A 56,990-nucleotide genomic window follows, 5' to 3' on the forward strand; every position below is an offset into this window, starting at 1 on the left:
CAACACCTACGGCGTAACTAACGTACATCGCACCATAAAAAAAAGAAGGTTCAATCTTAAATTTTACATGGCAGTGCGGGCAGTGTTCATGCATTTCCAAGGTTTGCGAAAAATGGTAGGGATTGCTGTTTTTATACATGGGACCCGTATGGCAAACTGGGCATTTTCCTGTAAAAATACTATAGATTTTGGTTCCTTTTAAGCCCATATATAACTGGTTGAGATTGTATTTTTTTTGCAGGGTAAATTTAAGCATCTTTGCACCAAAATATAAGTAAACCGCATCAATAAATCTTATGCTCAATATCCACAATCTATCAGTTTCATTTCAGGGCGAATACCTTTTCGAGGGTATTACCTTTATGCTATCCCCTGGTAACCGTGTAGGTTTGGTAGGTAAAAATGGTGCGGGAAAGTCTACCTTGCTCAGGATTATTTCTGGCGAACAGGAATACGACGAAGGTGCCATTGCTACAGATAAAGAAGTGTCCATAGGATTTCTGAAACAGGACATAGATTTTACCAAGGGAAGAACCGTTCTAGAAGAATCTTATGAGGCCTTTTCTGAAATAAAAAAATTCGAAAAACAGCTAGAGGAAATAAATACCCAGCTTGCCGAACGTACCGATTATGAGAGCGACAGCTATAACCAGTTGATGATAGATCTCAACGAGGTACAGCACCAGTACGAAATACACGGTGGGTACAACTATCAAGGCGAAACCGAACGTATTTTGCAGGGGTTGGGCTTTCAACGGGAAGATTTCAACAAGGTGACCGAAACTTTCTCTGGTGGGTGGCGTATGCGTATCGAATTGGCAAAATTACTATTACAGAATAATGATATACTGTTGCTGGATGAGCCCACGAACCACTTGGATATTGAATCTATCCTTTGGCTTGAAGAATTTTTGAACAACTACCCCGGTGCAGTTGTGGTGGTGTCCCACGATAAAATGTTCCTCGATAACGTGACCAATCGTACCATCGAGATTTCCTTAGGGAAGATTTACGATTACCCTAAGCCCTACACAAAATATCTGGTGCTTCGCAAGGAGTTGCGCGAGCAGCAGTTGGCATCCCAAAAAAATCAGCAAAAACAGATTGAGCAAACCGAAAAGCTTATCGAAAAGTTCCGTGCCAAGGCCAGTAAGGCTACCATGGCACAGTCGCTCATAAAAAAGCTGGATAAGATGGATAGGATTGAGGTGGACGAGGATGATAATGCTGTAATGAGCCTTCGGTTTCCTGTTTCTGTAACCCCTGGGAAGGTGGTGATCACTGCCCAAAACGCTTCAAAGAGTTATGGAGACAAGCAGGTGTTGAATAACGTTAACTTGTTGATAGAGCGAGATTCCAAAACTGCTTTTGTGGGCCAGAACGGACAGGGAAAATCTACCTTGGCAAAGATGATTGTGGGTGAGATTCCTTTCGATGGCTCCATTGAACTGGGGCACAACGTACAAATAGGCTACTTTGCCCAAAACCAAGCCGATTATTTGGACGGCTCCAAAACCGTGGAGGAAACTATGATAGACGCCGCCGATGAAAAAACAAGGCCCCGTGTTCGTGATATTTTGGGTTCATTTCTGTTTCGTGGTGAAGAGGTGGACAAATACGTTCGGGTACTCTCTGGGGGCGAGCGTAACCGGTTGGCTCTGGCAAAATTATTGTTACAGCCCTTCAATGTCTTGGTGATGGATGAGCCCACGAACCACTTGGATATCAAATCAAAAAACGTGCTTAAGGAGGCATTGCGAAACTTTCAGGGAACGCTCATACTGGTATCGCACGACCGTGATTTCTTGCAGGGCCTGACCAATAAGGTGTACGAATTTAAGGATAGGGAGTTAAAGGAATATCTTGGAGACATAGATTATTTCCTGGAACAGCGCAACCTTCAGAATTTGCGGGAGGCCGAAAAAAGAACAAAGGTCGCTTCCGAAGAAAAAAAGAATACCTCCAACGGAAAACAGAGTTACGAAGAACAAAAGAAAGTGAAATCCCTTCAGAATAAACTCAGCAAGACCGAAGCACAAATCTCGAAGCTGGAAAAGGAAATAAAGGAAATAGACGTGGAACTCCAGATAAATTATGAAGAAACCATTGCCAAGCCTAATTTCTTCGATTTCTACCAAGCCAAAAAGGACAAGCTCAATACCTTGATGGAGGAGTGGGAAACCATTACAGAAAGATTAGAAAAGCTCTAAATTTAAGATACTTTTAACGTCAGTAGCGTGCCATCGCAGTATTTTTGACAATCCTAATCAAACATACTGAAGCCAATGCGCAAATTGATACTATATGGACTGGGGGTATTGCTACTTATTGTTGCAATCTTTGGAGCAAAATACATTGTAGATAGTAACAACAAGCCAAAACCAAAGATAGAAAAGGTGGTTAAGACCGTGTTTACCCAAACAGCACAAAATACTACCGTTCCTATTACAATTCCTACCAACGGGACCCTGCAGGCCAAAGAACGTCTAGAGCTATACAGTGAGGTACAAGGGATTTTCCAGAGCAGTGCCCACGATTTTAAAGTAGGACAAACCTATAAAAAGGGACAAACGCTTATTAGGATAGACGCTTCAGAATACAACGCTTCGGTACAAGCTGCCAAGAGTGAATTTTATAACTTGGTTACTTCGTTAATGCCAGATCTTAGGCTGGACTATCCAGACGCTTTCCCCAAATGGCAAACCTATTTGAACAATTTTGATGTTAACAAAGCGGTGCCACAGTTGCCAGAAACTTCATCTGAAAAAGTAAAGTATTTCATTACGGGTAGAGGAGTATATGCTTCTTATTATAACATTAAAAATTTAGAGCAGCGACTTGGCAAATATGGTATTTATGCGCCCTTCAACGGTGTTTTGACCGAAGCCCTTGTGACGCGCGGAACCTTGATACGTCAAGGACAAAAACTGGGAGAGTTTATAAATACTTCCGTCTTTGAGGTTGAGCTGGCCATTGGTAAAACCTTTAGCGATTTACTAAAAATAGGAGAGGAGGTAACGCTTTCGGTTCTGCAGAGTACCAAAACATACACAGGCACCGTGAGCCGGATCAACGGCCGTATAGACCCAGCCACACAAACCATAAAAGTGTTTGTAGAGGTAAAAGGTGAAGATTTAAAGGAAGGGATGTACCTGGAAGCGCAATTGGAGGCAAGGGAGCAAGAAAACGCCATTAAAATATCCAGAAAATTATTGGTGGACGAGTCCGAAATATTTGTAGTTCGGGATAGTATTTTGGATTTAATCCCTGTAGAGCCCGTGTATTTTTCGCCTAAAGAAGTTGTAGTACAAGGTGTGCCCAACGGCACCCAAATTTTGTCCCGTTCCATCCCTGGGGCGTATGCCGGAATGCTGGTAAAAGTAAATAAAGAGAACTCTTCTGCTACCCAACAAATCGAAACAACCCAATAATTATGAGAAAGCTTATAAGTTATTTCATAAAATACGATGTTGCGGTGAACGTACTCATTCTCGCATTTATCATCTTTGGTTTTGTGGGCATATTGCAGCTTAAATCCTCTTTCTTTCCCTTACAGGAATCTGAGATTATAACCATAAGTGTAGCGTATCCGGGAGCAGCACCACAAGAGATTGAAGAAGGTATCGTACTCAAGATCGAAGATAACCTGAAGGGCCTTATTGGTGTAGAGCGCGTAACTTCTACCTCCCGTGAAAACGGTGGTAGCATTACCGTAGAGATTGAAAGCGATGAGGATATTGACGATATGCTTGCTGAAGTAAAAAATGCTGTAGACCGTGTGCCCAATTTCCCCACTGGAATGGAACCACTGGTTGTGGCAAAGCAAGAGCGAATACGGCAAACCATAGATTTTGCCATAAGCGGCGACAATATTGAACTGTCCTCTCTAAAACAAATAGGCAGGCAGGTAGAGAACGACCTTCGCGCTATGGAAGGTATCTCGCAAATAAACATCACTGGCTATCCTGAGGAAGAGATTGAAATTGCCGTTCGGGAAGACGATTTGCTGGCGTATAATTTGAGCTTTGCTGAAGTTTCCCAAGCAGTATCCCAAGCCAATATACTCTCTACGGGAGGGAATATTAAAACAGACTCCGAAGATTATTTGATACGTGCCAATAACCGTTCCTATTATGGAGACGAACTAAACAATCTTGTGGTTCGCGCCAACGAAAATGGTACTGTGGTACGGTTGCAGGACGTGGCTACCGTACAGGATAGGTTTTCTGAAACGCCCAATGCATCATATTTTAATGGGAATGTTGCGGTGAATGTTGAGATTACCAACACCAATAGCGAAGATTTAATCTCCACGGCTGAGCAGGTGAACGCTTATGTAGATGAGTTCAATCAAAAATATACAGGCGTAAAGATTGATGTGGTGAGCGATTCTTCCATACGTTTGAACGATCGTACACAACTGTTGTTGGAAAATGGTGCAGTAGGAATCTTGTTGGTGCTGCTGTTCCTATCTTTTTTCCTGAATACCCGCTTGGCATTTTGGGTTGCTTTTGGGCTGCCTATCTCATTCTTGGGAATGTTCATGTTTGCCGCCCAGTTTGATGTTACCATCAACGTACTTTCCCTCTTTGGGATGATTATAGTAATTGGGATACTCGTGGACGATGGTATCGTGATTTCAGAAAATATCTACCAACATTACGAAAAAGGCAAATCGCCCGTAAAAGCTGCCATTGACGGAACCATGGAGGTGTTGCCGCCTATTGTTTCAGCAATCTTAACCACAGTCCTAGCTTTTTCAACGTTTTTATATCTCGACGGAAGAATAGGCGATTTCTTCAGTGAAGTTTCAGTAATCGTTATTTTAACACTGCTGGTATCGTTAGTTGAGGCGCTTATCATACTTCCTGCCCACATAGCGCATTCAAAAGCATTGGTAAGGGAGACCGAAGCTGAAAGGCGTGAGAAAAAAGGAATTGCCAGGCTGTTTATGAAACTTCGGAAATTTAATGAGTACGGAGATAGGTTTATGCGCTACTGCCGTGATAATGTGTACAGTCCTGTGCTACGTTTTTCACTCAACCAGCGCTTCTTGACCATAGCAGTCCTCTTTACGTTAATGATCTTAACAGTAGGATCTTTTATGGGGGGTGTTGTAAGGGCTTCCTTTTTTCCCAGTATTGCCAGTGACCGTGTAAGTATAGACTTGCTCATGCCCGAAGGGACCAACCCAAAAATAACCGATAGTATTATTACTATGGTAGAACAGGCTGCGTGGCGTGTAAACGAAGATTTCACCGAAAGGCAAACGGGCAAGAAACAAGTTGTAGAAAATATAATTAAACGAGTTGGGCCAGGAAACAACAAAGCCTCACTCAACGTAAATTTACTTCCAGGAGAAGAGCGTGATTTCGGTTCCCCAGAGATCACCAACGCTATTAGGGAAGAGGTGGGTGCTGTGTATGGTGTGGAGAGGCTTACCTTTGGTTCTGGCGGTAATTTTGGGGGTAGCCCCGTCTCGGTTTCACTATTGGGCAACAATACTGAAGAGTTGAAAGCCGCTAAGGATGAGCTAAAACTTGTCCTCGAGAACGACGCGCTACTCGCCGATGTGTCCGATACAGACCCCGAGGGTATTAAAGAAATAAACATTGAGTTGAACGAGACGGCATACGCCTTGGGCCTCAACCTTAGGGATGTAATGAGCCAGGTACGTGCTGGTTTCTTTGGGTTGCAGGCACAGCGTTTCCAGCGTGGGCAAGATGAGATTAGGGTTTGGGTGCGTTACGATAGGTCCAACAGGGAGTCTATAAACGATCTGGACGATATGCGTATTGTTACCCCTGGTGGTGAGCGCGTCCCGTTTGGTGAAATAGCTACCTATACCATTAAACGGGGTGACGAGAGCATTAGCCACCTTAACGGACTTAGAGAGATTCAGGTAAATGCAGACTTAGCGGACCAAAAAGGAAGTGCCACGGAGATTTTGGCAGATATCAGGACAAACGTAATGCCGGATATCCTTTCAAAATACCCCACAGTTTCGGTGCAATACGAGGGGCAGAACAGGGAGGCAAACAAACTTACAGACTCTGCAAAAACAGTAGTTCCCATTGTTCTGTTCTTAATTTATGTAGTAATTGCGTTTACTTTTCGCAGTTATAGCCAGCCGTTAATGCTCATGGTCATGATACCCTTTAGCTTTATCGCCGTGGCTTGGGGGCATTGGTTGCACGATTTTCCAATAAATATTCTTTCAGCTTTGGGGATAATTGCGCTCATAGGAATTATGGTGAACGATGGCTTGGTGCTTATAGGCAAATTCAATAGTTATTTGCGCGAAGGGATGAAATTTGACAAGGCCCTTTACGAAGCAGGCCGTTCTCGATTTAGAGCAATTTTCTTGACCTCGCTCACGACCATTGCTGGTATTGCCCCACTATTGCTTGAAAAGAGCCGGCAAGCACAATTTTTAAAACCTATGGCTATCTCCATTGCTTATGGTATAGGGATAGCAACCGTATTAACCCTTATTATCCTACCCGTACTGCTGTCTATAACCAATAGTTTTAAAACCCGCTCCAAATGGCTGGTTACGGGCAATACTATAGAAAAAGAAGATGTTGAACGTGCAATCAAAGAACAAAAACAAGAAGAACATGCAGCTTAAACTGAAGATTTTATGGATATGCTGTATGCTAGTGGGGGTAACAAATGCCCAAGAAATATTATCGAAGCAGGAAGCCATTAAAGAAACCCTAGAGAACAATTTTGGGATCGAAATTGCAAACAACGATCTGGAGATAGCCGAAAATAACCAGGATATCTTAAACTCGGGGTTTTTACCATCCCTGACTGGCATCGCCGGTGCCAATTATAATATAGAAGACCAAGAGGTGACATTTAACAATGGCGAAACAAACGTTGTGGACGGTGCCGAAACTACCCAATACAATGCCTCATTGAACCTAAATTATACTTTATTTGATGGTCTGGGCAGATGGTACAATTATAAAAGCCTAAAAGAAGCGTACGATCTTGGAGAATTGCAAGCGCGCCAAACCATTGAGACTACCATCCTACAATTGTTCTCGGTGTATTACGAAGTGGCACGAATTACCGAAAATATAGAAGTACTGGAACAAACGTTCGAAAATACCAAAAGGAGGCTAACACGCGCAGGGTATAGTTTTGAGTATGGCCAAGTGAACAAACTGGAAGTGCTAAATGCAGAGGTAGATATTGTTACGGACAGTATAAACCTATTGAATGCACGCCAGCAGTTGCGCAGTACCAAGCGTGATTTAACGGTAGTTTTGAATTCGGATCTTCAACGAAATTTTGAAGTGGACACCACTGTCACTTTTATAGGTGAACTACAGCTCGAAGAGTTTGTTCAAAAAAGTGACACTGCCAATGTACGATTGCTTCAGGCCAGAAAAAACATTCGCATTGCAGATTACGATTACAAAGCGAGCAAATCGGTTTACTTGCCATCTGTTGGGCTTACAGGCTCGTATGGCTGGAACGAAGGGCAATTCCCCGTGACAAGTTTTGCCAGCTCAAGAACTACAACGGGTTTTGCAGCGGGAGTGTCTCTTACGTGGAATTTATTTGATGGCGGCAGTGGTATCACCACCGTTAAGAACTTGCGAATCCAAAAGGATTCACAACAGTTACTCTTACAACAAATAGAGAACGAGGTAAAGCGGGATGTTGCCAATGCCCATGACGTGTATCAAAACAGGTTGGAGGTGTACCGCTTACAAGAACAAAACGTTGTTACGGCAAGCAATAATTACGACCGTTCGCAGGAGCGTTACAAATTGGGGCAGATAACTTCGGTGGAGTTGCGACAAGCTCAGATTAATCTGCTAAATGCAAAAACCAATAAAAATTTGGCCAAGTACGAAGCAAAGTTAGCAGAGCTGGAGTTGCTTCAGTTAACCGGACAATTGCTGAATGTGGATTTTTAATTCCCTTCCGAGCTTTAGTGCGGCATTTGCCTTCAAAAGTTCGACTTCCTCGGAGGGCGAGTGATTATTTAATGTGTCAATGCGTTAATTTTTATTTTACGAACCACAAACCACAAACGCTAACTATGTACGAACACTATTTTCAGTGCCCCTATTGTTGGGAGGAAATATCCATGCTGTTGGACCCTTCGGTATCACAGACCTATGTGGAGGACTGTGAAGTTTGCTGTAACCCCATTACCATATCGGTACGTTTTGAAGGTGGTGAGCTGCAAGAATTTTCGGCAGAAAATTTGGGTCAGTAATTTTTCGTACCTTTAGTAAACAATTCACTTTCAATGCATCCGAGCTTTAGTTTTTCTGAGGAAACCGTTGGTTTCTTGATTGAAGATGGCGTTTTTGATAAAGAGCGCTCTGAAGAACTATTTGCTGAAATTTCAAAAAAAATTAAACGATTCGGCAAGATAAATCTCTACTTGGAAGATCAGGGCATCGATAAATTTACGCTTCCAGCTATTAGCGATAATGTGCTTTTCAAACATGAGAACAAGGAAAAGTTGAACAAAGTTGCCCTAGTGAGTGACCGCAAATGGATCCATGCCTGTGCTACTGTTGAAAATCTTTTTTTACCCATAGCGGTAAAGAGTTTTACAGTAGACGAAAGAATGGAGGCAATGTCTTGGATTATGGAAAAATAATCTTAGAGTAAACAATCCTTGAGTGCCGCAGCAATATTGAGCCATAGATAATTAAAAAATGATTTTGTGCGGTCTGGTGTTACCGTGGCAGAACCTTTTTTAAAGTCATCCTCACTGCTATCACTATCCTTGTTTACAAAAATGTTTACGATACCGGATAGGATACCACTTTTCTTATTTCTCTTTTCGTTTAAGATTTCAACTTTAAATTCATCATAATTTATTTGCATGTCAATTTTAGATTGACTGCTATTGCCATAGATCGAAAAATAATTTTTATTTACCTCACCTTCCATTGCTACCAGCAAGTTTGGTTTTGTAAACGGGTTCATTTGCTTGGCGGGCAGGTTGGTCAATTCGGCTTTAAAAGTAAACTTGTCTTGGGTGTTGTTTACATCGAAGCTCCAATCTACTTGTATGGGAGCGCTTTTCATAAACCTTGCATCTACAGTAATGGTAGTGTTGGTTCCTTGTTTATAGGTGTTGCTAACGTTACTTAGTCTGGCATTAAAAGAATCGAAATAAACAGACCCCGCGGGTTGCTCTTGCTTTACTTTTTCTTGGTATGTAATGGTGCTTTTTGTTATTGCAACCGAATCTATCGTGAGGTCTATGGGAAGGTCACGCAACATTTTACTGTATAGGGGCTTTATTGTGGGGTCGTCTGCCACCAATTTATTCCTATAGATGGTTGCTTGTATTTCAGTGAATTTAACAAAGTCGCTCTGGGCGAAAAACTTCCGGTTGTTGAAACCAAAATCTATATTATTTATTTCAAGGCTGTCCAACAGGACGTTAAAGTGGTCGCGTTCTTTTTTCAGCATACTGGCGTGTTCGGCTTTTGAATACTTGGTGAAAAGGTGCAAGTTTGAAACAGTAGCTTTTTTATCCTTTACAATAACATCCCCAACGGTAAGGTTTTCGTAAGGGCTCATCTTAAGGAAAATGGAATCTGTGTTAGCTTCATAATTGCTATATTCTAATGGCAACCTTCGGTTTAGGGTGGTTTTGTTTACCAAGATATCGTCCACTTCAACGGTGAGGTTTCTAGCGTGCAATAGTGTGTCTTTTTCGCTGGTATCAAAAAAAGTAACCGTGGCATTGTTTATACTCAGTTCATCGACCAGCAAGGGTTTCTTAAGGCTCATAAACGGTTTCTGGCTTGCAGAATCTTTTGTAGTAACCAATCTATCCTTGAAATAACGAATCGTTGGGGATTTCAGTTTTACGTCTTCAATGTGTATTTCATTATCGAACAAGTAATCCCAGTAGCTAAGGTCTGCCACTATCACTTTATCTGCGGTGAGATAGGTGTGGGCGGTATCGTTGGACTTATTTTTTAGTGTTACGGCTACGTCACTGTAGGTAAGCGTTCCATTTAGTAAATGCAGGGAGACGTCCTTAAAAGTTGCGGAAATGTTCTCTGGCAGTCTTTCCTTTGTGAAATTTTCAACTTTATTTTTTAAGATGATATTCGTGGAAATGAGGACAATAAAAAACAGAAGAACAATTCCTAGAAAGATATAAAGGGTTTTGCGCACGGTTTTAGACATATTTAAATGTATGAAATGATGACCTTTTGCTGAAATTTTTGTGATTTATTGTTAAAATATAGCGTGAATATACTTGCGGGAGTGTAAAACCTTTGTATCTTTGCAGTCCAATAATTCTGCTGGCATTATGAACTGGCACAAACAAGATGCATTGGAGCATACATCGCGGGCTTAGCCCAGATAGCTAACTCGTCGGGTTCACAAGTCGAAAGTCGCTTGAAGATAAACATACATCGCGGGATAGAGCAGTAGGTAGCTCGTCGGGCTCATAACCCGAAGGTCACTGGTTCGAGTCCAGTTCCCGCTACTAGATTAGACAAGGCTTCACAGAAATGTGAAGCCTTTCTTTTTTACAATGGGTACAGAATAGGTACAGAATTAGGTTATTTTCATAAATCAATTTTAACTGATACCAATTGTCAGTATTTGGGATTAATCCCAATTAATTCTTTTAAAAAATTCTTCTTTTGGATAATTGAATCTATTCTTCTTCGTAAGTAGAGTTTATTATCATACAATATACACGCAAGGTAAACTCGTAAAATACTTCCATCAAAAGACTACGGCATAAAACCAACGCTTAAGCCCCTACTCATTTATTCCGTTTCCTTTTGAGCCAAGATTTTATCTTCCGTTTGGTTTCTGCTCAAATATTGTTTAATCAAAAATTTGAGTATTATGACAACAAAAGCGAGTACCACAAAGAAGCGCAGTAGAACTAAAGTAACTGCGAAAAAAGAAGTAAACGGAAAGAAAACATCCGCACTTCAAATTCAGAACTTACCATTGGGTAAAATCAAGCCTGACCTTGAACAGCCGAGAAAGACCTTTAACGAGGATGCGTTAAAGCAGCTTTCTGAGAGTATCGAAAAGCACGGTGTGTTGCAGCCAATCACTGTAAGACAACTAAATGGCCATTACATCATCGTGATGGGCGAACGCCGATATCGTGCAAGCAAGCTGGCAGGAAAAAAGACCGTACCCTGTATCATTAGGACTTATGAGAACAATGATGTGCTTGAAGTTCAGATTATCGAAAATCTACAAAGACAGGATGTCGAACCGACCGAAGAAGCTGAGGCGATTGCTTACCTAAGCGAGAAATATGCACCCACCGAAATTGCGAAGCGATTGGGTAGAACTGATAACTTCATCAGACAGCGACTTAAACTGGCTGGATTGATTGACGGTTTCAAGCACTTTGTCCGCACTGGCGAAATGACCATATCATTGGGTGTCGGTGTAGCACTCTTTGAACCGGAAGAGCAACAGATGATATTGGAAACGATGGGAGAGGATTTTAATGCACATCAGTTAAACAGGATGATTAAAGACCAGACCTACGATTTGGAAAAAGCATCCTTTGATGTGACCGACAAAAAATTGGTTCCAAAAGCTGGGTCCTGTGTTGATTGTCCCTTCAATGCAGCAAATCAAGGCAACCTGTTCGGCGAAGGCAAAATGGTCTGTACTAAAGCAGCCTGTTTTGAAACGAAGAAAAGCAAATCGTTCTTGAACCTGATTGAAAAATCCAAGAAAGAGAATATCCTTTTAATCCCTGAAATACGACAGTATTGGGCAGATGACGAGAACAATCAGCTCATTATATCGCAATTGGAAAAGAAAGGATTGAAAGTCTATCTATTGGATGATGTTGAAATCATTGAAAATCCGATTGAGCCAACAATCGAAGCTATCCAAAAAGAGTATCAACATTACAATTATTCTGAAGATGAGTTAAAGGCAGAATTGGATGAAGCAATGCAGAATTACAAGGAAGCATTGAAAGAATATAATTCAGCGAAAGAAAATGGATTCGTCAATGGCAATTTGTTCCATCCTGAAACGTACAGGAATAAAGAAGTCTTCATAAAAATTGTTGAAAAATCGAAAGATGAATCAACAGATTATTCGGCACCATTGGCCAACAGAAAAATGGCAGATTGTACACCCGAAGAACAAATTATAAAAATCAACGAAAGGGAAATCCGTAAGAAGCAAATAGAGAACAACAAGCAGTTTGAAGAAGTGGTACAGATGATTCGTGAGACAAAATATATTGATACGAAAAAGACACTTTCAACAGACGAAATGGTGGCATTCTCGATATCGCTCTTTGAAAATAATGTGGACTATATGAGCCAACAAAAGTACTTTTCAAAGTTTTTGGGCGACACTTCAAAGATGACCAAAGTTGAAATGGTCGAGAATTTCAAGAAGAAGTTCAAAAAGGAAATCTTTCACAAGTTGATACGCTATATGCTCACAAAGCAAGTGCATTTTGGCGAAAGCAATCACGTCAACAATTTGACGAACATTTCATTCTACAATGCGATGCAGGGATATTACAAATCCAAGATTGCCGTCATAGAAAAAGAATATGCTGAAAAACGAGAAAAGCGTGAGGAACGTTTGAAGGAGCGCATCACAGTTCTTGAAAAGCAAATTCAGGAACTCAACGATTAGCTTTTGTTGTTTGAAGAGGGGTCGGCATTCGTGCTGGCCCTTCTTCTTTTTTATGATAGTTTTTAAAAGATTTGTTTACAAGGAAGGGGTTATCAATCAATAGTTAGCGCAAAGGTAAACTCATAAAATACACCCATCAAAAGACTACGGCATAAAGCCAACGCAGCATCCTACGCTTATTTATTCCGTTTCCTTTTGAGCTGTGATTTTAGCTTCCGTTTGGGTACTGCTCAAATATTGTTTAATCTAAATTCAAAAGCTATGTATTTACAAAACTTGCAACAGGATGAGATCTTCGTACCATCAGAAATGAAATCCTTAAAGAGTTTGACCCAGATGGAATCCCGAAGAGGGCTTGAAAATGTCATTATCTCAAATGGCAAAATCGTCAATGTGGTATCGAACAGCTATGGCCACATTCCAAATCAGCTATTCTTCAAGAAAGCTGAAGAAATGCTGACCGATGCACAACTGAACTTCCACAAACGCACCATCAACAAAAATGACAGGTCGTTCATCACAGATTTTATAATCGATGATAAAAGCCAGTTTACGGTCAAGAATCATAAGGACTTGATACTGCCTATGCTTCGATTTAAAAACTCGTATGACGGAAGTGAAAAGACCTCTGGTCACTTCGGGTTTTATAGAGAAGTGTGCTCGAACGGTCTGCACGTGTCACAAGCAGAAATCGAGTTTTCCATAAAACACAGTAAGAACAATACACACTTGATTATGCCCAGATTGAACAATTTATTCGATAAGTTTCTGGACAATGAATTCTATACCATTACAAAGAAATTCGACAAGATGAAAGAATTTAAAATCATTGATACACAAGAATTTGTGAAAGCGATTCTTGACAGAACGAAACTGTTCCGGTATGAATGTAGCGACAAGAACAGCGACCCGTCGAAAAAATCTCGTGAGGTCATCGAAATCTTAAACTATGAAGCCTTGTTACTAAATGAACAACCAAATCTATGGTTGGGATACAATGCATTCAATTCTGTACTTCATAACGTTTTGAAGAAAAGCTTTGGCCAACAAGAACGGTTGGATAAGAAACTGTTCGATGAAGTTTATGCAATGGCATAAAATAAATAAAGGTTTGTCCAGTACCTCAAACTGGATTTTTTTGTGAGAAAATTTTAACTAAAAAGCCTTTTGTTTTCAGCACTAAAATTCTTAATAAAAGTTCCTTTTTCATTAGGGCTTAAATTCGATTATATTGTAAGCAAAATTAATTTCCAATTTTAATGAAAGAAAACATCCAAAAATTAGTAGAATATACAGCCAGATTGGATGGCGATGAAAAGGGAGAAGCTCAAGTATTTTGTGATAGATTTTTTCAGGCATTTGGTCATAATGGATACAAAGAAGCAGGTGCAACTTTAGAATTTAGAGTCAAATCCAAAAAGACTACCAACTTTGCTGATTTACTGTGGGGGGACAAAGTGCTTATTGAAATGAAAAAAAAGGGTGCTAAACTAAAAAGCCATAGGACTCAAATTTTTGATTATTGGTGGAAGTTGAGACCTTCACAACCAAAGTATTCTGTTTTATGCAATTTTGAAGAGTTTATTATATATGATTTTTCGCTTCAAGACGAGCCTTTAGATAGAATTGGAATTGATGAATTACCCGATCGATATACTTCATTCAACTTTATGTTTCCGCAACCGGAAACACCAATTTTTAGAAATAACCTTGAAGAAGCTACCAGAAAGACTGCCAGTTTAGTGGCAGCTGTATTTAATTCATTTTTAGAACGCGGAGAAGATAGGATTAGAGCTCAAAGGTTTATACTACAAGCTATATTTACGATGTTTGCGGAAGACTATAACTTGCTTCCCAAAGATATTTTCACACAAATATTGATTGATTGTCAAAATGGTAATGGAAACAGTTATGATTTAATTAATGGTCTTTTCCAACAAATGGACTCGAAAATACCTGCTCGTGGTGGTAGGTTTAAGGATGTCCAGTATTTTAATGGTGGACTCTTTTCGATTCCGGAGGCAATCGAATTAACGAGGGATGAATTAGATATGCTGAGACAGGCAGCCTCACGTAAATGGAGCAAAGTTAATCCTGCTATTTTTGGAACTATTTTTCAAAAAAGTATGGGTACGGATGCGAGACACGCATTTGGTGCTCATTTTACATCCGAACTGGATATTCTAAAAATTGTTCAACCAACAATTATTCAACCGTGGCGAGAAAAAATTGTAAAAGCAAAGACACTTAAAGAGATGAAATCTTTGCGGAAAGCTCTTGCAAGTTACAAAGTTTTAGACCCAGCTTGTGGAAGTGGAAACTTTCTATATGTTGCTTATCGTGAATTGAAGAGAATTGAGATGGAACTGCTTGATAAAATTCATATTGAATTTCCAAAAAGCGCTTCTGAAATAGGTACGCAAAGTATTGTTAGTATAAAGCAGTTTCACGGAATGGATTACAACCAATTCGCCGTTGAATTGGCTAAAGTAACTTTAATGCTTGCAAAAGAAATTTCTATTCAAGAAACTCAAGAATGGATTAATACTATTCAAACAGGCTTAGCATTTCAAATGGAAAATACTTTGCCTCTCGATAATATGGATGATAATATCATTTTTGCCGATGCACTTTTTATAGATTGGCCTAAAGCGAATGTTATTATTGGAAATCCACCTTATCAGAGTAAAAATAAGATGGTTAAAGAATATGGTATTGAATATATGAATACTGTGTGGGATGCTTATCCAGAAATTTCAGGTAATGCTGATTATTGTGTGTACTGGTTTTATAAGGCACATCAAAATTTATATAACGGTGGTTACGCGGGTCTTGTTGGGACCAATACCGTAACTCAGAATTATAGCAGAGAAGGAAGTTTGGATTATATTGTTAAAAATGATGGACAAATATTCAATGCAATTGCTTCTCAACCTTGGTCTGGGGATGCAGTAGTATTCGTTTCAATTGTAAATTGGAAGAAGGGAAATTTTAAAGGGAAAAAGTTTCTCTATGTAGAAAATGAGAAAAAAGAGCAAGTTGAATACGTGGTTGCTAATATCAACAGTAGCCTTTCTTTAGAAATTGACGTAACATCTGCTGAAATTTTGAACTGTAATAAAAAACCAAAAATGGTCTTTCAAGGGCAGACTCACGGAAACTCAGGGTTCCTAATCAGTAAGAAAAAAGGAATAGAAATTTTAAATGCTAATCCAAATTTTTCTGAAGTTCTAAAACCATTTTTGATAGGTAGAGAGTTAGTTGCATCCGTAAATAGTCAGCCTAATAGATTTGTAATTGATTTTACTGGAAAGGATGTCATTGAATCGGCCACCTATAAAAGTCTTTTTGAGATTGTAAAAAAGAAAGTTCAGCCAATTCGGGAAAAAAAAGCAATAGACCAACAGGAAAAAAATCAAGCTGCTCTTGAAAAAAATGAAAAAGCTAAAACAAATAAGCATCATATAAATTTCTATAATAAATGGTGGTTGCTTTCTTATGGCAGAGAAGATATGTTAGACGCCATTTCTAAAAGTAAAAGATATATAGCTTGTTCGAGAGTTTCAGCCCGTCCAATATTTGAATTTGTTTCAAGTAGAATAAGTCCAAATGATGCACTTATGGTTTTCAATTTTCAAGACGACTATACTTTTGGAATCATTCAATCAAGAATTCATATCCTATGGTATCAAGAAAAGTGTTCAACAATGAAAGGCGACCCCAGATATACACCAAACACGATATGGGACACTTTTCCTTTTCCACAAAAACCTACTCTAAATCAGATTAGAAAAGTTTCGAATTCCGCTTTGACTCTACGTCTAAAACGAAATGAAATGATGAAGCGTCATCAATTTACATTGAGAGATATTTATAGAATATTAGAAGAGCCTGGCAATAATCCTTTAAAAGATTTACACACAGCTTTGGATAATGCAGTTTTAGAAGCATATGGATTCAATAGAAAAAAAGATATTCTAACTCAACTTTTAGAATTGAATTTAAAAGTCTATTCAAACGAACAAGAAAGTATAGAAGTGCAAGCCCCAGGGCTACCCTCTTTTGTCCAAAACTCAAATGAATTTATTAGTGAAGATTGTATCAGTTTTTTATAACGGAAATGAATTTTCTCGTTTGCTTGTATTAATTTTTGAGCAAAAGATTCAATAAAATTAAGTCAGCTTTAAATTCTACTAAAAAATTAAATCGTAATAATAATCCCCTCAGCACATTTCCCTACATTTCGCGAAAAGCTACATTTCGGGAAAAGAGCTTCATTCACATTTCTTGGACATAATCCCCAATTTCAGCTTTCCATTACGCTAACCCTTCCCGTTTCTCTGGGAAGGAACACTTCATTACAGAGCCAAAATCGTGAATTAAGTCCGCCTGAACTGAGTTGCATCTTTGCGTTTAGTTCCACTTCCAATGGTTTCGTATTTCCCAAAGGCCTCTAGACCCACTCCCGAAGCCGCCACTGTCTTTACCTTTTTTTGACAGCAAAACAACAAAATTCATTTTTGGACGACGGCATAAAGCCGTTGCGCTGCGCTCCACTTTATATACGCCTTACCAAATCTGAATGTTGTACCACATCAAGCAACAAAAAAAGGTAACAGCGACGGCTCTATGGGAAGTAAATCTAAAACGAATCTTATGAAATCTTACGAAAACATCAAAAAGGAAGCGGAACTAAAGTTAAAAAAACAAAAAAGGGAAAACGCTCTGGATATAATAAGTAAATCCCTAAAAAAATATATAAACGCAAACTGTCTGAAAAGTTCAGATAGCATTTTAATTAATATTTAAATCTTTTATTATGAGTACTTTAAGAAATCACGTACAGTTAATTGGAAACGTTGGACAAGAGCCAACAATTACGAACCTTGAAAGTGGGAAGAAAGTAGCCCGTTTCTCACTCGCTACAAATGAATATTACAAAAACGATAAGGGCGAAAAAGTGCAAAATACCGAATGGCACACCGTAGTAGCCTGGGGCAAGACTGCCGAAATCATCGAAAAATATGCTGGAAAAGGCAAGGAAATCGGTGTAACGGGAAAATTGAAATCTCGTAGCTATGATGATAAGGACGGTATCAAACGATATGTTACCGAAGTGGAAGCCAACGAAATCCTTTTGTTGGGAACTAAAAACGGCAACGGATCTGCTGATTAATTTGTAAAAATAAAGAGGGCGTACCAGTCGAAAGTAGCGCCCTCTTTTTTCATTATTCAAACAAAATAGATGACAATGAAGAACAAAGTTAATGAAATTAAGATTAGCTACAAAGGCGGTTTAAAATCTTCTATGTGGCAAAAAGTTAGTAATTCAAAGGACGCAGCCCAGCTATTATTCGAGGATTGGGATAAAGATACAATTGCTTTACAGGAGATTTTTAAAGTGGTTCTCTTAAATAACAGCAACAAGGTAAAAGGAGTCTATCAAATTTCACAGGGTGGTATTACAGGAACATTACTTGACATACGAATTTTATTTGCTGTTATATTAAAATCGTTATCGGTTGCCATCATATTATGCCACAATCATCCAAGTGGTAAATTGGTTCCGAGCGATGCAGATAAAAATCTTACCGCAAAAATTAAGAAGGCTTCAGAGCTTTTTGATATTAAGCTTTTGGACCATTTGATTTTTGCACCTGATGGAGATTATTATAGTTTTTGTGATAATGGAATTTTATAAAATGAAAGGCTATGATTTATCTAAATTTTACCGATTTAAACGAGGAAACACAAGAACGATTACTTGCCAATTCCAAGGAAGATGTAAAGCGCAACTACGGCAAGGATATAATGGATTATGCAACCCAACATAATACCAATTTGGATGAGATGCTTGACGAAGAAGCAATGAGAAATTTATATAGTTATACCTATGTATTTAATATATGATGTAACCAAAATTGAAACTAAAGACCTTTGAATTTTCAAGGGTCTTTTTTCGTTTCTTCCACTTTTGAATTTAATTATTCGCAATGGTTTCGGTCTTTCAGTAAAGATAATTTTACGTTTCAATTTAATTCGTCTTAAAAAATCCCGCTCATTTTTTCTGCTCAGAAAATGCCATTATTTTTTCTGTAATGGTATGGAATTTTGTCCTGCGAGCGGGACGAAAAGGAATAGCAAGAGGGCAACACGCTTCGCGATGTTGAGCATTCCTTTTCGTTTTTAAAACATTGAAAATTAAGGTTTTAAGTTATTGATGGTTTGCGCGAAATCAAGAATCGGCATCATTTTTCACGGAAAAACCGTGTCAGACCAGTAAAACCAGCAAATTTTTCACGGAAAAATGGATAAAGGATATGAAAAAGAACGGTTCGAGAGTATAAGTATCAAAGCTTCGGTGGTCAAGAAATTCAGGCGGTTTTCTCGTCAGCTTTCCAAGTCACAATCGATGACCTTGCTCTTGATGATTGAATTTTTTGAGGACAATGGCATTTCGCCAACCGAGGCTATGGGACCTAAAATGCAGACGCTTGAAAAGCTAATCAAAAAACGAATCAATGGGGTCATTGCCATTTTGAAGGACATCGAAAAGAGCCAAACCAAGCCGACAGTGGCGATGATGGAAACCTTATTTAAGGAAGCCGAACCGAAGAAAAAACCTTTGATTTTGGCAAAGAAAAATGTTGTAAAACAGAACGAAATTGATTTCAAAGAAAACCAAAAATCAGATAATGAAATTTAGAAAATTAATACTATGTATATAACCATAACGGCTCAAAAAATAGGTGGAGATTATTCACAAAGTTCAGCTGGTTTTGTGGGCTATTTGGAAAAAGAAAACCAAGATACGGAACAAGAAAATATGGAACACTTTTTCAATCAATATGGCGATGAAATTTCAGCAGAAGAAGTGGTCAGGGAAATTGATGGAAATACCGCCAAGCTTAAAAAGAAGGAACCGAAATTCTATTCCATCACAGTCAACCCTTCCAAATATGAATTGAGGTATTTGGAAAATAGCAGTGCCGATTTAAAGAGGTACACTCGTGAGTTGATGAAAGAGTATGTGAAATCTTTTAACCGTGAAATTAATGGTCGGGCAATTACCGTGGATGATATAAAATACTATGCGAAAATCGAACATAAAAGAATTTTTAAGGGAACGGATAGACAGGTTCGGGAAAACCAACCTTTTGCTACAAAAATACTTCGGTTAAAAAATGAAATTCGAAAGATAGAAGAAGGCGAAGCCAAAGGAAATACGGAGCGATTAAAATTAAAAATAGGCAAACTGGAACGTGAAGCTCCACACCAACAAAACGGAAAACGGATTGTCCAGGGAATGGAAAAGGCGGGAGACCAGAGTCACATCCATATTATTGTAAGTAGAAAGGATGCATCCAACTCAGTAAGTCTCTCGCCCGGAAGCAAGTATAAAGCTTCAGAAGTGGATATGCACGGTAAAATGGTAAAGCGTGGTTTTGACCGGGACCGGTTTTTTGAGCAAGCTGAAAAAACCTTTGACAAGACTTTTGGGTATAAAAGAAACTTTGCCGAAACCTATAAAGCCCGAAAAGATTTTGTGAAAAATCCAAACCTCTATTTTGCCGCGTTGATAAAATTGCCAGCCAATGAAAAGGCGATGGCATTCAAGCTGATGCACAAAACAGGAATACCTGTCATTCCCAATATTCCGACCAGTCAGGCGCAATTGGCTCTGCGAATTTTTAAGAGGTTACGACAAGGAGTGGATATTGCTGTTAAATCAAGTTCAATCGGTATTTAAATGTAGGCTATGGAATTTTATAATTTGTATCACACTCTTTTATTTTTATCACTGTTTAGTTTGGTCTTTTACTTGCTGTATCGAATTACAAAGTTTGCATTTGCTCTTAATTTTCTGACGACTTTGTCTGTTATTTATTGGATATATAATTCAGGGCAATTATTTCAAGGTTTATTGTATTTGATATGCCCATTATTATTGGTCAATACAATTTTATATGTTTTTCTTCATAAGGTAGATGATTCGGAGAAAACCGAAAATAAATACCGAGTAAGTTTTAGAACGAATAAAGGCAACTTTAAAATTGGAAATATAAAACGGGGTGCATCTGTCATAGGATCTGCTGGAAGTGGAAAAACTGAAAGTATAGTGTACGGTTTTCTAACCCATTTCCGAAAAAACAGTTTTTGCGGGATTATCCACGATTATAAGGATTTTGAAATTACCGAAATGGCGTATCCACTTTTCAAAAATTCTAACATTCCCTTTAAAGTGATTTCTTTTGATAAGATCATTCATCGGGTTAATCCCATTGCACCGAGGTATTTGGAAAACGAGGAAAGTGTAAACGAGGTGTCCAGGGTATTGATTGAAAATCTGTTGGAACAACGGGAATCTGGCACAACTGGAACAAGCAAATTTTTTAATGATGCTGCAGAAGGATTGATTGGCGGGTTGATTTGGGAATTGAAAACATCATACCCCCAATTCTGCACATTACCACATCTAATAGCAGTTTATCAGTATCTGGACACAGATAGCCTTGTCGCTTTTTTGGAATCAAATACAACATCGAGAGCGATGGCAGACGCTTTTATAAGTGGAAAAGATTCGGAACGGCAGACGGCAGGAGTAAAAAGTACGCTGGCCAATGCGCTTAAACGCATTAGCACCCAGCGGATATTTATGGCATTGTCCGCAGACGAAGTTCCCTTAAATATTAATCACACAGAGAATCCTGCGGTAATTTCGGTGGTCAATAATCCTAAATTTGAGACTTCGTATTCGCCCGTAATTGCCACTATCATCCATACTATCACTAAACAGATGAGTGTGCACAATTCAATTCCTTCCTTTCTTCTGATGGAAGAAGCACCGACCATTCGCCTATTGAATATGCACCGCATTCCGGCAACGCTCAGAAGTTATGACATCGCAACTGTTTATGTAATGCAGGATAAAATTCAGAACGATATGATGTATGGTGACAAAGCGAGTAAAGCGATATTGAGCAACCTTTCCTATCAATTCTTCGGAAAAGTGAATGACCCGGACACCGCTAAATACTATGAGCGCTTTTTCGAAATCGTAAAAAAGGAAACCACAAGCATAAACCGTGGACACAACCTTAATTTTGATACACGTATCACAACAGGGGAACGAGAAATTCCTAAAATACGAGCGGACCAATTTTTTCGATTAAAGCAGGGGCAATTTATTACCTATGCAGATGGAGCTGATAAGAAAGTACAGTTTAAATTGTCGAAGATTAACAGGCAGCTTCCAAACGGAACCAAGGAATATACTAAAGCTGATTTGCAGGCTAATTTTGATAGGATTTTTCGGGAAGCGCGATCGATTTTTGAATAGGAAAAGATTCAGTTATAAAAAAGAAGGCATTTTAATTTTGAATCACTTTCTGAAAAATATAAATTGTTATGAATTAAATTTAGGGTAAAAACCTTCATTCTTCATCCATTCAAATGTATCGATTATTTCTTGTCTTTCAAATTTAGATTTATCTGGGTGCCAGTCATAAAATCGAAATATCAATGTCTCATCGTTCAATAGTTGTTTTTCTTCAAGAATTTCTTTCCAGCACGCAAAAACAGTGGCTATTAACTCAACAACCCTTGTTTTAGATTTTCTGAATTTTTCAATAATAAAATCAATGTCTGATAGCTCATTTTCGAAATATCTTTCATACCATTCTTTATGACTTCCAACTTTCGAAAGCGGCTTATATTTTAAATAATCTCCTCCAGAAAACTCAAACCATTGGTTTTTTTTAAATTGTGTATCAAGTGATCTCATAAGTCGATTGTCATAGGGCCCCATAGCTTGCTTAAGAAAATTAGTATGTAATTCCATTTGTGCCGAATGTTGACATAGATAAATCAGTTTCTGAAGTTTTAAATGTCCTAAAGTATTTTCTTTGTGAAGTTTATATACGATTTCAGCCGCCAAAACCGTCCTGCGATGATAATCGATATTTGTTGCCTTTTTTTTTGCCTTTAAGCTTTTTAGGATTTTTTCTGAATCAATTTTTTCTGCATCCGCCTCAAACTTATATTCTATAAAACTTTTTTCAAATGCAATATTTTCTTCCTTGTTTTCGGGAAAACCAAAACCTAAAGACCTTAATATTTCGTCAATTTTAGCCTTTTCCATCAGATAATTCTTTAGTTAATTCCATCACTTCGGTAAAACTCTTAATCTTGTCCAAGGCTTCCTTTTTATAGGTGCGAATGGTAGTCTGAGATATTCCTCCAAGATGTGCTCGAAGTTCTTCTAAAAGTTTTTTAGGTAGGTTGAAACCTAACTTTTCATATTGACTATATGTCAAGTAAACTGTTCTTTCAGAAGGCGTAAGAGAATCTATAGCCTTTAAAATAATAGTTTGTTCCAAGTTCAATTCCATTCCTTCCAAAACTGGGAGTTCAGTGATAATGCGTTCAGTTCCATCATAAGGATAGTTCTTTTTTCTCTGTTGCTCTCGATAATAGTTTGTGAGTTCATTTTTAGCTATTTTGAATAAATAACGCTTAAAAGCACCATCAGGATCCTGTTGTGTGGCTTTTTCAATTTGAAAACCACCTTTTTTTGCGTAGGCAGTAAATGTAGCAGTCGTAATCTGCTCTGCAACAGTAATATCGTGACCAAATCTTTTACAGACAATTTCACTTCTTGCTAAGACAGCTTTCTTAAATCTATGGCACAGTACATAAAATGCATTTTCTTTTTGCGATTCAGTACTGCCTTCTGACTGAAATAGCTCAGTCAGACTTATTGTAGGCTTATCTTTCAGTTCGTTCCAATCGGACATTGATGGTTTCATTTCTTATACGCAAAAGCGTTGGGAATGGTTTTGCGTACTTAGGGAGGTGGTAACACGCAAAAGCAAAACTAACAAATTTTTTAACAAATACATTATGGCAAAAAATACACCAATAGGGGATAATGCTCGAAAAGGAGCTGTAAAACAAAGATCGCAAGTGCTTAACCCAAAGACAAACTTGTATGTAAAGAGAAATGCTGGAAATGGTCAGTTTATGGACGTTAAGACCACAGGTGGAAAATTTAAAGGAGTTAGGAAGGAAAAATAAAAACTATGATGAATACATTACCCAATTTGCCAGTGCTTTATGCTGGAGATGTAATAATAGCAAAAAAGCGTAAAGGTCTCGGACGGATCCTTAACCACTATATCGTATATGTGGGAAACAATACTTTTGTGGGAAACCTTTCTGATGGAGTTAAAGAGTTGCCATATTACGAACTAATGAGGTTATTCCAAGATTACGAGCCTATTGGAGTTCGAAGCTTTAGCGGCTCATATTTTCAGCGTAATGAAGCTGTCAATCGGGCTTATTCAAAATTAGGGCATAGCTATAGCTTAATAAATTTCAACTGTGAGCATTTCGCAAATTGGGTGCAATTTGGAAGATTGGAAAGCAGTCAAGTCACTACTGGATTTGTCATTTTGGCAAGTGCTGTTTTCTTAAAATTGATTGCCACAGATGAGTAAGGAGCTAAAGAGATTTTTCGGGTACGCAATTGTGCTATTTATTGCTGTAGGCTATTTAGTCTATAGATATTTCTATTTAAGTCCAGTAACAGATTTCCACAGAGAAATACTCGTTACTTGTGCTTTCGCTATTTTATCAACCTGCGCGTTGGGAATTTACGAAACCATCAAATGCCAAGGTAAGTATTTTATGACCGCCGTGAGGTGTTCTATTTTTATTCCCAACAAGGAAACCTATGTGTCATTAAGCTATCTAATGAGAATAAAACTCTCAGGTGCTGAACGGTATTTTTTGGTAAAAGGGTCAAAGGTTGACCAATACCAGCCTGTGGGAGGAGTTTATAAAATCATTGGGAATAAGGATATTTATAAGGAGTGGGAAGCACACCCGAAATCTGACAAGAAAAACCCTGATGATTTACGTTTTTTTGTAAAGGCAAAACACGTTCCAGAAATAATCCGATGGTTCAAGTCTCGAAAAGACAGAGAGACTGGAGTATGGCGAGAGTTTTATGAAGAACTGTTGGAAACTAAAATTGTAAGTCAAGAAAATTTCCAAACAATACGTGCTGAGTATTTGTGTTCGCACGAGAACATTCTTAGCAAGCAAAATAGGTTCAAAAGCGAACAATACCATACTCTCATATACGACATATTTCAGATAGAACTCAGTCCTGAGCAATTTGAAGAGTTGAACAAACTACTGGCAAAAAAGACTTTTACTAAGCACTATGCATTTGTCACAAAGGACGAAATTGAAAAGGAATGCTTCAATAACCATAAATTAAAAATAGGACAACACACAAAATTTACAATATAGATGAATTTTCAAGAATACTTATACAATCAAGGCTTCCAAAGAGAAGACCTACTCGCAAGAATGGCTGAATCACTTGAGTTGGATAATAGCAGATCCAGTAGAATGGAATCTGCATACAACGCAATTTACGATGTTTTAAAAGCAGACCCTGTGTTTTTCTCAAAGGTCGATTTTGTGGTATATCCGCAAGGTTCAAAGGCCATTGGAACAACCACGAAACCTTATGGTAAAGATGAATTTGATTTGGACATAGTTGTACATATTAGAGATATGTACTATAACTATACATCCTCAGAAATTTATAATCATTTAATCCGAGTTTTTAGAGGCAACGATGTTTATCGCCCTAAACTAATGCCTAAAAACAGATGTGCAAGAATAAACTATTCTGGCGATTTTCATTTGGACATACTTCCAGGGTGTATTGTCATTGAGAACGAAGACAAATTGATGGTTCCAGATCGTGAATTGGCATCTTGGACATCTACTTTTCCAAAGGGTTATATAGGTTGGTTTTTGAATATAGCGAAAGATGTTCGCCAACCCATTTTATTGAGAAAGGCATATGAAAACTTTGTCACTTTAGCTGAAGCAAAAGCTGAACAGGAAGATTTGCCAGAGGAAGATTTTTATTCAAAAGAACCTTTGAAAAGGGCTGTCCAACTAACCAAGCGTTACCGAGATATATTTTTTGAAAATAATTCAAAACACAGAACTTCAAGTATTGTTTTAACTACAATCTTCGGGCAATTTTATCAAGGAGAGGCCTCAATTTATGAAACCATAGATAACGTTTTAAGCCGTATTATAAATAGTTACTCAGACTATGAACTACTTTTTGAAAATCGGGGAATATACAAAAGAATTAAAGTTCTAAACCCAGTTAATCCAGAAGAAGATTTTACAGATAAATGGGATAAGGATAAGGAGTTTTATTTTCAATTTATTGCTTTCGCCAAAAGCTATAAAGAAAAGTGGGAGCGACTTAAAAAAGGAAATTTTGGAGTTGCTGAGGAGCTTTTTGGTAGTACGAGAACTAAAACTATTTTAAAGGCTCAGTTGGAAAACTTATCCATAGGTAAAAGTGATACACTCGAAAAGACAGGCTTGACAATATTATCTAGGAAGAACTATGTGGATTCGAAAGGAAATATTTCTCCTGACGTCGGCTATGAGAGTAAACCGCATAGAAATTATGGGGGTTAATTTTGATATAAATAGGAAACTTAAAGTAATCCGTAATGAAAAGATTACAGCTGCTTACATTCAGCAACATTATGTTGAAAAACATTTTCCTTGGATATCTACAGTCGTCAAAGATGGCAAGCTCTTAGGTAAAGGGAAAATCAAGCCAAATGGATGCAAAAAAGAGTATGAAATATTGGTCGTTTATGATATCAATGATATATTAAGAAAAGAAAGAATTTTTGTAGTAAATGACAGTCAAATTCAATTTGGTAAAACTCCCCATTTATACCCTGGCAATAGTTTATGTTTGTATTATCCAAAAGATCTTCCCCAAAATTTAGATTTGAATTTTATAGATGTCATTCCTTGGATATCTGAATGGTTGGTAATGTATGAGCTTTGGAAAAAGTATGGTATTTGGTTGGCAGATGAAGTTAAGCATTGATTAAAATGGCGCCCGCTCCCCTTTATCCCTTTCAGCAACTTTCCATTTGCCATCTTGTTTAAAGAGTTTAAAAGTTTCAGGTTCGTCGGTGTAAGAAGTTCTAAACTTTACCCAAGCCGTGTTCCCGTCAGATGTTTCTTCTAAGACACTAAAATTTGAAGCGCCATCTTCTGTATAAAGGTCTTGGATAGTCATAAAATTGGCGTAGGTTTCTTCGGTGGTATGCTTCTTTAATGTGGCTTTATCGCCCTGGTAAAAGCTTTCAATTACAACTTTTGCTGTATCGGTATGCGAGGCTGTTTGATTCTCTATACAGGCAATCAATAACAATGCGATTAGGGGAGTGATCAATGTTTTCATAATATTCTAATTTGGGTTATTAATGTATTTATGCGATATTTTTAATTCAATATTTCGTTCCCCGTTTTTTTCGTTCAGTTCAAGTATGGCCCTGCGGTCATTACTGAGCGAAAATTTAGGCAACACATACACAAATTTTGCCGTTTGGCCCTCTTTTACCTTTAAAGGCAACTTGTGTTTGTAAATGGGCTCTTGATACAGTCTTTGTAAAGATTTCTTTTTGCCCTTTTGCCGCGTGAACAGCGAAAGGTCTAAGAAATTTAAATCGTAATCCAAAGTAGATTTGTTTTCAATTTGGACAACGAAATAGAGCTCTTCGTTATCAAAAACAATGTTTTCAACACTTAAAATAATGGATTCCTCCCGGTTTTTTATTCTTCCAATTTTTTGCTTTCGTTCGAGAAGATAAGAGCAGAATTTTTGATAGTAATATGTCTTGTTATCTACCTTTTCTTGAATCGAATCCTTTTGGGTAGTTGCTGAAATTAAAGGCTTTTCATTACCTATGCTTTTAGAATTTGGAATAAAATAATTAAGCTTGGAAAGCTCCTTTTTATACCTTACAATATACGAAAAAATTGAACCATTTCTGTTGATTACTAACAGATTACTTGCTTTTCCGGGCTTCGCTTGTAGCAACCCAAAGTATTGCTCTTTTTCTCGATTATAGGTAAACACAAAATTCTCGGAACCTGTGATTCCTTGCCGAATGGGTTCTGGAAAAAATAGGGCAACATTTTTTTGGTCATTAGCATAGATTGTATCCAACATTTCTGTCGTTTGTGCACTCACAAATGTGGAAAAAGAAATTACTGTCAGAAATATAATTTGAATATATGTTTTCATAATTTAGGCTTTAAAATAAGTTTGTAATTGTTGAGCACAGTAACTTTTATGCTCCGGTTCTTACGACGAAGCACTTTAGTCACACCACCCACTTGGGGTACGCTGGGAATATTGATATCTTGAATAATGTCATCTAAAACTTCACTGCTGACTTCTTCCCGAAAACTGTTTTCTACATAAATTCCTTCACTGCCATCTTGAAGATCGAAAGCTTTTAATCTGGTGGGATGATGCGTTATATTTTCTATTTCAATGAGTGCACGATTGGGCTGGAATTTTATAAAACCGAAAATGGGGGTGTTTTTAGAAATTACTTTGCCATTGATAGTGGCTGTATTCATCAACCGCATTCGTAATCGGGAATTTACCTTGACGACTTGGTCGCCATCAACAACCGCCAATATTTCAGAATCTGTATTTGCGTTTATTAAGACATCGTTTTTATCTGGAGCTGAAGCGAAAAACAATTGGTGCTCTAATCCCAATTCTTTAGCTTCAATTTTAAGTTCCGCAAGTATTTCAGTAGAGTCTATTTCCGAAGTATTCTTTGCCACAATTTTTCGCGCACCTATATTTTGGTAGGTTCTACTTGAGTATTGAATTCTTCCGGCATCGTAAATACTATCCACAATGCGTTCTTTTTCTTTTTCGGGAAGGTCAGGGTCGTAGAATCCCAGAGAGTCAATCAACTTTTCGTCGTAAATGCTGGGTGCGTTGGTCTCTCGCACTTCTTTTAAATCGTTGATGGCTTCCAATTTTGATTCATATTCCTTTTGTTCCTGGCCCAGTTTGGGCACCAAGGTCTGTTTTAGATTTTCGTTTTTAGTTTCATCATTGCCCATCATTGATACTGCGTATGCGATAATGAATATCACAACCACCGCCAGTACTGATGCGAATACTATTTTATTCTTCTCAATTTTCATCGTTTAATTTTTTAAGAGTGTTTTCAAAATAATCTGTGATTAAAAGACCGTGGGGATTGTTAGGAAAATTTCGATTTACGGTAATCAGTTTCCCTGTGGAAACCAGCTCGTAGGTGTCGATAATAGAACCACGGTTAATTTCAAAAACTGTTACGGTTCTAAAGGCATAAACCCCGTCTTGTTCTTCGATTTGAGAATCGATGCTCAATACTTTTTGGACCAAGGAATATTGTAGTAGCCGATTGTAAACACCGTCTGCTTTCTTTTGGCGATATAAGTTATCCACCGAACTATTGCCCAACCAAAGTGCCTTTTTCAAATTGCTTTCATAATTACTCGCATCGATATTGTAGAAATAAGTGTGGAATAATTCCAAATGTGCGAGCGCTTCGACCCTAAAGTTTTCTTTCTGGGCAATGAGCTTGAGTGGGATAATAGAACCATCGGTATTGATGGCAAATGCACTGTTCATTGCCTTGTTATTAATGTTTACCGTCATCCAAATCGCAAACACACTACAAAGTGTCGAACCAATGACAACAGCAAGCACGATAAAGCGATTGAGTTTGAGTACTGAATAGATATTTTTATACGGTGTTTTCATTGTGTAAATAGTCTTAGGGTAAATGATGTAGCCCGTTTATAAAGTTTGAATTTCAGGAATACAATAAAGCCTACAGAACCAAGCTCTACCACGGGAGCGAAGAACCCTTGCCCTGTATCGGTGCCGAAAAGGTTGACCCAGAAATTGGTGTTGATTTCGGTATAAATAGCATTGATAAAGATATTGACCAGGAAGAATGCCGGAACGAGCATATAAACCGCAGCATACAATCTGAAAAAATTATAGGCCATAGAGCGAAATTTCTCAAATACTGCCAAGCTAATAACCAATGGAAAGAAAGTCTGCATTATGCCCAACAGAAAAAAGCGCTCGGCCAAGAATAGTGGATAAATGAACAAATCCAAAATCCAGAGAAAAAGACTTATCAAAAAGGCAAATATTTTAAAACCATATAGTGGTGTAACTAAAGCTTCATAGAGCAATGCCATTGCCTTTCTGGCGGCTTCCAATGCGCTCACATCTTCTTCAATAGGAATGTCCTGCATTTGAAGCGGAAGGAGCGCAGGAGCCGTGTTACGGTATTCACTTTCAATTGAAACGAGAATTCCGTCAAAAAAGCCGAGTATTTGAGTTGAGAAAATGACCAGAAGAACTACTGCAAAATTTTTAGCCAGCTCCCCTGGACTCAATCCCCACGTATAACCGTCCCTATCTGCTATGCCCTCATTGTACTTTTTAAGGATATTGACCAGAAAGAACAATACGGCAAGCGTTTTCATCCCTGCAATGGTATATTGCGAGAAGTCGCTGGCCTGTATTGTCTGAAACACTGTGTCAATGTATTCCAGCCCTATCCCTAAAGCTATGGCGGCGGTCATAATTAATAGCTGGTTTCGCGGTTATTTACTTTGTCCTGCATTTTTCTGAAGGAAATGATATCCCGATAGCGCTTTGTTTTTAGCATCACATCGGCCACCATTTCAGTAGACTGCATTTCCTTTTCCTTGAGAACTTCCGCACGTTCGGCATCAGTCATTTTTAGGTAATCACTCGATAAGATTTCATCAATAAAATCTACAGTGTCCAAAGAGTTTTGTACAATGGCATCGAATGATTCCACGACTCGGCTGACTTCGTCTGGTTTGATGTAGGGCGAATTCAAAATGTCCTGTAAGTCATTTTGCATTACGTCTATAAGGCGTTGGTTGTTTTGCCCAATTTCCTGCACAGCCTTAAGCTGCCGTACTACACTGGAAACCTTCTCGATGCTTTCCTTTGCATCTTTCAGAAACTTTACAGATTTGACTAATTGGCTCGTCTGTTTTGCAGATTCCAATAGCGATTTTACCAAGCTGATAAAATTGGTGTTGTCATAGACAGGCATCCCTTGGCACGTAGCACGTGCAGGCAATAAAAAAATTATTGCAGTTGTGATAATTAAGATTTTTGTTTTACTCATTGTAAAACATTTTTTTAGGTATTCGTGAATCTTCGATTTCATATTATTTAATTTTTAGATGAATATTCAGTGATTGCTTTTTCCATATTTTGATGCTTTTCGTAAAGCCTCATTATTTCCTCATTTTCCTGTCCGTCTGTGAGGTAAGCTGCGAAGACTTCCTTCGGAACTTCCAAACGAAAAATGTTGCTTTCTTTGCCAATCTTGATGAACATTTCGGTGTACTTGCGTGGTCCGGAAAGGTTGTTTTTGATAGATTTTAATTGGTTTAGGTCGTGGCTTGATAGGTTGAGCCTTTTGACCAGTTCCGTATATCCTTTTTCATTATTCAGGCTATATATTACTTGTGTGTTTTCAAGTATGCTTGCTGAAGTGGAATTGTTGGGCAGTTGGTTTATCGACTGAAGGATAATACCAATGGCACCGTTTTGCTTTCGAATTGCTTGATAATAAAATTCTACACTTTCCAGTACGTTCTCAAACTTCAATTGCTTGGCAAACTCATCAAAAAGGATGATTCCTTTTTCAGCACGGTTTTTCCAAATCGTTCTTTGGATGGCAGATTTGATTAGTTTCAGCATAACAGACAAAATTTCTTTATTGTCCTTTACTTCATCCAGTTCAAAAACTATCAACCGTTTATCTTCAATTTTATAGGTTTGGTCTTCGCTCACTTCAAAAAGGAAGCTATATAGACCATCGCCGACATACTCTGACATTATGTGTAAAAAGTTTGTAATATTGAAGTAGTCGGGATGGATTTTAAGTTGCTTTAAAAGGCTTCCTTGGTTACTTTCAATAAAATGATAGAAACTATCTAAGGAATGATTCTCGGGAGTATTTTTATAATAGTATCGAAGAATCTTTTTAATGGAAACCGATTGTGCCTTGGTTACTTTTAAATCTGATGCGAATAACTCAAAGAGAAACACAGATAAATCTTCTAAACGCTCTGGTGTCAAGTCGTTTGTGTCACTAATATAAAAAGGATTGATGCCCAAATTCTTTCCACTTTCATATCTTAGAACGGTGTACTTTCTGGAATAGAGTTTGGCAAACTTAGTGTACGAGCCGCCTAAATCAATGATGACCAGTCGGACACCACTTTCAAAATACTGACGTAGAATATTATTTGCCAAGAACGATTTTCCCTCGCCCGTTGGGGCGAAAATGGCAAAATTTCGAGCTTTGATGCGTTTTTTTCGTTCATCCCAAACATCTTTAAGAACGGGAATATTATGCTCACGGTCATTAAAGATGATTCCGGTAGCATCACTTTTGTAGTTGGTGTTATTGATGAACAGGCAGAGTGCGTGTTTTAAATCGGTTACGTATAAGTCTGAATTAGAGAAGTTGGATGAAAAACAGCAATAGCTGTTCAGTATATAATTCTTCCGTTCTTCGCCTCTTGGGTAATATGGGATGATATCCAGTTCCTTAAATTCGGTTTTTATCTTAGAGCCTATTTTCCCTAATTCACTGACATCCTTAGACCAAAACACAATATTCAAATGCCCACGGATAATTCGTGCGTTGTCATCGGCATTGATTTGGTCAAGGATGTGCTGGATTTTTCCCAGTACTACTTTGTTCTGTGAGCCAAAATTGGAACTCTTGTTCAATTCCTCGATTTTCTTATCGAGTAACTTTCGCCACTTTTGTTTATCGTCCAGATAAAGGATTTGATTAACAATGTGGTTCTCGTTCAAAGTCAGACCAAGGCCATCGATAAATCCCTGATGGAATACAAAATCATCTGAAGTAAACCGTTCATTAGTTTTACTGCTCTGTACACTTTCGCCAAAACATAGCTCGCTATTAATGGCAAGGGCATCAAAGTGGTTTTCACCAATATTCATATTGGATTTTTCCAAAAGTATATCGGTATCATAGCCTTCGTTAAATCCATTGAAATACCCAGTTGTCAGGTCTTGGATTTCTTCAGCTTTAAGCGGAACAAACTCCATCTTCCGGCTGTTATTGATAAAGGAAATAGAATCACTTACCGAACCAATAAAACTGTTTACATTATCATCGAGTTGCTGTACAATCCCTTTTGAAACTTTTCGGAATGGATTGACATATTTTGAATTATTGAGTGCCTTGTTTTTGGTCAGGATAAAGAATAAGAAACACTTATGTTCGATATACTCACGCCCTTTAAAATACTCGTGGGTGGCTTTTTCCAAAAAGGTAGTATTGGGCAATTGTCGTGAAGAATAGGATTTCTTCAGATAAATATCCTGTTTATGGACAACCGTGCCAACAGGCAACGATTTTAACGCCTGAAACCAAGCGCCGTGTATATCCTCAAAATCGGTTGCAGATAGCGAATAGATTTCGGGTAAATTTCCCTTAAAGCATATCACTACGTTGCCATTATTGGCAAAAATGATATTGTCTTGAATATCTGCAATTGGGTTATATGCCGAAAGGTTAATCTTTTTCATAATCGAACCCTGAGTTTCTTTTGTTACTAATGATTTGTGGAAAAACCTTGGCGGTCTGGAATAGCTGTGGGTTGTTCGCAATTCTTGTTAGAGCGATATACAATCCTGAATTAAACACCATCACACCTATAATAATCCCAAAGCTGAAAGAGAAGATGATGACCAAGAGCGATGCTATAATTGAAATCATCATCAAGGCAAACAGCGAAATGGGCAGCCCGAAAATGACCGCCCTTTTTCTGATGTTTTTATAGACCTCGAACCGTTTCATTATACTACGATTGAGATTAGGTACGTAAAGATTCCCACGACTGCACCTGCGATAAGTACGAATACAAGCACTCTAGTAATCCCTTTTTTGAGGTCCGCATTCTCGCCGAAGAAATGCCCGGCATTAAATAAGAAACCAACAAGGAAGATAACCCCAAGCAAAATGGGGAAGATGGCCCGGATAGTATCTCCAATGTCGTTTACCGAATCTTCAATACCCCCAAGTTGTGCAAAGGCTGGAGCCGAAATCAATGAGAGTGCCAATAATAGAAGCAATGATTTTTTCATAATGTTTGTTTTAATGCCCTTATAATGTTGATTGTGAAGGCAGTGTATGAATAAACTTTGCGAAATCTATTAGGAAAAGAAGCTGAGAGTAGAAAATCTCCAAACTTTAACTTGAAATGTTGTTAAACTTTGTAAAATTCTTAGGGAAATGACTAATTCGTTGAAAATTGTGTAGCAAAAGAAAAAATTATGGTTCGATTAGTCACTTTGATAGCCTTTACATTTTGGCTTATGCCGAATTTAGGTTTTGGTCAATCACATAAGAATGGCAAAACGATCATTATAATAGATCCTGGCCACGGCGGAAGTGATTCGGGTGCCGTTGGTGTTAATGAAATTCGTGAAAAGGATAAAGTGCTCAACGTTTCAAAGGAAATTATAAGTTTGAATGAAAGTCTATTTGGAAATACTTATGATATCTACCTCACAAGATATGAGGACACTTTGATTTCCTTAAAAGATAGGGCAGCATTGGCGAAGAAGTTTAATGCCGACTTATTTGTTTCTCTGCACTGCAATCATTCCATCAACTCAAATGCAAAGGGTGTAGAAGTGTTTGTGCCAAAACAAGGGAAATATATTCGGGAATCCATTCAAATGGCATATCAACTTCAAAAGGGACTAAAGGAAAATATTGGTTTCAAGAGTAGGGGTGTAAAGTTTGCCAACTTTCAAGTGTTACGTGAATCAGTAGGTTATTGTCCTACTGTATTGATAGAATTGGGTTTCCTGTCTAATAGCAATGAAGCGCTACACCTTACTGAGGAGGAAAATGTATTGGCTATTGCGTTGTCTATTTTAAGTAGTTTTCAAATTAAAAAATGAGGTTATGAGAGAGCTGTTCAAAGAGGTTTTTCAAAGTTTAAAAGAAGTTATTTTCAAAATATTTTTTGAATTTAAAAATAGTATCACTGGTTTTAAGAAACCAAGATGAAGCCTTAGCTAACCGCAGAAAAAAATACTATTAATATTTTTTGAATTCTTTTTTTTATTCCTTTAAAAACTGTCTAAGAACATACTGTAAAATGCCCCCTTGTTTGATGTATTCCACCTCGATCTCCGAATCCAATCTGGTTAGTGCTTTAAATGTAATTTCTGAACCGTCTTCTTTTCGAGCAGTTACATTTAATTCTTTACCTGGTTTAAGACCAGTTTCTATTCCGGTAATGGATATAGTTTCGTGTCCAGATAATCCCAAAGAATTAGCATTTTCCCCTTTTTTGAATTTCAGAGGTAAAACACCCATTCCAACCAAATTAGATCGATGGATACGTTCGTAGGAACTAGCGATGACCGCTTTTATACCCAATAAACTTGCGCCTTTCGCCGCCCAGTCACGCGAAGAACCGGAACCGTATTCACTCCCGGCCAGTACAATCAAGGGAGTATCGTTTTCCATATATTTCATAGCGGCATCATACACACTCATTTCCTTATTTTCGGGAAAATAGGTAGTAAAACCACCTTGTTTTGACACAATTTCATTCTTGATAAACACATTGGCAAAAGTGCCACGCATCATTACTTCGTGATTACCTCTTCTGGAGCCGTATGAATTGAACATCGCTCTTTCTATACCCTTGGATTTTAGATATTGTCCGGCGGGGCTCTCTTCTGAAAATGAGCCTGCGGGGGAAATATGATCTGTCGTGACGGAGTCGCCTAACTTAATCAGCACTCTTGCACCTTTAATGTTTTGTAATGGTTCAGGGGTTTCACTAATATCTTTGAAGAATGGAATTTCCTTTATGTAAGTGGAATCATCTTTCCATTCATAGTTTAAACCCGTAGGTGCAGGCAGGTTTTTCCATTGTTCTTCCCCGTCGAAAATCACAGCATACTCTTGAGCATAATCTTCTTTGGTAGTAGAATATTCAATTGCTTCCTGAATTTCGTGTTGAGTAGGCCAGATATCCTTTAAATAAATATCCTTACCATTCATATCTTGTGTAAGAGGCTCATCTAAGAGATTAATATCTACTCGCCCAGCAATAGCATATGCAACTACTAACATTGGTGAAGCCAAAAAGTTCATCTGTATTTTAGGATGTATCCTTGCTTCAAAGTTTCGATTTCCACTTAAAACGGAAGCCGCAACAAGGTCGCAATCGTCGATGGCTTTTTCAATATGAGGTGGTAATGGGCCTGAATTTCCAATACACGTAGTGCATCCGTATCCTACTACGTGAAACTTCAAGGCTTCAAGGTGTTGTAACAACCCAGCTCTCTCTAAATAATTAGTTACAACTTTTGAGCCCGGTGCCAAAGAGGTTTTTACCCAAGGTTTTACATCAAGTCCTTTTTCTACCGCTTTTTTAGCAACCAAACCAGCACCAATCATTACCGAAGGGTTTGAGGTATTTGTACAGGATGTAATTGCAGCCACTACGATTGATCCATCGCTTAATGCATATTCTTGATTTCCTTTGCTGATACGGACCGATTGTAGAGGAGTTTTGTTTTCAATGTTTATTTCTACATCATCTGCTACTTTTTGGTCTCTAAATCTTTTATTGAAACGAGTGCCCGAACCGCCTTCTTCATACCAAGTGTCGCGTTCTTCCAACGGAATGTAATCACGACCGTGTACTTCTTTCAAAAGATTGCCGAATTGATTTTTCAAATCTCGTACTAGGATTTTATCCTGAGGACGTTTTGGTCCAGCGACGGAAGGTTCCAAAATAGATAAATCAACGGTGATTACATCTGAATACTCAATGTCTTCTTTGCCAGTACGCCATAAAAGATTGTTCTTACAATAATTTTCAACGAGATCTATCTGCTCTTCTTTGCGATTTGTTTTTTCCATATACCGTACCGTTTGTACGTCTATAGGAAAGTATGTGATTGTACAGCCAAATTCTGGTGACATATTCGCGATGGTAGCACGGTCAGGTACCGATAAATAATCTAAACCATCACCAAACACTTCCACGAAATCCCCCACAACGCCATAGTTGCGCATTTGATTAGTTATTTCAAGCACCATATCGGTAGCCGTAATACCTTCGGGTAGTTTTCCTATTAATTGTAGACCGATAACCTTGGGACTTGAAAAATAAATGGGTTGACCTAACAAAGCTGCTTCTGCTTCAATACCTCCAACACCCCAGCCTACAACTCCTATGCCGTTAACCATTGGTGTATGGGAATCGGTTCCGACCAATGTATCGGGATAAGCCCATCCATCCCTCATTACGATACCTTTCGCAAGATATTCTAGATTTACCTGATGACAAATACCCATTCCAGGGGGGACTACCGTAAAATCTTCAAAAGCGTTTTGTGCCCATTTTAACAATTCATACCGTTCACTATTCCGCTTATATTCATATTCTACATTTTTTCTATATGCATAATCAGTACCAAAAAAATCTACTTGTACTGAATGATCTATGATTAAATCGACAGGCACTTTAGGATTGATTTTGGCACCATCCTTTCCTTTTCTAATAGCCTCAGAACGAATAGCTGCAATATCTACAACTGCGGGAACACCTGTAAAATCCTGCATTAACACACGGGCTGGTTTATAGGGGATTGAAGCATCACTCCCTTTAGGATTCCAATTAATAAGGTTTTCTATATGTTTATCAGAGACCAAAAAGCCATCATAATTACGCAAAGCGTTTTCCAATAAAATACGAATTGAAAATGGTAGTCTTTTAACTTTTGGATATTCCTTTGCAACCTTTTCAAGGCTAATGAATTTCAGGCTTTTCCCTTGTACTTGAAACGTGCTTTCGAAAGTATTTTTGTCAATTTTCATTTGTAGATTATTTACTTAAAAATACTAAAAAGTTTCTAGTCTTCCCTTCAACCTAACTTCTATCTTTTTCTTTTTTTGTGTCAGACGTTTCATCACGTCCATAAGTTTTGGATCTTTAGACTTTTTATATTCTTCGTTTATTCCCAAAATAAGTCGTTTTGCTACACGAGATGCCGCGACACGGTCACTAGTAGTCATATTGCTCATTTTGGCTTTTTCAAATTCTTTGGCTTCTCGCAAAATTTTTTCCATTTTTAATCTTCATTTAAACTTTCAACTAAAAAATAGGCGCAGGTACTAACCAGCTGAGGATTGCCATAGTGGCTAAACCAATTAGTACTGCGACTATGTAGAACGTACGGTTGCTCATCGACTTCATAATTATCTATGTAAAGCGATTACGGGTGTGCTTGGCAATGGACCCAGATTAGTTATTCGTGAATGACTAATACCTAACTTTCTCCAAAAATCTGGCTTCCTATCTATAAGGCACATAATGTAATCTGAATGATATCTTGCAAAGTCTTTAAGCGCCGGCGCATTTTTTATATACTCTACTTCAATCTTTTCCCCTGAGAGCATTTCAAGATGATAGCGCACTTTGCACTGATTGGATTTTTGTTTTTCAGTTAATTCCTCTTTTCCAGACAGAGTTACGATTTTTATGCTCCCTTTCGCAATTTGTACCAATTCATACCAATTTTCAAGTTCGCTTATAGGAAGGTCTATATCAAATCTTGAAACCAGTACAAATTTGGGTTTTTTATACATTTCCGCTGAAGAAGGGATAATCATTACTGGGCATTCCCGAATATGCTCTATGATGCGTTTGGTATTTCGGCTATATCGTATTGAATCTTCCCCTTTTTGGTCTTTTCCTGGGAGCACTACCAAATCAATTTTAATGTCTTTAATAGCTTTTTTCATACCCTCGATAAGGTTTGAATATTCAGAAATTGCGCTAAAACGATGTTTACTATCTCGGTTATTAAAGGCATATTTTTGAATTAATTTACCAAGATTATCTTCAGAATTGTGTTTAGGTTCGTCATACCAATCATCATCTGCCTGAAGTAGATCTATGGTATTAAGACCTGATAGATCATAGGTGTACGTATTCAGAAAATAAAATTCGCATTGCTCACGCTTAAAAAAATTGATAGCATAATCAATTGCATCGTAGCTATTGAATTTAAAGTCGATAGGAATTAATATTTTTTTCATCTTTTCTAAATTTTATCTGCGTTGATATTTGGATAACTTATGGTATATCCCTTTTTTAAATTGTGTGAACTCTTGAATGAATGCTATGTGTGTATCACGTTTCTTTTCGTGTTCTTTAGCGCGGCTTACGTTATATTCTCTTTTTCCGTATTCATACTCGGTATTGAGTTCCTGTTCGTATTTGCAAAGCATTGCCAACAACAATGTGTTTTTCCTGCGTAATGCTTGTAGAGTTACTTCTACATCGTACTCTTTTATTAACTGTTGTTCAATAATTTTTAAATAATCAATTTCAGTGTTAATGGCTGTAATTGCATCCATCCAATGGCTCAATGCTATAAGGTCTTTTTTTATACAGAGCCTTCGGTGCGCGTCAATCTTAAATGGGAGTTCGATTTCCAAAATAGTGTGCGCTTACGATATTCCATTCAACAGCGTGAATTTACCCTGTACTTTACTAAAAAACTCATCTTTTAATCTTCTATACTTGTCAAGATGGTACAGATAACTTCTCCTGTAGCTTTCGTGTTCTGTAATGTAGGCCATATCACATTGAGTATCCTCGCACTCTATGATTTCGCTTCTCGTATTCATATATTTTTGAAGCGCTCTTAATAGCGTGTCATTTTCAGTTTCTTTTTTCTGAAATTTTTGAACAACGCTTTCATCTTCCAGACGTTGATCCAAATCCTCGCTACAAAGCCCAATTAAATTGTTGAGTTCTTTCTTGATGTATTTAAGATGATTGATCCAGTTGTCAAGCTCAATAGTGTTTATTTTATGTGTTACGTCCACATCGTTATCGTGATTATATATTTCTGTTTGTAAGGTTTCCATTGCTTTATTTTTTAAATAGGTACTTCAATTTTTTTTTGAGTTGTGTCCTGTGTTACTGTCACAATCTTTATTTTTTGGGTTCCCGAAGGAAAATCCCATTCAATCGTATCCCCTTCAGAATAACCAAACAGCGCTGATCCCATAGGTGTAAGGATTGATATTTTATCCTTTTTAGCATCTTTTTCTGAAGGAATAACCAGTTGAAGGGTTTTCTCCCACCCATTTGCAGAATACACCATAATCTTACTGTTGAAACGAATTACATCTTCTGGCATATCGGTCTCATCCACGATTTGTGCATCTTTAAGTTCATTGCTCAACCGTTGGAGCGATTTTTGAGTTTCAAAATTCTCGGCATATCCCGAAATATTTAGGATACGTTTTAAGTACACATACTCCTTTTTTTCTAATATTATGCTTCCGTATTTCATTTTTGGTATTTTTTAATGTTATTAATTAAGGAAATATTCCCCGTTGGATATAGGCCTTTTCGATACGTCTAATTGCGATGCAATAGGCTGCTGTTCTCAAATCCATTCCTTCTTTCTCAGCATAATCAAAAACCTTATTAAAGGATTCACGCATCTTTTTATCGAGTTTTGCCATTACTTCATCTAATTGCCATAGCTCGCCGTTTCGGTTCTGTAACCATTCAAAATAACTACCTACGACACCTCCCGAATTACATAAGATATCTGGAATAATAGTTACACCCTTTTCCAGCAGTACCTTCTCACCTTCCACATTGGTTGGGCCATTGGCACCTTCAGCAATAAGTCTTGCTTTGATGTTAGCGGCATTTTCTTTTGTAATCTGGTTTCCAAGTGCGGCCGGGATACAGATATCACATTCAGTAGTAAAAAACTTTTCATTATCAAGATCAAAAGCTCCAGGAAATCCTGAGATGCTTCCATTGTTTACTTTACTATAATTGAAAAGGTCTTCTACCTGGATGCCATTGGTGCTTCTAATACTTCCAAAAGCATCTTGTACGGCCACCAGCTTTGCACCTTCTTTTTCCAAGAAATGAGATGCCCAGTAGCCTACATTGCCAAATCCTTGAACAATGAATTTCTTTCCTTTTAATGTTTCTTTGTTTTTTTCTGCCCAAAATTTGATATTCAAAAACACGCCATATCCAGTAGCCCGGTCACGTCCTTCTAATCCGCCACTACCATCTGGTTTACCAGTAACTACGTGTTGATTTGCCGTACGTTCTGCTGGTGGACGAGTGCTCATATACGTATCTGCAATCCAAGCCATTGTCTGGCTATTTGTGTTTACATCTGGAGCTGGAATATCGTGTTCTGGTCCTATGTTATCTGCCAAGGCAAAAGTGAACCTACGAGTAATACGTTCTAACTCAGCTTGTGAATATTTAGAAGGATCTAACTGGATGCCTCCTTTACCACCACCATACGGTAAACCAGCCAGTGAGGTTTTCCAGGTCATCCACATAGCTAAGGCTCTTGCGGCATCTATTTCTACCGTAGGGTGGTAGCGCAATCCACCTTTATAAGGGCCCAAGGCGTTATTGTGCTGTACTCTATATCCAGTAAAGATTTCTACCTCACCACTATCCATTTTCACAGGAAAATGTACGATGATTTCATTATTAGTAATACTTAAAATCTTTCGGATGTTTGGATGAAGGTTAATATGGTTTGCAGCACTATTAAATTGCTCCATCACATTATCCATCATTCCCTTTACAGGCGTTTTTTTCTTTTTAGTATTATTTACTTCTGCTGTGATTGTTGTCATAAGTATAAACCGTTTTAAGCGGATTTTTTTATTTTTCGTGTTTATTTAAAGAGTCGATTGGTGATACTTCTTTCATTATACTTTTTGATGATGTATCTTCTTCTTCGTTTGAGAATTTCTTCTCTTTTTTGACTATTATTATCTATTTGGGATTGTGTGTTCATAGCATTAATGTTAAAAAGGATTATTAATTAAGCCTCTGTTTCGCAGATTTCGTCTGTTTGCAAATCTGTAAGGGCTATCTTGTATGGTGCTGAATTGTAATTTGTTCCTCAGCTCTTTTTTTCCGACTAAATTTGTGACTAACTTGTTAAGAATCATTTTATTTTTGTTTTAAGGTTATGCCATTACCATTTCTGGTTTTTCTTTATTTATATTGTTTACGAGGTGTTGGTTTTTTGCTTCTGTAGCTCCTTCCTCGTACTCACTACAAGACCATACCTGGCTCTTGTCGTGAGTAATCACACAGCTATCTCTATGGATGCAGGTGGGACAAATATTGAATGTGTTTGGTTTCATAGTACATTGTTATTATTTTCTATACATAAGGCAATCTATATGCCATTGGGCGTGCCAAAAAATGCTTTAAGCGAAGAAACCCTTGCTGTATAAGGCTTCTTAGTGTTTCTTTGGAAGTACTTATGAATTGAGTGCTGGGGTATAACTACCCAGTTGGGAGAAATTGAACCATCATTAGATTGTTGTCAATAATGTAAATAATACCAGAAGTAAGTAGAATATGATAAAGTTGATTTTCACGTTATACGTCAATTTTATTTAACTTGGCATTTGAAACAAGCAATTAGCATTAAAAAAAATCTGCTGTAATAGATTTTAATTGGTCCTGATTGAATAATTCAGATCAAATATGCACGAACTTACCGCCGCTTTTATATTTTTATTTGCTGTTATTGATCCAATTGGTTCAGTGCCTGTATTTATTGCTGTGACAAAAGATTATAATGAACGTGAAAAAAGAAAAATTGCTTTTAAGGCAGTTCTTTTCTCAGCTCTAATACTTATATTCTTTATTATTGGAGGAGAATTAATTCTTGATGCAATTGATATTTCTCTTTCTTCATTTCAAATAGCGGGAGGGATTGTACTTTTTCTTTTTGCTTTAACTATGATATTTGGAGAAAGTAAACCAGAAACAGAAATAAAAAAGATTAAGAACACCACTGAAACAGCTATTTTTCCAATTGCGATGCCTTCAATAGCAGGTCCAGGAGCGATGCTTGCGGTAGTGTTATTAACAAAAAATGCTGAGTACAGTATTTGGGAGCAAGTTCAATCAAGTTTAGTATTAATAGTTGTTTTGATAATAGTATTGATTTTCTTACTGCTTGCAACAAAAGTCCAGAGAATAATTGGCGATGCTGGTGCTAGTATTATTAGTAGGGTAATGGGATTAATTTTATCTGCTGTTGCGGTTGCAAATGTTATTGAGGGTATTAAGGAATCTTTTAATTTTCTATAATAATTTTATCAATAGTAATATGTGCCCTGACTCTACTCGAAATAATTACTTAGAGATATTTAAAAGATCAGTAGCTTAATTTATGGTCATTCACTTAATCTGACAGTTTTTGTCGAATTGTCTTTCTATCAATCCCTAAAATCTCAGCAGCTTTGGTCTTGTTGTTATTAGTAGCATTCAAAACTTTTTGAATATATCTTTTCTCAATCTCTTTAAGCGGAAGTAGTTCGCCTTTGGGAAAATCTATGTTGTATTTTAATGAATCGGGGAGGTCTTCTACATCAATGTGTCTATCGCACATTATGACGGCTCGCTGTATTACGTTTTCAAGTTCACGGATATTTCCGGGCCAATCATATCTTTGTAATATTTCCGAAGCCTCTGAACTTATTTTAATAAAACGGTCTTTGTATTCTACACCGTATTTAAAGAGAAATTTATCCACGAGAAGGGGAATGTCTTCCTTACGTTCTCGCAAAGGTGCTACCTCAATTTCCACCACCGTAAGACGGTAATATAGATCTTCTCTAAAGGTTTCTTTTTTAATCATTTCCTTTAGGTCGCTATTGGTAGCTGCAATAATACGAACATCAATTTTATCTGCCTTTTGTGCACCAACTTTTACCACTTCTTTTTCCTGAAGCACACGCAACAATCTGGATTGAACCGCTGTAGAAGCATTGCCTATTTCATCGAGAAAAATAGTTCCGCTATTTGCAGCCTGAAAGAATCCATCGCGATTTTTTTCAGCTCCTGTAAACGCACCTTTAGTGTAGCCAAAAAGTTCTGATTCTAATAAATTTTCTGGAATGCCACCACAGTTTACTGCTATAAATGGTGCTCGCGAAAACTTCCCTTGATAATGGATAGCACGTGCTACAAGTTCTTTTCCCGTACCGCTTTCGCCTTTTATGAAAATAGTAGCTTTGTTATCTTTTACACGTTCAATGATCTGTATAACCTCATTTATTTTTTCTGAATTACCGATGATATCACCGTATGCATCACCCTTTTTTTGATCCATTGCTTTTGTTGAAACCGGCTTTTTAGAACTGATGTCCGTGCTTCCTAAAGATTTCTCTATAGCATTACTAAGTTCTTCTTTGGTAAAAGGTTTGGTTAAATAATCGACCACACCAGATTTTATAGCGGCCAGCGAATCCTGCACTGAAGGATAACCGGTGATAACGAGTTTGGGTAGGGCAGGATAGTGTTCTGATACAAATTTGATAAGCTCTGTACCATCTATCTCAGGCATTTTTAAGTCGGTAATAAGCAAGTCTATCTTTGTATCCCGAAGTATTTGAACAGCTTCCTTTACTGAAACAGCTTTATAAGAGTGAAAATTCCACGATTGTAAATGACGTTGTAATAACTCCAGAATATGGATATCATCATCTACTATGAGTATGTTCTCTTTTTTAAACTGCATTCAATTATAAAAGTATTAAGTTTTTGGAAGTTTAACGGTAAACGTTGCGCCTTTTTTTGCATTATTCTCTACGTTTATAGTTCCTTTATGGCTTGCTACTATACCGTGCACCACACTCAATCCAAGACCAGATCCGTCGCCTGTAGGTTTCGTTGTAAAGAATGGCTGGAACACTTTTTCAAGAGCATCATTTGACAGTCCCGGGCCTTCATCGATAATTTTTAAAACGATGTTTTTTTTGGATTGCGAAGCTTCAATGGTAACTAATCCATTTTCTGGTGAGAAGTAAATAGCATTGATTATCAAGTTGAAAATAATTTGTGTTAGTTGTATTGTGTCTGCTTTTAACAATAGTTCTCCCTCTTCAATTTTTACAACATATTTTACATTTGCTTTTTTAAATGAGGCGTCGAGTAGTGCCAATGCATTTTTTATTCTCGGCACCAAATTTACCTGTTTCATTTCCTGTGGCATCTCACAAGCAAAGAACATTAATTTCTTAACCACTTCACGGGAAAAAATCGCATTGTCAATAATCTTGTCCAGATCTGCGCTAACTGATTTGTCAGTCTTAAAATCATCTTTTAGCAATTCGGCAAACCCAAGTATGTTTGCCAAGGGTGTGTTGAGTTCGTGGGCAATTCCGGCTGTAATTTCACCAAGGATGGAAAGCCGGTCTGCACGTTCCATCTGGCGTTTGAGTGAAGTTTCATTCTGTTGAATTTCGATGCGCTCTAAGAGATTTCCAATCTTTAAAGCGACACTATCCAATAATTGCTGCTCTTCTTTTAAAAATGAACTTTTATCATCTTGTAAGGAAGCGATAATAGCCCCATCAGATACGTTAAATATCTGAATTTTAGAACTAAGATGAAGCAACTCGTTCACCGCTCCAGTATTAAATGAAGCTATAGAAGCTGTAATGGAAATCTCGGTTTGTTCTGGAAATTGAAAACCTTTTTTCAAACTTAGTGCAATGGCTTTGAAAGTTTCCTGCATTTGACCAACATCTGCATTTACTATAATAGACGAGATTTCATAGAGGCAGGTAAGCTCTTTAATGCGTTCTTTTAATGTTGCTTCAGTTGTTGTCAATCGTTTATGAGTTTTTTAGCTTTAGTAGAGGTTTTGTTTAAAGGTACAAAGTAACCTTAGTTGGTTTTTAAGCATAACTCAATTATTATTAGTAATACTATTCATATTTGTTAATTCTATAGAAAATTATTACTAAAACAATAATGCCAATGCCTAATAAAAAATAGGTTTCAATACTGGATTTCAACTCGTTTTCACTTAATGATTTTTGTGCATCTAATACGGTTGTCCTAATTTCTGAAACTTGAATGAGTGCTAAATTATCTAAATCAGTTTGGATTATATTGATATCTTCTTCGAGTGCGATATTAATAATATTTTCATCAATAGGTTGATTATATGAATTTTTAAAATATTCGGTTTCTTTAGATTTTAAATCGGTATAATTGTTTTTAAAATTTTCAAAACTTTGAGTTTCGTTATTAGTTAATTCAGTTTCAGAAAATAATATGATTAACGTTTCAATCTCCTTATTTATATTTTCGCTAGCTGCCTGAGTGCCTCTTTTAAGGAATAGTTGTTCTTTTTCGTGTATCAGATTGTTCAATTTATAAATATAATTCTGCGCTAACACACGATCGTTAAAAACCGACACAACGTCCTTATGTGCTGTTTTAAATTGACTATTATCAATACGATTTGCGCCTAAAATTAATAGTACAATAGCTATAAATACTAAAACAATGTTGATACGATTCGCGATGATTCTTTTCTTTGACATAAAGTTTACAATTTAATAAAATTCTTATACAGCAAAATCTTAGACTAAGGTATGGGTTTTTAATTATTTGAATACTAGAATTCAATAATTTAAAACTAATCAATTGCCGTATCGAATATTACAAATTGAATGTCAAAAAAGGGCAAATTTGTGTGGTTGATAGTATACTCAAAAAATCCTCTATTTTAAGTTCTTATACTGAATGTACATAAATCAAAATCTCTTGATTGTCTTATAACTTTATTCGTTGAATATTATCCCTAGACTAAAAATTTCAAATTCATAAATTTATAATGATAAATATTATACTGGTAAGAACACTGAGGATTAAAATATTGAATTGTATTTTTCCTTTTTGCTGTGCTAAGACGGCACCGTTAAATCCCATACATAAAATAACGACTAAAAAAAGTTCAATGATTTGAAAATTTCTTGATAAATCATTGTTCATTAATATCAACATTGCGGCTATAGAACCTATACAGCTTTGACCAATGATAGCTATAGTAGCATATCCATATAGTCCAGATATATATTCAGTTAAAAGCGATTTATACATTTTTGAAATCATAATTAATCTTATTTATAGTTAAAAATCATTATTGGTTAAGTAGTTTTTTTAATTTTTGATTGACTATTCGGATGTTCTTATTCTAAGAAGTTCTAATGTTTTGCACGCGATTCACATTATCTTTCTTAGAAAGTGATAAGCGAACAATACTGTCTTTATTCGCTTTTAAATCGTGAGGTACGTCACCTTCAAGTGCGATGAGATTTCCTTCGGGTAAATGATGTTTGACTCCATTGACACCAAAATCTATGGATCCCTTGAAAACTTCCACAACAATGGGAAATGGCGTTTTATGCTCCTTCATTATGTGACCTTTTTTAAATGCAATTCTTATTTCTTTAGACATTTCTGTCTCCATCAAGACATCTATTTTTGGCTTGCTGTCGCTATATGTTAAAGCTTTGGTAAGTGATGCTGTTTTCATAAAAGTCAGTTTTTAAAAGGATTTATTATTTAGTTTAATTAAAAACATTTCAGCCATTTTTTCAGCTCTCCATTTAGCTTCATCGGCAGCTTTGCCTTTAAAGTTTTCGTCTATTGAACTTTTGAAGAGTTGAAGCCAGCGATCAAAATGCTGCTCGTTAATGGGAAGTTTTCTGTGAGGCATAAAAGGTGAGCCTTTATATGCATATTCGTGTAACAGTACGGTCTGCCAAAAGCGGTACATCGTATCTAAATGTTGCGACCAGTTATCTTTAATAATTCCATTAAAAATAGGGCCTAAAAGATCATCTTTCCGCACTGCTGTGTAGAAGGTGTCTACCATTATTTCTATGTCTTTTCTATCTTTTATTTCTTTCATTTAAAAAAACGATTTGTATGTCCCAATGGTCCAGTGCGTTATAAAATAAAAGATAGCAAAGCCCACAAAAGCTATTATGCAAGCCCAAACCCAAGAGGGCACAGCTTTTGGTGTTTCTGAACCACGAATAATAAATGATTCTGATGTTTCACTACCATAAGCGTTAATGGTAATCGCTGTATTAGACTCTATTACCTCGTTGTCTTTTAGGCCAACGACAGCTATTTCTGGGCCGTTACGAACTTCAAAAGGAATGATTCGCACTCCCTCAACCCCCTTAGATGAGACCGCTTTGATTTTTAGCTGGTGTTTGCCATCCGGAATTTTTGTTGTATCCAAAATTAATTTGACGGGTGGTTCAAATTCTCCAAAGGGAATTTTCTCACCATCTAAAAAAACAGTTACCTTTCTTTTATTTTCCATCAGTCTGTGAGATTATTTTCATTTACCACTAGGTTTTTTATGTGGTCTTTATTTTTTTCTTTCGGCTTTATCAAGTATTTAATGCTCATTATTAACGTAAATCCTACTATGATAATAGCGACGAACATAATAATATAATCTAAGTTGCCGTCTGGACCTTGACCGTGGGTAATATTCTCAAAACCTTTAGGTTGGTTATTCTCACATACAGGGCACCCCACCATTACAAAACTTATAAAAATTGTTATAGATGTTAGAAGTGTCTTTTTTATTTTTTGAGGCATAATTTTTTCTGAAATATTGCATAGTTGTTTAAAATTTCCGAAGAAAACAGTAAACGTTTTCTCAATGCGTACTTGTCTATTTTTTGTCTCCATAATTATTGTACTTGTGAAATTGAATCTCGTAATCGTGTTATAGTTTCAATAGGAACTTTAGGTGCGTTGTTTCCCCAATTGGAGCGTTCGTGGTCTGCAATGGCTTTAATTTCTTCATCGGTTAATTGGTCTGCAAAGGATTGCATCACTCCATATTCTTTACGTGCATCATATCCCAGTAAAATAATTTTAATAAGCGTTTCCGGGTTTTTATCATTCACAATGAGACTTCCTGCCAATGGAGGAAATGCTCCCTTTACACCACGACCAGTTGATTGATGACAAGCCGCACAATTGTTTTGATATAGACTGGCGCCTGCTGAACTTTCTGAATTTGTTCCTGTCTCATTTATACCTATATCTTTTGGCAATGCCGGTATAAATTCTGGTGGTACTGCATCTTCCATTGAAAATTGCTGTAAACTTTTTAAATAGGCCACAAGATCTAAAGCTTCTTCATTTGCTACTAACACATCGCTTCCTTCCATTTTTGTTATTCCACGAGGTAAGGTCACATCGTCCTCTTTAATATAAGAGGTGTCTGTTACTCTAAATAGCCACGAATAACTGGGCATTATTGAGGCTTCTACGACCAAGCGAGGGTTGTATAGGTGCAACAAGTGCCACTGGTCGCTGGGTTGTCTAGTGCCAATATCTGTAAGATCTGGACCCGTTCGTTCACTTCCCAATAGGGAAGGGGACTGCCGCCAGACGTCCATTCGTTGTTTACTATAATAATAGTCTGAGGCCATTGACGGTCTATCACCCCACACAGCATCCATCTCAATATTTCTTACTTGTTGCGTGTGGCAGGCTACACAACCTTCCGAAATGTAAACGTGAAGCCCTTTTTTTTCAGAAATAGTTAAGTCTAACTGCCCTGGGATGGGTTCATATTCTTGCATTTGGTATGCGGGAATAATCGCAACACCAATACTGAGTACTACAAAAACTATGAGAGAAAGCAGTACGAGATTTTTATGATCTTTATGTAAGTTCAACATAAGTTATTTTTGTTATAATGCTGTTTCTAAATATTATTTATAGTTCGCTTTGTGAATAGTTCCGAAGCAATGTTCCCACTGGTTTTTTCTTTCGAATCATTAAATAGAAATTATAACCAAAGATGAGATGAGAAATAAACATAAGTGAACCGCCCACGGCACGCCAAACCCAATAATTTTCCATAAGTATTACAGATTCTATAAACGGATTGCCCTCAATCCAACTCAAGCCTTTTAGAGTCCCGCCTGCCATAAGTGAGACCATATAGGCAATTAGCCCAATGAATGCTAACCAAAAGTGACTTCCTACAAGATATTGGGGTGGTTCTTTGCCAGTTATTTTAGGCAGTAATGCATAGACACACGCCCACATTAAAAATGTGATAATGCCGTACATTGTCATATGCGAGTGCGCCACATTAAAATCTGTAAAATGCCATAGGTAGTTTGTGAATCGAAATGCTTGAAAACTTCCCTGTACAGATCCCACAAAGTAGAACACAACGCCCACCAAAAAGAAAGGAAGTACATAGCTTTTTGATATATGATTCCAACTGCCACGCATCGTCATTAAAAAGTTTGTGGTACCTGCAAACACGGGAATAAACATTCCCGCACTAAAAACAATGGCAACCGTTTGTAACCACCACGGTAATGGGCTAAATACAAAATGGTGCGTTCCTATAAGGGTGTAAAAAAGCATTTGAGTCCAGAATGCCAAGACTCCTAATGAATAGGAATAAATAGGTTTATTAAGTGACGATGGAAGAAAGTAGTAAACCAGCCCTAAAGTGAAGGTCATAAACCACATTCCCACACCCTGGTGCATATAATAGCCCTGAATTACGGTTTCACCCAGCCCATCTTGATATGATGGGAAATACCCGATAATGGTCAATATAATTGTCCAAACAAGAGAGGCAAGTATAAACCAGTTTGAGATGTAAATTTCTGAAATTTTACGCATTGCAACTGTTTTATAAAAATTGAAAAACGTGATGATAATACCAATTGCAAAAAGTGCCATAATAGGCCAGATATATTCTCGGTATTCTCCACCACCATTATTTACTCCTGCCATAAGAAAGAGATTGCCTAAAAAAACACTTAAGTTGATGAGCCAAAAAGCAATTTTAGACCAGGCATAACTAACAATTTCTCGATTTGACGTCCTGCAAATAACATAATGTCCCAGCCCTATCATTGCCAGTGAAGCCCAACCCCAAAAAACAGTATTCGTATGCACCGGACGCAAGCGACCAAAGGATAACCAGCTGCTAGTGTCCATTTCTGGCCAGATAAACTTCATCCCTAAATATTGTCCCACAAGAGTGCCAAAGATGAGCCAAAATGCTGAGGCTCCGATATACCAGATTACAATTTGTTTAAGCTCTTCAGAAATTTTAATTTTTATGGTGGACCGTGCTTTTTCATCAAATAGTGGGTTTTTTGGGTTTATAATTTTTTTTATGAAGCCACTATTTTTAGAAGATATTTTAGTGAGTTCTGCTTGCTTCTGAGTCACTTGAAAGCCCTGCCTACGCAATTCTAAAATTTTATCTACCTCTTCTTTGTCAAGATTGACGAGTCTTCTTTCAAATTCTTCTTCGGTTAGGTCTTTTGTGTTTTTAGTTAAAAGATCTGCATAAATATTTAGTCTTTTTATAAAAATGAAAAGCCCTAAAAAAACAACAATAAAAATTAAGACTATTGTACCAATGACACCAGGACTTGAAAGCCAATTTTCAGTGGTTACCTCTGTGGTTTGAATAATAAATGAGAGCGTGTTTTTCATATTATAGATATAAAGACCTTTTTATCTTATTTTATATTAATTTTTTTTATTGTTTGAGTACCGTTAGTCCTAAATTCAAATCCTTAGCTACCTTTAGAAGGGTGGAGGATTGTAGCGTTTCATTCAGTTGATTCCTGATTATCACAAATTTTTCGTGCATAGGACAGGGTTCATTCTCATTACATTTTTCTAGTCCTAGCGCACAGCCATCAAATAACTGATTGCCATCTATGGCTAGCACAATTTGTTTAATACTTGTTTTTTCTAAGCGTACTTTCTCTATTTCAAAACCTCCATTTGGTCCTTTAGTAGAATTAACAATATTTGCTTTCGCAAGAATTTGCAAAATCTTAGCTGTAAACGCCGTTGGAGAATTAGTAGCTGCGGCAATTTCTTTTAAGCTAACTCGTTCTCCTCGTTGCGATTTTTGTGCAATGAAAAGAGTCGCTTTGATACCGTACTCACAACTTTTTGAAAACATTTACTTCTGGTTTGCTGGGACAAAGATAACGAAAAATATAATTCGGATATAAATGTCCGAATTATATTTTTCTATCAAATTTTTATAATCGAAGAACCAATTATTTATTCAAAAGTTTTTGTAATACAACTGCTTGATTATGTTCTGTATCCTTCGCTCCATAGAGTAGGGTGACTCTTTGATTTTGAGCTTTATTCTTGATTTCGTCAAGGTCAGTGGTTTTACCTTCAAGTTCTTTACGGTACTTTTTTTCGAATTCGGTAAATTTATCGGTATCGTGATCAAACCATTTACGAAGCTTTTCCGTGGGTGCGACATCCTTATTCCAATCGTCTAGGGCAGCATCTTCTTTAGACACACCTCTTGGCCAGAGGCGGTCGACCAAAATACGATAACCATCATTCTCTGAAGGCTCTTCGTAAATTCGTTTTATTTTTATTTTTTTCACGAGAAGTTAATGTTATAATCTTTCGTTAACAGAGCGTTATAAACAAAATTATTAATGTTTACTTATTCACAAATATGCAACAATTACCGGTTATTATAATTTTAAGGTTTACGTAATTTTATTTTCCAACACCTTCCTGAGAAAGTTTGGCCAACGAAAATGCACCGATAGCCATTACCAAATCCCTTACCGCGACATCTACATATGTCCAGCTAAATATCAAGGTCAACGCGATCGCAGTTAACCAGGCCGAAACAACATAAGCACCTATCTTGGTTTTTGTCAATACAAGGATACCTGCAATAATTTCAATAACGCCCACTATCATCATAAATGTTGTAGACTCAAGAGGAAGCAATCCTGCTAATCCTTCGGAAATATATTGAGACCAATTGGTTAAAATATTAGTGAATTTGTCCAGTCCTGCAACAATTGGGACTAAACCAAAAGTGTATTTCAATAAGGTTTTTACAAATTGTACGTTCGAGTTCATCTTTTTGGTTTTTTAGGCATTAATAAATTGATTACACTCTTTTGATTGAAAACTTTAAAAAAGGATACAATATTTTGTAACTTTTTTCTCGATTCTTTATCTAAAACAAAAGAACTAGCCCAATGGAAGCTATAAACATCAATGATTATAACAATCAAAAAATTAGTGAAGAACAAGTCATATCGCGCGTACTTGGTGGGGAAAAAGAACTCTTCGAGATACTGATAAAGCGCAATAATCAAAAATTGTATCGTATTATCAGGGGATATTTAAAGGACGAAGCAGAAATTGAAGATGTGATGCAAAATACCTATTTAAAAGCTTTCTCCAAATTACATCAATTTAAATTGCAGTCTTCATTTTCTACCTGGCTAATTCGCATAGGTATAAATAATTCATTGGCGCGAATAAAAGCAAAAGGAAAACTCTTGCATTTACTCCAGCAACCAGATAGCTTAAAGAGCAACACTATTTTCGAAATTCCCGATAACAGGCAATTAAATCCGCAGGACAAGATGATACAGAATGAGTCAAAGCGATTGTTGGAAAATGCAATAGATAGTTTGGATGTTAAGTACAAAACGGTTTATATAATGAAAGAAATTGAAGAAATGAGTTTGAAAGAAGTAGCTACAGCTTTAGATTTAACCGTTGCCAATGTGAAAATACGCTTACACCGCTCAAAAGATAAACTGAAAGATAAGCTTTATGAAGTGACGAATACTAAAGATATTTTTGAATTTGGTTTTAGTAGGTGCGATAGAATTACAGAAAACGTGATGAAGAACATATGAATTTTTACGGAAGGTTTATAAAATTACAAGTGTTATGACAAAAATTGAAAAAGTAGATAACGGTAATAAAGGCCGTTTTATAATTTATGAAAATGATGAATTTGCTGGTGAATTGAAGTATAGTAGGCCTGAGAAATCAAAATTCAGTATTGACCATACAGCTGTTGAAAAGAAATTTGCTGGGAAAGGTTTAGGAAAGAAACTAGTAATAAATGCAGTTGAATACGCTAGAGAAAATCAATTGAAAATACTCCCACATTGTTCGTACGCAAAAAAGATTATTGAAAATTTATAAATTAAATAAGATAGGTCAATTAATGTGCTTCGTATTCTGGGCAATCCAGGCGTATATCCTGGTTAAATAATTCTTTTTGAAGTAGGTCACAGTAATCAGCATCTTCATTTTTTTGGTAGAACTTACAGCCATAGCAAGTCCGCTGTACGGTTAATATTCCGCTTCTATTTAGCTTGTAAATCAGTTTGCTCATAGTCTCAAATAAATTTTCCAATTCATTTGGGTCAATAGTGTCGATTTGTTTTTTAAGCGGATTAGCAAAATCATAGATTTCATCTACAGTTTTTGTTCCCAAATTTGTTAATGCAATTGAGTAGCTTCGGCTGTCCGAAGACGAAAAATCTTTCGCAATCATTCCTTTTCTATCTAGCACTCTTACGGCATCACTTATAGTAGGTTTGGTTACATTGAATTCTTTTGCAAGATGACTTACAATGCACAAATTTTGTTTGTGGTAGGCTATGAAAATCAATATTTGGATTTGGATAGGACTTAAGCCCACCAACTTCGCTTTTTCCCACAACAAAACTTTAAATACTTCTGAAATCCGTTCCAATCCTGCAACGATCTTACTTGAAATATCCTTTTGTTGTTGTTCTGGGTTAAAGATGCTTTTTTTCATAAAAAAACCCGCCGTTTAGCGGGATAAAGTTAGTAATCCTAATTTAATTAGTTGCAATTTTCCATTTCAATTATGGCGTAGCCATTCTTTTTGATGGATTCAATCATTTCTTGTGTTGCATTTTCAATATGGCAAAAGCGACATTCCCCGGCAGTTAGCTCGCCAGTTGAAAATTGTTTGCTCTGTAAATAGTTCTTGCCAAAATCAAAAATAGTTTGCTCATCTTTTAGATCACGCGGAACCAAAATATCAAAGTGCATTGTTTTGCCATCTTTACGTTGAACGTAGGTGTCCCAAATTGCAATTTTCATCTTATTATTTTTTTAAATTATAGGGTAAGGATAAATCGCCACTCGCTACGCTATATACTTCATAAACGCCCAACATTGGAAGATTCTCATTACTGGTGTTTACCTTCATAAATGCAGTTACTCCATCATACTTAAAATCTGTTCTGTTGTTCATCCGATAGTCTGGGACTATAACTTTTATAGTATTTCTCTTGGTAGTGACAGGATAACCTGGTGAATCCATATACATTGGCATTCCTGGATTTGTTGGTGGTAACACAACTGTTTTATCGGCCTTTTTAAATTGCTTTACTGAAAGACCACCCGCGACCCGTTTATCTTCGTGAAGTATTACCCAATGCGGATGCCAAATAACACCATCATTATTATATACTTTGTCGTTATTCTCATCCCAAAGTGGTGTATCGTCAAAATCAGGATGCGAAGTCAAGGCAAGTGCCACGATGCCTTCCGTTTGATTAAAACCTACATCTGTTGGTTTTAAATTGGTAGGAAACACATAACCTAAAACTGGCGCTCCATCAAGCTGTCCAATTTTTGTAGGGGTAGTATTTCCTGCGGTTCCATCTACACTTATTTCCCAAACAGTAATTCCTAATTCGGCTTCGTGAGTTACACTAACTTCATTAATCTTGAAGTCATCATTTTTGTATTCGCTCTCTTGTGCATAAACAAAAGTTGTGCTTAAAAGAATTGTTGCTGTAAATAATAATAAAATTGATTTCATTTTGATTTGATTTAGAAAGTTAGGACTCCGTTTATATATTAGGAATCCTAACTATATAGATTAAAAAAATTAGCCTTTAACGTCTGCCATCGAAGCGCCAAAATTGATGTGTAATGTGTTTCCATTTGGTGTTACCAATGCTGGGACAGAATTAACACCTGCTTTTTCAGCTTCTGAAATTCTGTCTCGGTCTTCGCCTATGTTTACAATTTCGACACTGTCTTTTCCAACTAAATTAATGATGTCGTGCTCTGCACTTATGCAAACCGGACATCCTGCGTGATAAAAAATTGATTTACTCATTGTATAGTGTTTTATATTAATGCATTATTGCATTACAAATATAGTAAGGAATCCTAACAACACAAATTTAAAGATGATATTTTATTTTATAAAATTTCATCAGTATAAAAATTGATTTTAAGATTTAATTCTTAATTGAATAATGAAATTATAACTTAAATGACATTACAGGTAATTTTGAGTGGTTTGCTAGATCTTCAGAAATACTTCCCATTAAGAAATGATTTAAACCTTTTCTGGCATTGGTGCTTACAGCAATTATATCTGCTTTGGTTTCTTCAGCATATTGAATCAATCCATCTTCAACCGTGTATCCAGCAATAAATTCCACATTATCTGTGCCCCCGGCTGTTGCAAATGCCTTAACCTTTTCATTAAATTCTCTCGAACTAATGAAACCATTGTTTGGTCTGTTCACAAAAACGGGGTGTACATTACTCCCTAATGATGAAAATAAAGTAGTTGCTTTTTTAAAGGCAGGGATACTTTCTGGTTCTAAACTTGCTGCATATACCACATTTTTTAAATCAAAATTATTTGGTTCGGATTTAATTATCAATACTGGTGTACTACTATTGCGCACCATTTTCTCAGCATTAGATCCGGCAAATAGTCCGTCTTGAGCGGTAAGACCTTTTGATCCCATTATAATAAGGTCTGCATCTACTGCACGTGAAACTTCGTCCACTTCGTTATACACTTTATAATGTTTAACGATGGGGTCTACTTCAATACCTTTAAGATAATCTTTGTCTAGAAAATCTTCAAACTTCTTTTTTGCAAGAGATAATAGAAAAAACATTTTGTTTGTATTTTCAGTATCGGTCCTAGTTAATATAGAATCTGATAATTCTAACATATGCAACACGTATAGCTTTGAGCTGTGTTTTTTTGCAATTATTGCGCCTGCTTTTAGTGCAAACTCAGATTGTTTTGAAAAGTCTACGGGTATAATGATGTTTTTCATAATTGTTTTATTTTGAAATTAATAATTTATTTTTCCTCCTTCATTACAAGGGTTCTGTGCGGGAAAGGTATTTCGATACCTTCTTCGTCAAAACGTTTTTTAATACTTTCCAACACGTCAATCTTTAGTTGAAAGCTGTCGCTGTAATTTTGCTCCCAAGTCCAGGCTCTTATGGTCATTGAAGAGTCGTCTAACTTTATAAGAGCAGTCTTTACTATTGGATTGCCTTCTTGTATTTCAAGCTCTGTACGATTATCCAAGATTAACGGGTGCTTTTCACATTCTTCCTGCATAATTTTTTTTGCTAAATCTATATCACTGTCGTAGGAAATTCCTATTTCGATACGTTCGCAGCATTTTAATTCACCTAAATCATAATTGATCAGTTTTTCTTTATTGATAATTGAATTAGGAATTACAATCATTTTATATTCAAAATTTCGAATTACCGTATGGCGCAATGTGATATCTGTAACCCTACCCACC

General features: G+C 37.0%; 64 protein-coding genes and 1 tRNA gene (2 of these 65 running past the window's edge). 25 read left to right on the forward strand and 40 right to left on the reverse strand.

Annotated features, from left to right (window positions below):
- Positions 1-208 carry the 5' portion of a DUF983 domain-containing protein gene (locus C8D94_RS04990; protein ID WP_115123041.1) on the reverse strand. Its footprint begins 170 nt before the window's first position, so 208 of the gene's 378 nt are visible here — the first part of the coding sequence; its start codon is at positions 206-208; its stop codon lies off the left edge, out of view.
- An 88-nt stretch (positions 209-296) separates the two neighbouring features.
- On the opposite strand from C8D94_RS04990, the gene C8D94_RS04995 reads away from it, so the two are divergent.
- The 6 genes from C8D94_RS04995 to C8D94_RS05020 all read left to right on the forward strand — a co-directional run bounded on the left by C8D94_RS04995 (position 297) and on the right by C8D94_RS05020 (position 8,635).
- The gene (locus C8D94_RS04995) at positions 297-2,210 is read left to right on the forward strand and encodes an ABC-F family ATP-binding cassette domain-containing protein (protein WP_115122769.1); all 1,914 of its coding nucleotides are present in this window, start codon (positions 297-299) and stop codon (positions 2,208-2,210) included.
- Positions 2,211-2,285: 75 nt separating this feature from the next.
- Positions 2,286-3,431 (forward strand): efflux RND transporter periplasmic adaptor subunit, encoded by a 1,146-nt coding sequence (locus C8D94_RS05000; RefSeq protein ID WP_115122770.1) that lies wholly within the window; start codon positions 2,286-2,288, stop codon positions 3,429-3,431.
- Positions 3,432-3,433: 2 nt separating this feature from the next.
- Complete coding sequence (locus tag C8D94_RS05005) at positions 3,434-6,631, forward strand: efflux RND transporter permease subunit (RefSeq protein WP_115122771.1); 3,198 nt, start codon at positions 3,434-3,436, stop codon at positions 6,629-6,631.
- Positions 6,621-7,937 carry a TolC family protein gene (locus C8D94_RS05010; protein WP_115123042.1) on the forward strand — a complete coding sequence of 439 codons (1,317 nt, stop codon included), beginning with the start codon at positions 6,621-6,623 and terminating at the stop codon, positions 7,935-7,937. Before C8D94_RS05005 ends, C8D94_RS05010 begins: the two co-directional genes overlap by 11 nt.
- A 125-nt stretch (positions 7,938-8,062) precedes the next feature.
- Positions 8,063-8,242 carry a CPXCG motif-containing cysteine-rich protein gene (locus C8D94_RS05015; RefSeq protein ID WP_115122772.1) on the forward strand — a complete coding sequence of 60 codons (180 nt, stop codon included), beginning with the start codon at positions 8,063-8,065 and terminating at the stop codon, positions 8,240-8,242.
- 33 nt (positions 8,243-8,275) lie between these two features.
- On the forward strand, positions 8,276-8,635 hold the full coding sequence (locus C8D94_RS05020) for a SpoIIAA family protein (protein ID WP_115122773.1): 360 nt from the start codon (positions 8,276-8,278) through the stop codon (positions 8,633-8,635).
- Between the two features lie 2 nt (positions 8,636-8,637).
- Here C8D94_RS05020 and C8D94_RS05025 read toward each other — a convergent pair whose 3' ends face one another.
- Positions 8,638-10,188: an AsmA family protein gene (locus tag C8D94_RS05025; RefSeq protein WP_115122774.1), complete on the reverse strand. Its 1,551-nt coding sequence runs from the start codon at positions 10,186-10,188 to the stop codon at positions 8,638-8,640.
- A gap of 234 nt (positions 10,189-10,422) precedes the next feature.
- On the opposite strand from C8D94_RS05025, the gene C8D94_RS05030 reads away from it, so the two are divergent.
- The 10 genes from C8D94_RS05030 to C8D94_RS05080 all read left to right on the forward strand — a co-directional run bounded on the left by C8D94_RS05030 (position 10,423) and on the right by C8D94_RS05080 (position 21,994).
- Positions 10,423-10,495: transfer RNA gene (locus C8D94_RS05030), tRNA-Met, on the forward strand.
- A gap of 371 nt (positions 10,496-10,866) precedes the next feature.
- Entirely contained in the window at positions 10,867-12,654 is a 1,788-nt protein-coding gene (locus C8D94_RS05035; RefSeq protein WP_115122775.1) for a ParB/RepB/Spo0J family partition protein, read from the forward strand.
- Between the two features lie 261 nt (positions 12,655-12,915).
- The gene (locus C8D94_RS05040; RefSeq protein WP_115123043.1) at positions 12,916-13,752 is read left to right on the forward strand and encodes a DUF932 domain-containing protein; all 837 of its coding nucleotides are present in this window, start codon (positions 12,916-12,918) and stop codon (positions 13,750-13,752) included.
- Between the two features lie 161 nt (positions 13,753-13,913).
- A complete protein-coding gene (locus C8D94_RS05045) occupies positions 13,914-16,769 on the forward strand; it encodes a DNA methyltransferase (RefSeq protein WP_115122776.1) in 2,856 nt (951 codons plus the stop codon).
- A gap of 704 nt (positions 16,770-17,473) precedes the next feature.
- A complete protein-coding gene (locus tag C8D94_RS05055) occupies positions 17,474-17,830 on the forward strand; it encodes a single-stranded DNA-binding protein (protein ID WP_115122778.1) in 357 nt (118 codons plus the stop codon).
- A gap of 75 nt (positions 17,831-17,905) precedes the next feature.
- On the forward strand, positions 17,906-18,355 hold the full coding sequence (locus C8D94_RS05060) for a JAB domain-containing protein (protein ID WP_115123044.1): 450 nt from the start codon (positions 17,906-17,908) through the stop codon (positions 18,353-18,355).
- Positions 18,356-18,366: 11 nt separating this feature from the next.
- Positions 18,367-18,564 carry a hypothetical protein gene (locus C8D94_RS05065; RefSeq protein ID WP_115122779.1) on the forward strand — a complete coding sequence of 66 codons (198 nt, stop codon included), beginning with the start codon at positions 18,367-18,369 and terminating at the stop codon, positions 18,562-18,564.
- Positions 18,565-18,961: 397 nt separating this feature from the next.
- Positions 18,962-19,360: a BfmA/BtgA family mobilization protein gene (locus C8D94_RS05070; protein ID WP_115122780.1), complete on the forward strand. Its 399-nt coding sequence runs from the start codon at positions 18,962-18,964 to the stop codon at positions 19,358-19,360.
- 12 nt (positions 19,361-19,372) lie between these two features.
- The gene (gene mobB / locus C8D94_RS05075; protein ID WP_115122781.1) at positions 19,373-20,404 is read left to right on the forward strand and encodes a MobB family relaxase; all 1,032 of its coding nucleotides are present in this window, start codon (positions 19,373-19,375) and stop codon (positions 20,402-20,404) included.
- A gap of 9 nt (positions 20,405-20,413) precedes the next feature.
- Positions 20,414-21,994: a type IV secretory system conjugative DNA transfer family protein gene (locus C8D94_RS05080; protein ID WP_115122782.1), complete on the forward strand. Its 1,581-nt coding sequence runs from the start codon at positions 20,414-20,416 to the stop codon at positions 21,992-21,994.
- Positions 21,995-22,060: 66 nt separating this feature from the next.
- Here C8D94_RS05080 and C8D94_RS05085 read toward each other — a convergent pair whose 3' ends face one another.
- Together C8D94_RS05085 and C8D94_RS05090 are read right to left on the reverse strand one after the other, a co-directional pair.
- Entirely contained in the window at positions 22,061-22,795 is a 735-nt protein-coding gene (locus C8D94_RS05085) for a hypothetical protein (protein WP_115122783.1), read from the reverse strand.
- Positions 22,782-23,450, reverse strand: coding sequence for an RNA polymerase sigma factor (locus tag C8D94_RS05090; RefSeq protein ID WP_211308898.1), 669 nt, complete (start codon positions 23,448-23,450; stop codon positions 22,782-22,784). Before C8D94_RS05090 ends, C8D94_RS05085 begins: the two co-directional genes overlap by 14 nt.
- Positions 23,451-23,556: 106 nt before the next feature.
- Here C8D94_RS05090 and C8D94_RS15255 point away from each other — a divergent pair, with 106 nt between their 5' ends.
- From C8D94_RS15255 to C8D94_RS05115, 5 genes are read left to right on the forward strand one after another with little or no spacing between them, the layout of a single operon-like run.
- The gene (locus C8D94_RS15255) at positions 23,557-23,730 is read left to right on the forward strand and encodes a hypothetical protein (RefSeq protein ID WP_170134720.1); all 174 of its coding nucleotides are present in this window, start codon (positions 23,557-23,559) and stop codon (positions 23,728-23,730) included.
- A gap of 5 nt (positions 23,731-23,735) precedes the next feature.
- A complete protein-coding gene (locus tag C8D94_RS05100) occupies positions 23,736-24,152 on the forward strand; it encodes a lecithin retinol acyltransferase family protein (protein WP_115122786.1) in 417 nt (138 codons plus the stop codon).
- Positions 24,145-24,972, forward strand: a complete 828-nt coding sequence (locus C8D94_RS05105) for an SMODS-associated NUDIX domain-containing protein (RefSeq protein ID WP_115122787.1) — start codon at positions 24,145-24,147, stop codon at positions 24,970-24,972. Before C8D94_RS05100 ends, C8D94_RS05105 begins: the two co-directional genes overlap by 8 nt.
- Positions 24,973-26,178, forward strand: a complete 1,206-nt coding sequence (locus C8D94_RS05110) for a nucleotidyltransferase domain-containing protein (protein WP_115122788.1) — start codon at positions 24,973-24,975, stop codon at positions 26,176-26,178. It abuts the gene before it with no gap.
- Entirely contained in the window at positions 26,168-26,605 is a 438-nt protein-coding gene (locus C8D94_RS05115; protein ID WP_147278496.1) for a hypothetical protein, read from the forward strand. The genes C8D94_RS05110 and C8D94_RS05115 overlap by 11 nt, the downstream gene beginning before the upstream one ends.
- On the opposite strand, the gene C8D94_RS05120 is transcribed toward C8D94_RS05115, so the two are convergent.
- The 9 genes from C8D94_RS05120 to C8D94_RS05160 are packed head-to-tail and all read right to left on the reverse strand — an operon-like array spanning position 26,606 to position 33,769.
- Positions 26,606-26,965, reverse strand: a complete 360-nt coding sequence (locus C8D94_RS05120; protein WP_115122790.1) for a Tim44 domain-containing protein — start codon at positions 26,963-26,965, stop codon at positions 26,606-26,608.
- A gap of 6 nt (positions 26,966-26,971) precedes the next feature.
- Positions 26,972-27,811, reverse strand: coding sequence for a DUF4138 domain-containing protein (locus C8D94_RS05125; protein WP_115122791.1), 840 nt, complete (start codon positions 27,809-27,811; stop codon positions 26,972-26,974).
- Positions 27,808-28,737, reverse strand: coding sequence for a conjugative transposon protein TraM (gene traM / locus C8D94_RS05130; protein WP_115122792.1), 930 nt, complete (start codon positions 28,735-28,737; stop codon positions 27,808-27,810). Before traM ends, C8D94_RS05125 begins: the two co-directional genes overlap by 4 nt.
- Positions 28,727-29,341: a conjugal transfer protein TraK gene (locus C8D94_RS05135; protein ID WP_115122793.1), complete on the reverse strand. Its 615-nt coding sequence runs from the start codon at positions 29,339-29,341 to the stop codon at positions 28,727-28,729. The genes traM and C8D94_RS05135 overlap by 11 nt, the downstream gene beginning before the upstream one ends.
- On the reverse strand, positions 29,338-30,180 hold the full coding sequence (locus C8D94_RS05140) for a hypothetical protein (RefSeq protein WP_115122794.1): 843 nt from the start codon (positions 30,178-30,180) through the stop codon (positions 29,338-29,340). Before C8D94_RS05140 ends, C8D94_RS05135 begins: the two co-directional genes overlap by 4 nt.
- 2 nt (positions 30,181-30,182) lie before the next feature.
- On the reverse strand, positions 30,183-30,761 hold the full coding sequence (locus tag C8D94_RS05145; RefSeq protein ID WP_115122795.1) for a conjugal transfer protein: 579 nt from the start codon (positions 30,759-30,761) through the stop codon (positions 30,183-30,185).
- 47 nt (positions 30,762-30,808) lie between these two features.
- Positions 30,809-33,211 carry a TraG family conjugative transposon ATPase gene (locus C8D94_RS05150; RefSeq protein WP_115122796.1) on the reverse strand — a complete coding sequence of 801 codons (2,403 nt, stop codon included), beginning with the start codon at positions 33,209-33,211 and terminating at the stop codon, positions 30,809-30,811.
- Positions 33,198-33,482 (reverse strand): hypothetical protein, encoded by a 285-nt coding sequence (locus C8D94_RS05155; RefSeq protein ID WP_115122797.1) that lies wholly within the window; start codon positions 33,480-33,482, stop codon positions 33,198-33,200. The genes C8D94_RS05150 and C8D94_RS05155 overlap by 14 nt, the downstream gene beginning before the upstream one ends.
- Positions 33,482-33,769, reverse strand: a complete 288-nt coding sequence (locus C8D94_RS05160) for a hypothetical protein (protein ID WP_115122798.1) — start codon at positions 33,767-33,769, stop codon at positions 33,482-33,484. Before C8D94_RS05160 ends, C8D94_RS05155 begins: the two co-directional genes overlap by 1 nt.
- 189 nt (positions 33,770-33,958) lie before the next feature.
- Here C8D94_RS05160 and C8D94_RS05165 point away from each other — a divergent pair, with 189 nt between their 5' ends.
- A complete protein-coding gene (locus tag C8D94_RS05165; RefSeq protein WP_115122799.1) occupies positions 33,959-34,594 on the forward strand; it encodes an N-acetylmuramoyl-L-alanine amidase family protein in 636 nt (211 codons plus the stop codon).
- Between the two features lie 163 nt (positions 34,595-34,757).
- On the opposite strand, the gene acnA is transcribed toward C8D94_RS05165, so the two are convergent.
- From acnA to C8D94_RS15175, 8 genes are all read right to left on the reverse strand, one after another.
- Positions 34,758-37,538, reverse strand: coding sequence for an aconitate hydratase AcnA (gene acnA, locus C8D94_RS05170; RefSeq protein WP_115122800.1), 2,781 nt, complete (start codon positions 37,536-37,538; stop codon positions 34,758-34,760).
- A gap of 24 nt (positions 37,539-37,562) precedes the next feature.
- The gene (locus tag C8D94_RS05175; protein ID WP_115122801.1) at positions 37,563-37,790 is read right to left on the reverse strand and encodes a hypothetical protein; all 228 of its coding nucleotides are present in this window, start codon (positions 37,788-37,790) and stop codon (positions 37,563-37,565) included.
- A gap of 129 nt (positions 37,791-37,919) precedes the next feature.
- Positions 37,920-38,762 (reverse strand): universal stress protein, encoded by an 843-nt coding sequence (locus C8D94_RS05180; RefSeq protein ID WP_115122802.1) that lies wholly within the window; start codon positions 38,760-38,762, stop codon positions 37,920-37,922.
- Positions 38,763-38,774: 12 nt separating this feature from the next.
- Positions 38,775-39,164 (reverse strand): hypothetical protein, encoded by a 390-nt coding sequence (locus tag C8D94_RS05185; protein ID WP_115122803.1) that lies wholly within the window; start codon positions 39,162-39,164, stop codon positions 38,775-38,777.
- 12 nt (positions 39,165-39,176) lie between these two features.
- Positions 39,177-39,599, reverse strand: coding sequence for a hypothetical protein (locus C8D94_RS05190; RefSeq protein WP_115122804.1), 423 nt, complete (start codon positions 39,597-39,599; stop codon positions 39,177-39,179).
- Between the two features lie 11 nt (positions 39,600-39,610).
- On the reverse strand, positions 39,611-40,030 hold the full coding sequence (locus C8D94_RS05195; RefSeq protein WP_115122805.1) for a GreA/GreB family elongation factor: 420 nt from the start codon (positions 40,028-40,030) through the stop codon (positions 39,611-39,613).
- 25 nt (positions 40,031-40,055) lie between these two features.
- Positions 40,056-41,363 (reverse strand): Glu/Leu/Phe/Val family dehydrogenase, encoded by a 1,308-nt coding sequence (locus C8D94_RS05200; RefSeq protein WP_115122806.1) that lies wholly within the window; start codon positions 41,361-41,363, stop codon positions 40,056-40,058.
- Between the two features lie 339 nt (positions 41,364-41,702).
- Complete coding sequence (locus tag C8D94_RS15175; RefSeq protein WP_147278497.1) at positions 41,703-41,882, reverse strand: hypothetical protein; 180 nt, start codon at positions 41,880-41,882, stop codon at positions 41,703-41,705.
- 349 nt (positions 41,883-42,231) lie between these two features.
- Here C8D94_RS15175 and C8D94_RS05205 point away from each other — a divergent pair, with 349 nt between their 5' ends.
- A complete protein-coding gene (locus C8D94_RS05205) occupies positions 42,232-42,843 on the forward strand; it encodes a MarC family protein (protein ID WP_115122807.1) in 612 nt (203 codons plus the stop codon).
- A gap of 94 nt (positions 42,844-42,937) precedes the next feature.
- Here the strand turns inward: C8D94_RS05205 and C8D94_RS05210 are convergent, their stop codons facing one another.
- The 13 genes from C8D94_RS05210 to C8D94_RS05270 all read right to left on the reverse strand — a co-directional run bounded on the left by C8D94_RS05210 (position 42,938) and on the right by C8D94_RS05270 (position 52,485).
- A complete protein-coding gene (locus C8D94_RS05210; protein WP_115122808.1) occupies positions 42,938-44,275 on the reverse strand; it encodes a sigma-54-dependent transcriptional regulator in 1,338 nt (445 codons plus the stop codon).
- Between the two features lie 15 nt (positions 44,276-44,290).
- A complete protein-coding gene (locus C8D94_RS05215) occupies positions 44,291-45,370 on the reverse strand; it encodes a sensor histidine kinase (RefSeq protein ID WP_115122809.1) in 1,080 nt (359 codons plus the stop codon).
- A gap of 97 nt (positions 45,371-45,467) precedes the next feature.
- Positions 45,468-46,091, reverse strand: a complete 624-nt coding sequence (locus tag C8D94_RS05220) for a hypothetical protein (protein WP_115122810.1) — start codon at positions 46,089-46,091, stop codon at positions 45,468-45,470.
- Between the two features lie 280 nt (positions 46,092-46,371).
- Positions 46,372-46,662 (reverse strand): hypothetical protein, encoded by a 291-nt coding sequence (locus tag C8D94_RS05225; RefSeq protein WP_245946184.1) that lies wholly within the window; start codon positions 46,660-46,662, stop codon positions 46,372-46,374.
- Between the two features lie 82 nt (positions 46,663-46,744).
- The gene (locus C8D94_RS05230) at positions 46,745-47,086 is read right to left on the reverse strand and encodes a cupin domain-containing protein (RefSeq protein WP_115122811.1); all 342 of its coding nucleotides are present in this window, start codon (positions 47,084-47,086) and stop codon (positions 46,745-46,747) included.
- A 12-nt stretch (positions 47,087-47,098) separates the two neighbouring features.
- Complete coding sequence (locus tag C8D94_RS05235; protein WP_115122812.1) at positions 47,099-47,464, reverse strand: group III truncated hemoglobin; 366 nt, start codon at positions 47,462-47,464, stop codon at positions 47,099-47,101.
- Positions 47,465-47,887 (reverse strand): cytochrome C, encoded by a 423-nt coding sequence (locus C8D94_RS05240; RefSeq protein WP_115122813.1) that lies wholly within the window; start codon positions 47,885-47,887, stop codon positions 47,465-47,467.
- A complete protein-coding gene (locus C8D94_RS05245) occupies positions 47,887-48,264 on the reverse strand; it encodes a hypothetical protein (protein WP_245946185.1) in 378 nt (125 codons plus the stop codon). Before C8D94_RS05245 ends, C8D94_RS05240 begins: the two co-directional genes overlap by 1 nt.
- Positions 48,265-48,266: 2 nt before the next feature.
- On the reverse strand, positions 48,267-49,268 hold the full coding sequence (locus tag C8D94_RS05250) for a cbb3-type cytochrome c oxidase subunit II (RefSeq protein ID WP_115122814.1): 1,002 nt from the start codon (positions 49,266-49,268) through the stop codon (positions 48,267-48,269).
- 37 nt (positions 49,269-49,305) lie between these two features.
- Entirely contained in the window at positions 49,306-51,063 is a 1,758-nt protein-coding gene (locus C8D94_RS05255) for a cbb3-type cytochrome c oxidase subunit I (protein ID WP_115122815.1), read from the reverse strand.
- 46 nt (positions 51,064-51,109) lie between these two features.
- On the reverse strand, positions 51,110-51,544 hold the full coding sequence (locus C8D94_RS05260; protein ID WP_115122816.1) for an RrF2 family transcriptional regulator: 435 nt from the start codon (positions 51,542-51,544) through the stop codon (positions 51,110-51,112).
- A 100-nt stretch (positions 51,545-51,644) separates the two neighbouring features.
- Positions 51,645-51,992 carry a DUF488 domain-containing protein gene (locus C8D94_RS05265; protein ID WP_115122817.1) on the reverse strand — a complete coding sequence of 116 codons (348 nt, stop codon included), beginning with the start codon at positions 51,990-51,992 and terminating at the stop codon, positions 51,645-51,647.
- A gap of 118 nt (positions 51,993-52,110) precedes the next feature.
- Positions 52,111-52,485 carry a hypothetical protein gene (locus C8D94_RS05270; RefSeq protein WP_115122818.1) on the reverse strand — a complete coding sequence of 125 codons (375 nt, stop codon included), beginning with the start codon at positions 52,483-52,485 and terminating at the stop codon, positions 52,111-52,113.
- 122 nt (positions 52,486-52,607) lie between these two features.
- Here C8D94_RS05270 and C8D94_RS05275 point away from each other — a divergent pair, with 122 nt between their 5' ends.
- Both C8D94_RS05275 and C8D94_RS05280 read left to right on the forward strand, forming a co-directional pair.
- Positions 52,608-53,279 carry an RNA polymerase sigma factor gene (locus C8D94_RS05275; protein ID WP_115122819.1) on the forward strand — a complete coding sequence of 224 codons (672 nt, stop codon included), beginning with the start codon at positions 52,608-52,610 and terminating at the stop codon, positions 53,277-53,279.
- Between the two features lie 34 nt (positions 53,280-53,313).
- A complete protein-coding gene (locus C8D94_RS05280; protein WP_115122820.1) occupies positions 53,314-53,574 on the forward strand; it encodes a GNAT family N-acetyltransferase in 261 nt (86 codons plus the stop codon).
- A 19-nt stretch (positions 53,575-53,593) separates the two neighbouring features.
- On the opposite strand, the gene C8D94_RS05285 is transcribed toward C8D94_RS05280, so the two are convergent.
- The 6 genes from C8D94_RS05285 to C8D94_RS05310 all read right to left on the reverse strand — a co-directional run.
- Positions 53,594-54,196: a MarR family winged helix-turn-helix transcriptional regulator gene (locus C8D94_RS05285; protein ID WP_115122821.1), complete on the reverse strand. Its 603-nt coding sequence runs from the start codon at positions 54,194-54,196 to the stop codon at positions 53,594-53,596.
- A gap of 47 nt (positions 54,197-54,243) precedes the next feature.
- Positions 54,244-54,507, reverse strand: coding sequence for a DUF2024 family protein (locus tag C8D94_RS05290; protein ID WP_115122822.1), 264 nt, complete (start codon positions 54,505-54,507; stop codon positions 54,244-54,246).
- Positions 54,508-54,511: 4 nt separating this feature from the next.
- The gene (locus tag C8D94_RS05295; protein WP_115122823.1) at positions 54,512-55,234 is read right to left on the reverse strand and encodes a hypothetical protein; all 723 of its coding nucleotides are present in this window, start codon (positions 55,232-55,234) and stop codon (positions 54,512-54,514) included.
- Between the two features lie 69 nt (positions 55,235-55,303).
- The gene (locus tag C8D94_RS05300; protein WP_115122824.1) at positions 55,304-55,537 is read right to left on the reverse strand and encodes a thioredoxin family protein; all 234 of its coding nucleotides are present in this window, start codon (positions 55,535-55,537) and stop codon (positions 55,304-55,306) included.
- Positions 55,538-55,685: 148 nt separating this feature from the next.
- Complete coding sequence (locus C8D94_RS05305; protein WP_115122825.1) at positions 55,686-56,504, reverse strand: universal stress protein; 819 nt, start codon at positions 56,502-56,504, stop codon at positions 55,686-55,688.
- A 26-nt stretch (positions 56,505-56,530) separates the two neighbouring features.
- A protein-coding gene (locus tag C8D94_RS05310) for a mechanosensitive ion channel family protein (RefSeq protein WP_115122826.1) crosses the window boundary here: on the reverse strand, positions 56,531-56,990 show its 3' portion. It continues 623 nt past the right edge of the window; the window shows 460 of its 1,083 coding nt (coding positions 624-1,083); the start codon falls outside the window, past its right edge — the gene reads right to left on this strand; it ends in the stop codon at positions 56,531-56,533.

The sequence above is a fragment of the Marinirhabdus gelatinilytica genome, assembly GCF_003353425.1.
GTDB classification, from domain to species: domain Bacteria; phylum Bacteroidota; class Bacteroidia; order Flavobacteriales; family Flavobacteriaceae; genus Marinirhabdus; species Marinirhabdus gelatinilytica.

Bases quoted from the DNA above. Each gene is read 5' to 3' on its own strand.
- C8D94_RS04995 (WP_115122769.1), top strand. From the start codon at position 297: ATGCTCAATATCCACAATCTATCAGTTTCATTTCAGGGCGAATACCTT.
- C8D94_RS05000 (WP_115122770.1), top strand. From the start codon at position 2,286: ATGCGCAAATTGATACTATATGGACTGGGGGTATTGCTACTTATTGTT.
- C8D94_RS05005 (WP_115122771.1), top strand. From the start codon at position 3,434: ATGAGAAAGCTTATAAGTTATTTCATAAAATACGATGTTGCGGTGAAC.
- C8D94_RS05010 (WP_115123042.1), top strand. From the start codon at position 6,621: ATGCAGCTTAAACTGAAGATTTTATGGATATGCTGTATGCTAGTGGGG.
- C8D94_RS05015 (WP_115122772.1), top strand. From the start codon at position 8,063: ATGTACGAACACTATTTTCAGTGCCCCTATTGTTGGGAGGAAATATCC.
- C8D94_RS05020 (WP_115122773.1), top strand. From the start codon at position 8,276: ATGCATCCGAGCTTTAGTTTTTCTGAGGAAACCGTTGGTTTCTTGATT.
- C8D94_RS05025 (WP_115122774.1), bottom strand. From the start codon at position 10,188: ATGTCTAAAACCGTGCGCAAAACCCTTTATATCTTTCTAGGAATTGTT.
- C8D94_RS05035 (WP_115122775.1), top strand. From the start codon at position 10,867: ATGACAACAAAAGCGAGTACCACAAAGAAGCGCAGTAGAACTAAAGTA.
- C8D94_RS05040 (WP_115123043.1), top strand. From the start codon at position 12,916: ATGTATTTACAAAACTTGCAACAGGATGAGATCTTCGTACCATCAGAA.
- C8D94_RS05045 (WP_115122776.1), top strand. From the start codon at position 13,914: ATGAAAGAAAACATCCAAAAATTAGTAGAATATACAGCCAGATTGGAT.
- C8D94_RS05055 (WP_115122778.1), top strand. From the start codon at position 17,474: ATGAGTACTTTAAGAAATCACGTACAGTTAATTGGAAACGTTGGACAA.
- C8D94_RS05060 (WP_115123044.1), top strand. From the start codon at position 17,906: ATGAAGAACAAAGTTAATGAAATTAAGATTAGCTACAAAGGCGGTTTA.
- C8D94_RS05065 (WP_115122779.1), top strand. From the start codon at position 18,367: ATGATTTATCTAAATTTTACCGATTTAAACGAGGAAACACAAGAACGA.
- C8D94_RS05070 (WP_115122780.1), top strand. From the start codon at position 18,962: ATGGATAAAGGATATGAAAAAGAACGGTTCGAGAGTATAAGTATCAAA.
- mobB (WP_115122781.1), top strand. From the start codon at position 19,373: ATGTATATAACCATAACGGCTCAAAAAATAGGTGGAGATTATTCACAA.
- C8D94_RS05080 (WP_115122782.1), top strand. From the start codon at position 20,414: ATGGAATTTTATAATTTGTATCACACTCTTTTATTTTTATCACTGTTT.
- C8D94_RS05085 (WP_115122783.1), bottom strand. From the start codon at position 22,795: ATGGAAAAGGCTAAAATTGACGAAATATTAAGGTCTTTAGGTTTTGGT.
- C8D94_RS05090 (WP_211308898.1), bottom strand. From the start codon at position 23,450: ATGTCCGATTGGAACGAACTGAAAGATAAGCCTACAATAAGTCTGACT.
- C8D94_RS15255 (WP_170134720.1), top strand. From the start codon at position 23,557: ATGGCAAAAAATACACCAATAGGGGATAATGCTCGAAAAGGAGCTGTA.
- C8D94_RS05100 (WP_115122786.1), top strand. From the start codon at position 23,736: ATGATGAATACATTACCCAATTTGCCAGTGCTTTATGCTGGAGATGTA.
- C8D94_RS05105 (WP_115122787.1), top strand. From the start codon at position 24,145: ATGAGTAAGGAGCTAAAGAGATTTTTCGGGTACGCAATTGTGCTATTT.
- C8D94_RS05110 (WP_115122788.1), top strand. From the start codon at position 24,973: ATGAATTTTCAAGAATACTTATACAATCAAGGCTTCCAAAGAGAAGAC.
- C8D94_RS05115 (WP_147278496.1), top strand. From the start codon at position 26,168: ATGGGGGTTAATTTTGATATAAATAGGAAACTTAAAGTAATCCGTAAT.
- C8D94_RS05120 (WP_115122790.1), bottom strand. From the start codon at position 26,965: ATGAAAACATTGATCACTCCCCTAATCGCATTGTTATTGATTGCCTGT.
- C8D94_RS05125 (WP_115122791.1), bottom strand. From the start codon at position 27,811: ATGAAAACATATATTCAAATTATATTTCTGACAGTAATTTCTTTTTCC.
- traM (WP_115122792.1), bottom strand. From the start codon at position 28,737: ATGAAAATTGAGAAGAATAAAATAGTATTCGCATCAGTACTGGCGGTG.
- C8D94_RS05135 (WP_115122793.1), bottom strand. From the start codon at position 29,341: ATGAAAACACCGTATAAAAATATCTATTCAGTACTCAAACTCAATCGC.
- C8D94_RS05140 (WP_115122794.1), bottom strand. From the start codon at position 30,180: ATGACCGCCGCCATAGCTTTAGGGATAGGGCTGGAATACATTGACACA.
- C8D94_RS05145 (WP_115122795.1), bottom strand. From the start codon at position 30,761: ATGAGTAAAACAAAAATCTTAATTATCACAACTGCAATAATTTTTTTA.
- C8D94_RS05150 (WP_115122796.1), bottom strand. From the start codon at position 33,211: ATGAAAAAGATTAACCTTTCGGCATATAACCCAATTGCAGATATTCAA.
- C8D94_RS05155 (WP_115122797.1), bottom strand. From the start codon at position 33,482: ATGAAACGGTTCGAGGTCTATAAAAACATCAGAAAAAGGGCGGTCATT.
- C8D94_RS05160 (WP_115122798.1), bottom strand. From the start codon at position 33,769: ATGAAAAAATCATTGCTTCTATTATTGGCACTCTCATTGATTTCGGCT.
- C8D94_RS05165 (WP_115122799.1), top strand. From the start codon at position 33,959: ATGGTTCGATTAGTCACTTTGATAGCCTTTACATTTTGGCTTATGCCG.
- acnA (WP_115122800.1), bottom strand. From the start codon at position 37,538: ATGAAAATTGACAAAAATACTTTCGAAAGCACGTTTCAAGTACAAGGG.
- C8D94_RS05175 (WP_115122801.1), bottom strand. From the start codon at position 37,790: ATGGAAAAAATTTTGCGAGAAGCCAAAGAATTTGAAAAAGCCAAAATG.
- C8D94_RS05180 (WP_115122802.1), bottom strand. From the start codon at position 38,762: ATGAAAAAAATATTAATTCCTATCGACTTTAAATTCAATAGCTACGAT.
- C8D94_RS05190 (WP_115122804.1), bottom strand. From the start codon at position 39,599: ATGGAAACCTTACAAACAGAAATATATAATCACGATAACGATGTGGAC.
- C8D94_RS05195 (WP_115122805.1), bottom strand. From the start codon at position 40,030: ATGAAATACGGAAGCATAATATTAGAAAAAAAGGAGTATGTGTACTTA.
- C8D94_RS05200 (WP_115122806.1), bottom strand. From the start codon at position 41,363: ATGACAACAATCACAGCAGAAGTAAATAATACTAAAAAGAAAAAAACG.
- C8D94_RS15175 (WP_147278497.1), bottom strand. From the start codon at position 41,882: ATGAAACCAAACACATTCAATATTTGTCCCACCTGCATCCATAGAGAT.
- C8D94_RS05205 (WP_115122807.1), top strand. From the start codon at position 42,232: ATGCACGAACTTACCGCCGCTTTTATATTTTTATTTGCTGTTATTGAT.
- C8D94_RS05210 (WP_115122808.1), bottom strand. From the start codon at position 44,275: ATGCAGTTTAAAAAAGAGAACATACTCATAGTAGATGATGATATCCAT.
- C8D94_RS05220 (WP_115122810.1), bottom strand. From the start codon at position 46,091: ATGTCAAAGAAAAGAATCATCGCGAATCGTATCAACATTGTTTTAGTA.
- C8D94_RS05225 (WP_245946184.1), bottom strand. From the start codon at position 46,662: ATGATTTCAAAAATGTATAAATCGCTTTTAACTGAATATATATCTGGA.
- C8D94_RS05230 (WP_115122811.1), bottom strand. From the start codon at position 47,086: ATGAAAACAGCATCACTTACCAAAGCTTTAACATATAGCGACAGCAAG.
- C8D94_RS05235 (WP_115122812.1), bottom strand. From the start codon at position 47,464: ATGAAAGAAATAAAAGATAGAAAAGACATAGAAATAATGGTAGACACC.
- C8D94_RS05240 (WP_115122813.1), bottom strand. From the start codon at position 47,887: ATGGAAAATAAAAGAAAGGTAACTGTTTTTTTAGATGGTGAGAAAATT.
- C8D94_RS05245 (WP_245946185.1), bottom strand. From the start codon at position 48,264: ATGGAGACAAAAAATAGACAAGTACGCATTGAGAAAACGTTTACTGTT.
- C8D94_RS05250 (WP_115122814.1), bottom strand. From the start codon at position 49,268: ATGTTGAACTTACATAAAGATCATAAAAATCTCGTACTGCTTTCTCTC.
- C8D94_RS05255 (WP_115122815.1), bottom strand. From the start codon at position 51,063: ATGAAAAACACGCTCTCATTTATTATTCAAACCACAGAGGTAACCACT.
- C8D94_RS05260 (WP_115122816.1), bottom strand. From the start codon at position 51,544: ATGTTTTCAAAAAGTTGTGAGTACGGTATCAAAGCGACTCTTTTCATT.
- C8D94_RS05270 (WP_115122818.1), bottom strand. From the start codon at position 52,485: ATGAACTCGAACGTACAATTTGTAAAAACCTTATTGAAATACACTTTT.
- C8D94_RS05275 (WP_115122819.1), top strand. From the start codon at position 52,608: ATGGAAGCTATAAACATCAATGATTATAACAATCAAAAAATTAGTGAA.
- C8D94_RS05280 (WP_115122820.1), top strand. From the start codon at position 53,314: ATGACAAAAATTGAAAAAGTAGATAACGGTAATAAAGGCCGTTTTATA.
- C8D94_RS05285 (WP_115122821.1), bottom strand. From the start codon at position 54,196: ATGAAAAAAAGCATCTTTAACCCAGAACAACAACAAAAGGATATTTCA.
- C8D94_RS05290 (WP_115122822.1), bottom strand. From the start codon at position 54,507: ATGAAAATTGCAATTTGGGACACCTACGTTCAACGTAAAGATGGCAAA.
- C8D94_RS05295 (WP_115122823.1), bottom strand. From the start codon at position 55,234: ATGAAATCAATTTTATTATTATTTACAGCAACAATTCTTTTAAGCACA.
- C8D94_RS05300 (WP_115122824.1), bottom strand. From the start codon at position 55,537: ATGAGTAAATCAATTTTTTATCACGCAGGATGTCCGGTTTGCATAAGT.
- C8D94_RS05305 (WP_115122825.1), bottom strand. From the start codon at position 56,504: ATGAAAAACATCATTATACCCGTAGACTTTTCAAAACAATCTGAGTTT.